Source organism: Burkholderia sp. AU31652, from assembly GCF_002223155.1.
Taxonomy (GTDB): Bacteria; Pseudomonadota; Gammaproteobacteria; order Burkholderiales; family Burkholderiaceae; genus Burkholderia.
This window is the reverse complement of the sequence record NZ_NKFG01000008.1, coordinates 111,119-168,789: the sequence shown is the minus strand read 5'-3', so window position 1 is coordinate 168,789 and position 57,671 is coordinate 111,119. Positions and strand designations below refer to the sequence as shown.

The 57,671-nt window shown below is 67.7% G+C and carries 47 protein-coding genes and 3 pseudogenes (2 of these 50 running past the window's edge); 26 read left to right on the top strand and 24 right to left on the bottom strand.

Going from position 1 to position 57,671, the window contains the following annotated elements:
* The 3 genes and pseudogenes from CFB40_RS36500 to dctA form a co-directional block, all read left to right on the top strand.
* Window positions 1-647, top strand: a pseudogene (locus CFB40_RS36500) (fumarylacetoacetate hydrolase family protein) (it extends 534 nt beyond the left edge of the window).
* Window positions 648-819: 172 nt separating this feature from the next.
* Window positions 820-1,743 carry a LysR family transcriptional regulator gene (locus CFB40_RS36495; RefSeq protein WP_089430088.1) on the top strand — a complete coding sequence of 308 codons (924 nt, stop codon included), beginning with the start codon at window positions 820-822 and terminating at the stop codon, window positions 1,741-1,743.
* Window positions 1,744-1,777: 34 nt separating this feature from the next.
* On the top strand, window positions 1,778-3,118 hold the full coding sequence (gene dctA / locus CFB40_RS36490; RefSeq protein ID WP_089434281.1) for a C4-dicarboxylate transporter DctA: 1,341 nt from the start codon (window positions 1,778-1,780) through the stop codon (window positions 3,116-3,118).
* Window positions 3,119-3,142: 24 nt separating this feature from the next.
* Here the strand turns inward: dctA and CFB40_RS36485 are convergent, their stop codons facing one another.
* Entirely contained in the window at window positions 3,143-3,925 is a 783-nt protein-coding gene (locus CFB40_RS36485; RefSeq protein WP_089434145.1) for a substrate-binding domain-containing protein, read from the bottom strand.
* A 61-nt stretch (window positions 3,926-3,986) separates the two neighbouring features.
* Entirely contained in the window at window positions 3,987-5,282 is a 1,296-nt protein-coding gene (locus CFB40_RS36480; RefSeq protein ID WP_089429351.1) for an MFS transporter, read from the bottom strand.
* A gap of 359 nt (window positions 5,283-5,641) precedes the next feature.
* On the opposite strand from CFB40_RS36480, the gene CFB40_RS36475 reads away from it, so the two are divergent.
* The 5 genes from CFB40_RS36475 (at window position 5,642) to CFB40_RS36455 (ending at window position 13,766) form a co-directional block, all read left to right on the top strand.
* Window positions 5,642-7,162 carry a sensor domain-containing diguanylate cyclase gene (locus tag CFB40_RS36475; protein WP_089434144.1) on the top strand — a complete coding sequence of 507 codons (1,521 nt, stop codon included), beginning with the start codon at window positions 5,642-5,644 and terminating at the stop codon, window positions 7,160-7,162.
* 139 nt (window positions 7,163-7,301) lie between these two features.
* Window positions 7,302-8,888 carry a methyl-accepting chemotaxis protein gene (locus CFB40_RS36470; RefSeq protein ID WP_089429350.1) on the top strand — a complete coding sequence of 529 codons (1,587 nt, stop codon included), beginning with the start codon at window positions 7,302-7,304 and terminating at the stop codon, window positions 8,886-8,888.
* A 183-nt stretch (window positions 8,889-9,071) separates the two neighbouring features.
* Entirely contained in the window at window positions 9,072-11,033 is a 1,962-nt protein-coding gene (locus tag CFB40_RS36465; protein WP_089434143.1) for a phosphatase PAP2 family protein, read from the top strand.
* A gap of 25 nt (window positions 11,034-11,058) precedes the next feature.
* The gene (locus tag CFB40_RS38470; protein WP_143329955.1) at window positions 11,059-11,409 is read left to right on the top strand and encodes a hypothetical protein; all 351 of its coding nucleotides are present in this window, start codon (window positions 11,059-11,061) and stop codon (window positions 11,407-11,409) included.
* 251 nt (window positions 11,410-11,660) lie between these two features.
* Window positions 11,661-13,766 (top strand): TonB-dependent siderophore receptor, encoded by a 2,106-nt coding sequence (locus CFB40_RS36455; protein ID WP_089434142.1) that lies wholly within the window; start codon window positions 11,661-11,663, stop codon window positions 13,764-13,766.
* Between the two features lie 36 nt (window positions 13,767-13,802).
* On the opposite strand, the gene CFB40_RS36450 is transcribed toward CFB40_RS36455, so the two are convergent.
* From CFB40_RS36450 to xylA, 12 genes are all read right to left on the bottom strand, one after another.
* Window positions 13,803-15,056 carry an arsenic transporter gene (locus CFB40_RS36450; RefSeq protein WP_089434141.1) on the bottom strand — a complete coding sequence of 418 codons (1,254 nt, stop codon included), beginning with the start codon at window positions 15,054-15,056 and terminating at the stop codon, window positions 13,803-13,805.
* Between the two features lie 37 nt (window positions 15,057-15,093).
* Window positions 15,094-16,377: an MFS transporter gene (locus CFB40_RS36445; protein ID WP_089429346.1), complete on the bottom strand. Its 1,284-nt coding sequence runs from the start codon at window positions 16,375-16,377 to the stop codon at window positions 15,094-15,096.
* Between the two features lie 21 nt (window positions 16,378-16,398).
* A complete protein-coding gene (locus CFB40_RS36440) occupies window positions 16,399-16,947 on the bottom strand; it encodes a hypothetical protein (RefSeq protein WP_089434140.1) in 549 nt (182 codons plus the stop codon).
* A gap of 40 nt (window positions 16,948-16,987) precedes the next feature.
* Window positions 16,988-17,560: a hypothetical protein gene (locus CFB40_RS36435; protein WP_254600140.1), complete on the bottom strand. Its 573-nt coding sequence runs from the start codon at window positions 17,558-17,560 to the stop codon at window positions 16,988-16,990.
* Between the two features lie 435 nt (window positions 17,561-17,995).
* The gene (locus CFB40_RS36430) at window positions 17,996-19,372 is read right to left on the bottom strand and encodes a sigma-54-dependent transcriptional regulator (protein WP_089434139.1); all 1,377 of its coding nucleotides are present in this window, start codon (window positions 19,370-19,372) and stop codon (window positions 17,996-17,998) included.
* On the bottom strand, window positions 19,354-20,844 hold the full coding sequence (locus CFB40_RS36425) for a sensor histidine kinase (protein WP_089434138.1): 1,491 nt from the start codon (window positions 20,842-20,844) through the stop codon (window positions 19,354-19,356). Before CFB40_RS36425 ends, CFB40_RS36430 begins: the two co-directional genes overlap by 19 nt.
* Before the next feature lie 491 nt (window positions 20,845-21,335).
* Entirely contained in the window at window positions 21,336-21,653 is a 318-nt protein-coding gene (locus CFB40_RS36420) for a hypothetical protein (RefSeq protein WP_089434137.1), read from the bottom strand.
* 37 nt (window positions 21,654-21,690) lie between these two features.
* Window positions 21,691-22,902 (bottom strand): sugar ABC transporter permease, encoded by a 1,212-nt coding sequence (locus CFB40_RS36415; protein WP_089434136.1) that lies wholly within the window; start codon window positions 22,900-22,902, stop codon window positions 21,691-21,693.
* Window positions 22,899-24,458: a D-xylose ABC transporter ATP-binding protein gene (gene xylG, locus CFB40_RS36410; protein ID WP_089429339.1), complete on the bottom strand. Its 1,560-nt coding sequence runs from the start codon at window positions 24,456-24,458 to the stop codon at window positions 22,899-22,901. The genes CFB40_RS36415 and xylG overlap by 4 nt, the downstream gene beginning before the upstream one ends.
* A 65-nt stretch (window positions 24,459-24,523) precedes the next feature.
* Entirely contained in the window at window positions 24,524-25,552 is a 1,029-nt protein-coding gene (gene xylF / locus CFB40_RS36405) for a D-xylose ABC transporter substrate-binding protein (protein WP_089429338.1), read from the bottom strand.
* A 123-nt stretch (window positions 25,553-25,675) separates the two neighbouring features.
* Window positions 25,676-27,154, bottom strand: a complete 1,479-nt coding sequence (gene xylB, locus CFB40_RS36400) for a xylulokinase (RefSeq protein ID WP_089429337.1) — start codon at window positions 27,152-27,154, stop codon at window positions 25,676-25,678.
* 4 nt (window positions 27,155-27,158) lie between these two features.
* Window positions 27,159-28,481 (bottom strand): xylose isomerase, encoded by a 1,323-nt coding sequence (gene xylA, locus CFB40_RS36395; RefSeq protein ID WP_089429336.1) that lies wholly within the window; start codon window positions 28,479-28,481, stop codon window positions 27,159-27,161.
* A gap of 266 nt (window positions 28,482-28,747) precedes the next feature.
* Here xylA and CFB40_RS36385 point away from each other — a divergent pair, with 266 nt between their 5' ends.
* The 14 genes from CFB40_RS36385 (at window position 28,748) to CFB40_RS36320 (ending at window position 45,193) form a co-directional block, all read left to right on the top strand.
* Entirely contained in the window at window positions 28,748-29,947 is a 1,200-nt protein-coding gene (locus CFB40_RS36385) for a XylR family transcriptional regulator (RefSeq protein ID WP_089429335.1), read from the top strand.
* Window positions 29,948-29,974: 27 nt separating this feature from the next.
* Window positions 29,975-31,063, top strand: a complete 1,089-nt coding sequence (locus CFB40_RS36380; RefSeq protein ID WP_089434135.1) for an aldose epimerase family protein — start codon at window positions 29,975-29,977, stop codon at window positions 31,061-31,063.
* A 614-nt stretch (window positions 31,064-31,677) separates the two neighbouring features.
* The gene (locus CFB40_RS36375) at window positions 31,678-33,372 is read left to right on the top strand and encodes a 5-guanidino-2-oxopentanoate decarboxylase (RefSeq protein ID WP_218829605.1); all 1,695 of its coding nucleotides are present in this window, start codon (window positions 31,678-31,680) and stop codon (window positions 33,370-33,372) included.
* Entirely contained in the window at window positions 33,369-34,841 is a 1,473-nt protein-coding gene (locus tag CFB40_RS36370; RefSeq protein ID WP_089434134.1) for an aldehyde dehydrogenase family protein, read from the top strand. The genes CFB40_RS36375 and CFB40_RS36370 overlap by 4 nt, the downstream gene beginning before the upstream one ends.
* A gap of 148 nt (window positions 34,842-34,989) precedes the next feature.
* Window positions 34,990-36,087 carry an ABC transporter substrate-binding protein gene (locus CFB40_RS36365; protein ID WP_089434133.1) on the top strand — a complete coding sequence of 366 codons (1,098 nt, stop codon included), beginning with the start codon at window positions 34,990-34,992 and terminating at the stop codon, window positions 36,085-36,087.
* A 4-nt stretch (window positions 36,088-36,091) separates the two neighbouring features.
* On the top strand, window positions 36,092-37,015 hold the full coding sequence (locus tag CFB40_RS36360; RefSeq protein ID WP_089429331.1) for an ABC transporter permease: 924 nt from the start codon (window positions 36,092-36,094) through the stop codon (window positions 37,013-37,015).
* Window positions 37,012-37,854: an ABC transporter permease gene (locus CFB40_RS36355; protein WP_089434132.1), complete on the top strand. Its 843-nt coding sequence runs from the start codon at window positions 37,012-37,014 to the stop codon at window positions 37,852-37,854. Before CFB40_RS36360 ends, CFB40_RS36355 begins: the two co-directional genes overlap by 4 nt.
* Before the next feature lie 40 nt (window positions 37,855-37,894).
* Window positions 37,895-38,965, top strand: coding sequence for an ABC transporter ATP-binding protein (locus CFB40_RS36350; RefSeq protein ID WP_089434131.1), 1,071 nt, complete (start codon window positions 37,895-37,897; stop codon window positions 38,963-38,965).
* Between the two features lie 49 nt (window positions 38,966-39,014).
* Window positions 39,015-39,839, top strand: a complete 825-nt coding sequence (locus CFB40_RS36345) for a transporter substrate-binding domain-containing protein (RefSeq protein ID WP_089429328.1) — start codon at window positions 39,015-39,017, stop codon at window positions 39,837-39,839.
* Window positions 39,840-39,882: 43 nt separating this feature from the next.
* Entirely contained in the window at window positions 39,883-40,647 is a 765-nt protein-coding gene (locus CFB40_RS36340) for an amino acid ABC transporter permease (protein ID WP_089434130.1), read from the top strand.
* Window positions 40,644-41,300 (top strand): amino acid ABC transporter permease, encoded by a 657-nt coding sequence (locus CFB40_RS36335; RefSeq protein ID WP_089434129.1) that lies wholly within the window; start codon window positions 40,644-40,646, stop codon window positions 41,298-41,300. The genes CFB40_RS36340 and CFB40_RS36335 overlap by 4 nt, the downstream gene beginning before the upstream one ends.
* A 40-nt stretch (window positions 41,301-41,340) precedes the next feature.
* Complete coding sequence (locus CFB40_RS36330) at window positions 41,341-42,066, top strand: amino acid ABC transporter ATP-binding protein (RefSeq protein WP_089434128.1); 726 nt, start codon at window positions 41,341-41,343, stop codon at window positions 42,064-42,066.
* A 49-nt stretch (window positions 42,067-42,115) separates the two neighbouring features.
* Window positions 42,116-43,045, top strand: coding sequence for a LysR substrate-binding domain-containing protein (locus CFB40_RS36325; RefSeq protein ID WP_089434127.1), 930 nt, complete (start codon window positions 42,116-42,118; stop codon window positions 43,043-43,045).
* A 132-nt stretch (window positions 43,046-43,177) separates the two neighbouring features.
* Entirely contained in the window at window positions 43,178-45,193 is a 2,016-nt protein-coding gene (locus CFB40_RS36320) for a glycoside hydrolase family 3 protein (RefSeq protein WP_089429323.1), read from the top strand.
* A gap of 140 nt (window positions 45,194-45,333) precedes the next feature.
* Here CFB40_RS36320 and CFB40_RS36315 read toward each other — a convergent pair whose 3' ends face one another.
* From CFB40_RS36315 to CFB40_RS36305, 3 genes are all read right to left on the bottom strand, one after another.
* Window positions 45,334-45,936 carry a TetR/AcrR family transcriptional regulator gene (locus CFB40_RS36315; protein WP_089434126.1) on the bottom strand — a complete coding sequence of 201 codons (603 nt, stop codon included), beginning with the start codon at window positions 45,934-45,936 and terminating at the stop codon, window positions 45,334-45,336.
* Between the two features lie 223 nt (window positions 45,937-46,159).
* Entirely contained in the window at window positions 46,160-47,020 is an 861-nt protein-coding gene (locus CFB40_RS36310; protein ID WP_089434279.1) for a hypothetical protein, read from the bottom strand.
* Between the two features lie 86 nt (window positions 47,021-47,106).
* Complete coding sequence (locus CFB40_RS36305; RefSeq protein ID WP_143329954.1) at window positions 47,107-47,478, bottom strand: hypothetical protein; 372 nt, start codon at window positions 47,476-47,478, stop codon at window positions 47,107-47,109.
* Window positions 47,479-47,590: 112 nt separating this feature from the next.
* On the opposite strand from CFB40_RS36305, the gene CFB40_RS36300 reads away from it, so the two are divergent.
* Window positions 47,591-48,514 carry a hypothetical protein gene (locus tag CFB40_RS36300; protein ID WP_143329953.1) on the top strand — a complete coding sequence of 308 codons (924 nt, stop codon included), beginning with the start codon at window positions 47,591-47,593 and terminating at the stop codon, window positions 48,512-48,514.
* Between the two features lie 117 nt (window positions 48,515-48,631).
* On the opposite strand, the gene CFB40_RS36295 is transcribed toward CFB40_RS36300, so the two are convergent.
* From CFB40_RS36295 to CFB40_RS39360, 6 genes and pseudogenes are all read right to left on the bottom strand, one after another.
* On the bottom strand, window positions 48,632-49,207 hold the full coding sequence (locus CFB40_RS36295; RefSeq protein WP_089434123.1) for a YbhB/YbcL family Raf kinase inhibitor-like protein: 576 nt from the start codon (window positions 49,205-49,207) through the stop codon (window positions 48,632-48,634).
* A gap of 345 nt (window positions 49,208-49,552) precedes the next feature.
* A complete protein-coding gene (locus tag CFB40_RS36290) occupies window positions 49,553-50,149 on the bottom strand; it encodes a helix-turn-helix domain-containing protein (RefSeq protein ID WP_089429318.1) in 597 nt (198 codons plus the stop codon).
* Between the two features lie 50 nt (window positions 50,150-50,199).
* Window positions 50,200-50,778: a hypothetical protein gene (locus CFB40_RS36285; RefSeq protein WP_089429317.1), complete on the bottom strand. Its 579-nt coding sequence runs from the start codon at window positions 50,776-50,778 to the stop codon at window positions 50,200-50,202.
* Between the two features lie 15 nt (window positions 50,779-50,793).
* Window positions 50,794-54,879 (bottom strand): annotated as a pseudogene (locus CFB40_RS36280) (CheR family methyltransferase).
* 223 nt (window positions 54,880-55,102) lie between these two features.
* On the bottom strand, window positions 55,103-55,795 hold the full coding sequence (locus tag CFB40_RS36275; protein ID WP_089434122.1) for a chemotaxis protein CheB: 693 nt from the start codon (window positions 55,793-55,795) through the stop codon (window positions 55,103-55,105).
* Between the two features lie 24 nt (window positions 55,796-55,819).
* Window positions 55,820-55,954: a hypothetical protein gene (locus CFB40_RS39360; RefSeq protein ID WP_256976985.1), complete on the bottom strand. Its 135-nt coding sequence runs from the start codon at window positions 55,952-55,954 to the stop codon at window positions 55,820-55,822.
* Window positions 55,955-56,096: 142 nt separating this feature from the next.
* Between CFB40_RS39360 and CFB40_RS36270 the strand changes: the two genes are divergently transcribed.
* From CFB40_RS36270 to CFB40_RS36260, 3 genes are all read left to right on the top strand, one after another.
* Window positions 56,097-56,486 carry a hypothetical protein gene (locus CFB40_RS36270; RefSeq protein ID WP_089429314.1) on the top strand — a complete coding sequence of 130 codons (390 nt, stop codon included), beginning with the start codon at window positions 56,097-56,099 and terminating at the stop codon, window positions 56,484-56,486.
* Between the two features lie 100 nt (window positions 56,487-56,586).
* Window positions 56,587-56,784: a hypothetical protein gene (locus tag CFB40_RS36265; RefSeq protein ID WP_089429313.1), complete on the top strand. Its 198-nt coding sequence runs from the start codon at window positions 56,587-56,589 to the stop codon at window positions 56,782-56,784.
* 82 nt (window positions 56,785-56,866) lie between these two features.
* Window positions 56,867-57,421: a phasin family protein gene (locus tag CFB40_RS36260; protein ID WP_089434121.1), complete on the top strand. Its 555-nt coding sequence runs from the start codon at window positions 56,867-56,869 to the stop codon at window positions 57,419-57,421.
* Window positions 57,422-57,475: 54 nt separating this feature from the next.
* Here CFB40_RS36260 and CFB40_RS36255 read toward each other — a convergent pair.
* Window positions 57,476-57,671, bottom strand: a pseudogene (locus tag CFB40_RS36255) (TolC family protein) (its annotated part continues 17 nt past the right edge of the window); the annotation flags it as partial.

The following is a 57,671-nucleotide window of genomic DNA, read 5'->3' as shown; positions in this document are numbered from 1 at the left end:
ATGCCGAGGTGTTCTCGAAGGCGCAGCCGATGTCGGCGGTGGGCTTCGGCGCGGACGTGGGGCTGCTGCCGGTATCGGTATGGAACAACCCCGAGCCGGAGATCGTGCTCGCGGTTTCCAGCGACGGCAGGCCGGTGGGCGCGACGCTCGGCAACGACGTGAACCTGCGCGACATCGAAGGCCGCTCGGCGCTGCTGCTCGGCAAATGCAAGGATAACAACGGCTCGTGCGCGATCGGCCCGTTCGTGCGGCTGTTCGACGACGGCTTCACGCTGGACGACGTACGGCAGGCCAGCGTGTCGCTGCGCGTCGAAGGCGCGGACGACGGCTTCGTCCTCGACGGCATCAGCCACATGCGCGAGATCAGCCGCGACCCGGCCGACCTCGTCGCGCAAACCTGCGGCGCGCATCACCAGTATCCGGACGGCTTCATGCTGTTCCTCGGCACGATGTTCTCGCCGATCCAGGACCGCGACGCGCCCGGCGGCGGATTCACGCATCACCTGGGCGACCGCGTCACCGTCTCCACGCCCGCACTCGGCGCACTCGTCAACACCGTGCGGCTGTGCACCGAGATCGCGCCGTGGACCTTCGGCGTGCGCGCGCTGTATGCCAATCTGGCCGCGCGCGACCTGCTTGCGCCGTAAGGCCCGGGGCCGCGACGCCCCACTCGACATCGACGCACGGTGGATCGACGGCTAGGCCGCCCCTCACGCACGCGGTTGCGATCAAGGGTTGCGCGGATGCGTGCCGCGCCGATACGGTCGGCCCGGCGAAATCATGCAAAATACGCCCCATCTGAGATGCGGAGACGCGCCCGTGGGGATCAACTTCGACTTGAACGACTTGCAGGCGTTTCGCGCGGTCGTGGAAACGGGCAGCTTCCGAAAGGCCGCGGAATCGGTCAGCATTTCCCAGCCCGCGTTGAGTCGCCGGATCGACAAGCTCGAGGAAGCGCTCGGCGTGCGCCTCTTCGAGCGCACCACGCGTCGCGTCGCGCTCACCACGGTCGGCCGCGTGTTCGCGCAGAGCGCCGAACAGCTGCTCGACGATCTCGACGCGGCCCTGCTCGGCATTCGCGACGTGTCGTCGAGCCGCCTGGGCCACGTGACCATTGCGTGCGTGCCCTCGGTGGCCTACTACTTTCTGCCGGCCATCATCGCGCGCTATCATCAGCGCTTTCCGCGCATCCGGGTCAAGCTGCTGGACGCGAGCGCGAACGAGGTGCTGGGCGCCGTCATCAGCGGCGAAGCCGATTTCGGCGTGAGCTTCATGGGCAGCCAGGAAGCCGAGATCGAGTTCAAGATGCTGCTCCAGGAGCGCTTCGTCGCCGCCTGCCGCCGCGACCATCCGCTCGCGCGCAAGAAGCGCGTGACCTGGAACGAACTGTACGAGCACGATTACGTGTCGGTGGACAAGACTTCCGGGAACCGCCTGTTGCTCGACCAGGCGCTCGCCGCCGTGGCGCCGCGTGGGCCGAGCGTGTGCGAAGCGCGCCACGTGACGACCCTGCTCGGCTTGATCGAGGCGGGGCTCGGCGTCGCCGCGGTGCCCTCGATGGCGATGCCCGGGCACGACCACCCCATTCTCACGAGCGTGCCGCTCGTCGAGCCGGTCGTCAAACGGCGCGTAGGCATCGTCAAGCGGCGCGGACGGCCGCTCACGCCGGCCGCCGAAGCATTTCACCGGATGATCGTCGACGCGAAGCGTGACGGCATCGCAAGCAGCGATGCATCGGTGTGACAACGACACAAGAGACACGAAGGAAGACCGTTCCGTGAGGTTGGCCAGGCTGCTCAAATCGCTCTACGTGCAGGTCCTGCTCGCGATGCTGCTCGGCGTGACCGTCGGTCACGCATGGCCGGCCGCAGGCGCGATGCTCAAACCCCTCAGCGACGCGTTCGTCGGCCTCGTGCGGATGACCATCGCGCCGATCGTCTTTTGCACGATCGTCTCGGGCATCACGTCACTGGCGAACGGGAAGGCCATCGGCCGCACGATCGTCCGGGCGCTGGCGCTCTTCTATCTGCTGACCGCCGTCGCGCTCGCGATCGGGCTCGTCATCGCGTTCGTGCTGCGCCCCGGCGCCGGCCTGCACATCGACGTGCATCATCTCGATGCGAGCATCCTCGCACAGTACGCGAAGGAGGCGCAGCCGCGCGGGCTCGTGGCATTCGGGCTGAGCGTGATCCCCGATACGATGCTCGGCGCGTTCGAGCAAGGCGAGGTGTTGCCGGTGCTGCTGCTGTCGCTGCTGTTCGGCTTCTCGCTGAATGCGCACCGGCGGGCCGGCCAGCCCGTTCTTGCGCTGATCGACGGGGTCGCCCAGGTGATCTTTCGCGTGCTCGCGATGATCATGCGGCTCGCCCCACTCGGCGCATTCGGCGCGATGGCCTTCACGGTGGGCCGCTTCGGGATCGGCTCGGTCGGCTCGCTCGCGAAGCTGGTGGTGTCCTTCTATGCGGCCTGCGCGCTATTCGTCGCGCTGGTGCTCGCGCCGCTCGCGCGCCTGCACGGCTTCGCGCTGTGGCGGCTGTTGCGCTACCTGCGCGAAGAGTTGCTCATCGTCCTCGCGACGTCGTCGTCGGAGCCCGTGCTGCCGCGCCTGATCGTCAAGCTGGAATCGCTCGGGTGCGACAAGGGCGTCGTGGGGCTCGTGCTGCCGGCGGGCTATTCGTTCAACCTGGACGGCACCGCGATCTATCTGACGCTCGCGGCCTTGTTCATCGCGCAGGCATGCGACGTGCCCCTTTCCGCGTCGCAGATCGCCTTGATGCTCGCCGTGATGCTGGTCACGTCCAAGGGCGCGGCCGGTGTTTCCGGTAGCGGGCTGGTCGCGCTGGTCGCCACGCTCGCCGTCATGCCCGACCTGCCCGTCGCCGGGGTGGCACTGCTGGTCGGCATCGATCGCTTCATGTCCGAGGCGCGTGCGCTGACGAGCGTGATCAGCAATGCGTGCGCGGTGATCTTCGTGTCGATGTGGGAAGGTGCGTGCGATCGTGCGCGTCTTGCTCAGCGGCTCGCTGCCGGCGGGCCGGTCGCCCCGAACGGGGTCGATGCGGACCGTGCCGCCGCGGATGCCGGCGGCAACGGTGACGGTGACGGGAAGGCGGTCTGACGCCAACCTTCCCGTCGATCAGGCTCAATGAGCGGGGACGGAATCCAGCCCGGTCGATTTCACCTCGGCCTGCACGTCGGGCGACGCGAGATAGTCGAGCAGCGCCTTCGCTTCCGCCGGATGCTGCGCGCCGACGGGGATGCCGGCCGCGAAGCGCGTGACCGACTGCAGCGATTCGGGGATCTTGCCGACGAAGGTCGCCCCCTTGACCGGCAGCAGCTCGCTCACCTGCTGGAAGCCGATCTCGTAGTCGCCGTTCGCGACGACCGATGCCACCGGAATCCGCGGAATCATCTTCGCCTTCGACTTCACCTGGTCCTCGATGCCGAGCTTCCTGAACAGCTCGCGTTCGATATACACGCCGCTCGCGCTGTCCGAGTAGGCGATCGACTTCGCGTGCAGCAGCGCCTGCTTGAGGCCTTCGGGGGAACCGACGTCGGGTTTTGCCGAGCCGTCGCGCACGACCACGCCGATACGCGAGTCGGCCAGCTCGACGCGCGATCCGGGGATGACCTTGCCCTGCTTGATCAGGTCGTCCAGCGCATAGCCGACCATGATGACGGCGTCGGCGGGCTCGCCGCGCGCGAGCCGGTTCGGAATCGCCTCGGGCGACTTGCCCATCGACGGGCCGAGCGCGGTATCGAGCGTGTTACCCGTGGTGGCAGCGAACCGGGGGCCGAGCAGCTTGTAGGCGGCGGTGAAGCCGCCCGAGCTCATCACGTGCAGTTCGGCGGCCTGCACGTTGGCAGCCACTGCCGTGGCCAGGACGAGCGCGGCCGCGCAAAATTTCGGGAGCAGGTTTCTCATGATCGTGGTCGTGGTCGTGCGGATTCGTAGGTGTTGGCAAGCATTCCGGATGGATCGGGCATCAATGCGCCGGCGTCAGCGTCGCCGTGTGGCGACGATAGAGCGCGAACGTCGCAAGCAGCGCGCACACCGCGGCGAAGCTCATCCAGTAGCCCGGTGCGGCCTTGTCGCCGGTCGCGTGAATGAGCGCGGTCGAAATGGCCGGCGTGAAGCCGCCGAACACGGCCGTCGCGAGGCTGTACGCGAGCGAGAAGCCTGCGACGCGCACCTGCACCGGCATCACCTCCGTGAGCGCGACGACCATCGCCCCGTTATAGATCCCGTACATGAACGAGAGCCACAGGAGGACGAGCAGCATGTTGACGAACGACGGCGCGTGCGCGAGCAACGACAGCGCCGGGTAGGCGGTCACGACGGTGAGCACCGTCATGCCGACCAGCAGCGGCCGGCGGCCGATCCGGTCGGACAGCGCACCGCCGATCGGCAGCCACACGAAGTTCGACACGCCGACGCAGAGCGTCACGAGCAGGCTGTCGGCGGTGCTCAGGTGCAGCACCGTCTTGCCGAAGGTCGGCGCGTAGACCGTGATCAGATAGAAGCTCGTGGTGGTCATCGCGACCAGCATCATGCCGGCCACCACGACGCCCCAGTTCTGCACCAGCGTACCGAACACTTCCTTCATGCCCGGGCGATGCTTGCGCGCCTTGAACTCCTGGGTTTCCTCCAGGTTACGGCGCAGCATGAAGATGAACGGCACGATCATGCAGCCGACGAAGAACGGCGCGCGCCATCCCCATGCGGCGATGGCCGACGCGCTCAGCCATTGATTGAGCGCAAAGCCGAGGCCCGCCGCGACGACGATCGCGACCTGCTGGCTGGCGGATTGCCAGCTCGTGAAGAAGCCCTTGCGGCCCGGCGTCGCCAGTTCGGCGAGATAGACCGAGACGCCGCCCAGTTCCGCGCCGGCGGAGAAGCCCTGCAGCAGCCGCCCGAGCAGCACGAGCGCGGGCGCCAGCAGGCCGATCGTCGCGTAGCCCGGCACGAACGCGATCAGGACGGTGCCGCTCGCCATGATGGACAGCGTGACGATCAGGCCCTTGCGGCGGCCGACGTCGTCGATGTACGCGCCCAGCACGATGGCGCCCAGCGGCCGCATCAGGAAGCCGGCGCCGAACACGGCGAAGGTCATCATCAGCGACGCGAACTCGCTTTGTGCGGGAAAGAAAACGTTGGCGATCTGCGTGGCGTAGAAGCCGAACAGGAAGAAGTCGAACTGCTCGAGAAAATTCCCGGCGGTGACGCGGAAAACCGCAGCGGCCTTCGAACGTGCGTTCGGAAGGCTGGACGAGGGGTGCATCGGGTGTCTCCTGAAAATCCGGAAATACGCGGGAGGGGTGGATCGATTGTCGTTTTCCGGCATGTTCGCTCGTCGCCGCGCAAACGATAAGTGCAATTTTTGGAAGGATTGATGTCGATGGGTTATCAATCGACGTGCCGGCGGCGCGTGTCGCCGCGCATCGTTCCGGGCGCGGTGAACGCCCGATGCAACGCTTTGCCGGACGGGCCACGCGGGCTCGCACACGTTTGCGCTCCCGCGCGCGATTGCCCGCGCCCACTGGCGGCCCCGCCGGCCTCGATTTTCTGTTAACCGTGCCGTTAACCCGGATTTGACCCGCGCCGGAGCCGTTGCAACCGGCTGCCCATACGAGCACGAGCATGCCCGCAACCACCTCGATCGAGAAAATCGCCGACTGGGCCGGACGCAACCATCTTGTCGTCGGAGCATTGGGCACGTTGATGTCGCTGGCGGCGCTCGGAATCAGCGCGGCGACACTGTGGATCGGGCGCAGCGAAGTGATCGAGCATGCTCACGAGACGTCGCGCAACGTCGCCGCCGTGCTGGTGAGCCAGATCGCGCGCACCGTCGAAACGTCGAACAACGCACTGGTCGCGCTCGCGTCCGATCTCGGCAAGCCCGCGGTGCGGCGCATGGATGCCGGGCTGCGGCATGACCTGCTGTTCGAGCGCACCGCCGCGCAATACGTGACCGGCATGGGCGTGACCGACCGCCACGGCCAGTTGATCGACGGCTGCTGCGGCACGACCCATCGTTGGGATTTCAGCGATCGGGACTACTTCAAGGTCCATCGCGATGCCGACAACGTCGGCCTCTACGTGTCCGAGGCCTATCGCGCGCGCTCGCGCGGCGACAAGGAATCGATCGCGCTGTCGCGGCGCATCGAACGGCCGGACCATACGTTCAACGGCATCGCGGTGGTCGCCATCGACATCGCCTATTTCGAGCAGCTCCTGTCCGGCCTCGATGTCGGGCCGAACGGGGTCAGCGCGATCCTGCGCGCGGACGGTGCGATCCTCGCGAGAAATCCGTCGTTGAACGACAACCAGATGAACCACCTGCGTCGTTCGAAAGCGTTCGAGCGGATGGTGCACAGTGAGTCGGGCTTCTACCCCGCGCGTTCGATCATCGACGGCACCAAGCGGCTGTATACGTACCAGCGGGTGCCGGGCACGCCGCTGATCGCCGTCGTCGCGCCGGCCGAGCGCGACGTGCTGGCGAGCATCACGCGCCTGTCGTGGACGGTAGGCGTGTCCGCCACCGTGATCAGCGCATTCTTCTGCGCGGTGGTCTGGCTGCTGGCGTTTGCGCTGCGCGACAACCTGCGCAAGCAGACGCTGCTCACGGACCTCACGCGGACCGATCCGCTGACGGGCTTATGCAACCGCCGCGCGCTCGATATCGCGCTCGCCGACGAATGGGAACGGCTGCAGCGCGGCAGCAACGGCAGCCTGTCGATCCTGTTCATCGATGCCGACCACTTCAAGCAGTACAACGACCGGCACGGGCATGCGGAAGGCGACACGGCGCTGCGCTTTCTCGCCGAATGCATCCGCACCCACACGCGGCGGCGCGGCGATCTCGCCGCGCGCTACGGCGGCGAGGAGTTCGTCGCGGTGCTGCCGGACACCGACGAAAGCGGGGCCGCGCAGGTCGCGGAGGCGATTCGCCGCGAAGTCGAACGCAACCGGCTCGACGGGTTCGCGGAAACCGTGCCGGCCTTCACCGTCAGCATCGGCTGCGCGACCGGTCATCGCGCGCGTCCCCCGTCCGTGCATGCGCTGTCGCATCAGGCGGACATGGCGCTTTATCGTGCGAAGCGCGAAGGCCGGAACCGCGTGTGTTGCGCAGAAACCGAGCAACACGCTCGCGTGGCCTGACCGGCCACGGATCGGGTCTGCATTTTTTCGGCAGCGGAGCACACGCAAACGATTGCCTCGGAAAACGGTCCCGAATTGTTCATGCACCAATCAGATAATAAGGAAAACTACTCGATGTCAACGAAACTGGAACTCTCACATGAATGATCAACGATTAACGGTTCGCACGAAGCTGACCCTGGCTTTCAGCCTCCTGACGTGCATGGTTCTGCTCGTCTCCATTCTCGGCATCGTATCGCTCGGCAATGCGAACGCGGCATTCGAAAATTACGTCAACGGCACCAACGCCCGTGCAATCCTGGCGGACAAGGTTCGCGTCGCGGTCGACCGGCGTGCGATCGCCGCCCGCAACCAGGTGCTCGCGACCGCACCGCGCGACGCGGACATCGAGAAGGACGCGGCGCTGCAAGCCGACCGCGAGGTCGGCGCGCTGCTCGGCGAACTGACGAATGCGGTCCGCGAGGGGAGCGGCGCGACCGACAAGGCCCGCGAACTGGTCCGGCAGATCGGCGCGGTCGAAGCGCAGTACGGCCCCGTGGCGCGCGCCATCGTCGACGCGGCGGCAAACAACCGGCGCGACCAGGCCATCACGATGATCAACGAACAGTGTCGGCCGCTGCTGGCCAGGCTTGTCACCGCCACCGACGCCTATGCGACGTTCGCCCGCACGCAAGGCGCGCAACTGGTAACGGAATCGGCCGACCGCTATGCATCACAGCGGCTGATGCTGATCGTCATGTGTATCGCGGCGGCAGCCGCCGCCGCGATCCTGGGCGTCTTCATCACCCGCGGCCTGCTGCGCGCGCTCGGCACGGAGCCTGCCGCGCTCAGCGACATCGCGCGCCGTATCGCGGCCGGCGATCTCGGTACCGGATCGTCGACCGGTGCCGCGCCGGCCGGCAGCGTCCTGGCTTCGATGCGCGACATGCAGGCGAACCTGACCCGCCTGATCGCGGAAGTCCGCACTGCATCCGGCAATGTCGCGACAGGCGCCGGCGAAATCGCGTCCGGCAACCAGGACCTCTCCTCCCGCACGGAACAGCAAGCCGCCTCGCTGCAGGAGACCGCCTCGAGCATGGAGCAGCTGACCTCCACCGTGCGCCTGAACGCCGACAATGCGCAGCAGGCGAGCGGGCTGGCCAACAACGCGTCGGAAGTCGCCCAGCGCGGCAGCACGGCAGTCGGCCTGATGGTCGACACAATGACGGACATCCGCGCCAGCTCCACCAAAATCGCCGAGATCACCGCGATCATCGAAGGGATCGCCTTCCAGACCAACATCCTCGCGCTCAACGCGGCCGTGGAGGCCGCCCGCGCGGGCGAACAGGGCCGCGGCTTTGCCGTGGTGGCCAGCGAAGTCCGAAGTCTCGCGCAGCGTTCGTCGGGCGCCGCGAAGGAAATTCGCGAGCTGATCTCGGAATCGGTCCGGAAAATCCAGGACGGCTCGCAGATCGCGAACAACGCCGGCGAGACGATGACCCAGGTCACGCATGCGATCGCGCGCGTGACCGACATCATGGGCGAGATCGCGGCCGCGTCGAACGAGCAGAGCCGCGGCATCGAGCAGGTCAATCTGGCCATTACGCAAATGGATGAAGTCACCCAGCAGAACGCGGCGCTCGTCGAACAGGCCGCCGCCGCCTCGAAGTCGCTCGAGGAACAGGGAGGCCGGCTTGCCGAGGCGGTATCGCTGTTCCGGCTCGACACGCGGGCGGCCGGCGCCTAGCCTCCCGCCGCGCGCGCCCTCGATCGACGCATCGAATCCGTCGCCCGACATGCTCAGCACCCGAAATTAACCAGATAGTGGGAATTCGCGCGCCTTGCATCCGACGCGAAACAAATCCGTAACGGCCGCGTAACGATCCATCACCACAATTCGCCATCTTCGACCATCAGGATGGAGTCTTGCATGTTTGCGTCACGAAGCCGTTTCCCGCTGCACGTCGCAGCCTTGTCGAGTGCGATCGTGCTGGCGGCCTGCGGCGGCGGCGATGATGTCGCGTCGACCAGCACCCTGGCGGCGGCCGTTCCCGCGCCGCCCGCCGACCCCGGCTTCGTCGACAGCGCACCACTTCCGAGCGTGCCCGCGTTCGTCGACAACGTCGCGACCAACCAGCGCGGCGATGCGCGCTATGCGACGCTGTCGACCAACGCCGCGGTGCGCGTGGTGAGCCGCTTCCTCGATCTCTGGCAGCCGGCGACGATGCTGGTCGACGCGGGCGTGAGCGCGCCGGCGTTCGGCACATTCCCGGCCATCTCGCCGTCGACCTGCTCCGGGCTGCCGAACAGCGGCGTGTCGTGCGGCACGATCCTGAACGATGCGGTGCTGTCGGCCAACGTGCAGTACGTGATCAACGCGACGACCGCTCGCACGCCGCAGCAGGCCGATGCCGCGTACTACGACGACCGGCGCGGCAAGGGATACAGCGTGACCGACGGCATGGGCCCGCTCACCGCCGCGTGGCGCACCGCGGCCCAGCAGACGACCAGCATCACCAGCGTGCCCGCCGATGCGACGACGGTGCTGTACAACGACTCGGGCAACAACGTCGGCGTCGGCAGCAGCAGCGGCAACGCCAGCTTCGGGAAGGTTGTCGACCTGCTCAACGAAATGGGCAACAACGCATCGACCGAACCGTCGAAGCGCTTCTTCAAATATGCGCGCCCGTACCGCTGGAGCACCAGCGTGGTGGTCGCGCCGACGCTCGTGCCGGCGGAAAGCACGACGCCCGCGACCGACGGCGGCTTCATCAGCGGCCACACGGCCGAGGCGGTGCGCGATGCGACGACGATGGCGTGGCTCGTGCCGGAACGCTTCCAGGAAATGGTCAGCCGCGGCCTCGAACTGGGCGAGAACCGGATTCTCGCCGGCATGCACTCGCCGCTCGACGTGATCGGCGGGCGCATGCTCGCGCTGGCCGTCAGCGCGGCGAACCTGACCGCGTATGCCGATGACGCGCAGACCGCCTATACGCAAGCCCACCAGGCGCTGCAGCAACTGACGGGGACGAGCGCGACGACGTTCTCCGCCTTCGCCCACTCCGGTACGACGGCCACTGACCGGTTCGCCGACTACGCGACGAACAAGGCCGCGTTCCTGCGCCGCATGACGTTCGGCTTCGCCGCGATCGAATCGACGGACGCGCCGCCGGTCGTGCCGAAGGGCGCGGAGATCCTGCTGCAGACGCGCTTCCCGTACCTGAGCGCCGACCAGCGGCGCGTCGTGCTGAAGACGACCGAACTGCCGTCCGGTTATCCGGTCATGGACGATGCGGAAGGCTGGGGCCGCCTGAACCTGTTCGCGGCCGCCGACGGCTACGGCGCGTTCAACGGCAACGTGATCGTGTCGATGGATGCGTCGCAGGGCGGGCTCAATGCAGCCGACCTGTGGCGCAACGACGTCGCGGGCGCCGGCAAGCTGACGCTGCAAGGCAGCGGCACGCTGACGCTGGCGGGCAACAACCGCTACACGGGCGGCACGCAGGTGAGCGGCGGCACGCTCGCGGCCGCGTCGACGACGGCGTTCGGCAACGGCGACGTGTACGTCGGCTCGGGCGGCGGCGTGAAGATCGCGGCCAACGCACCGGTGACGATCGCGACCCGCTATACGCAACTCGACAACACGACGCTCGAACTCGACATCGACGGCAACGGCGGCGGACGCCTGCGCGTGGGCGGCCCGCTCACCGTCACGGGCGGCACGCTGCACGTGAAGTTCGTGAACGGCTATACGCCGAAGGCCGGCGACACCATCGCGCTGATCGACGGCGCGGCGGCCGCCGCGAAGTTCTCGACGGTGACGGTCGACGGGTTTAAGGCCACGCCGGTTTATACCGCGACGGGCGTGTCGGTCACGCTGTCGGCGGCGTAGCCGGCAGCGGGCATCGATCCAGGCAGTGAGGTCGCTCGAGGGCGGCTTCGGCTTGGGCTTCGGCTTCGGCTTCGGCTTCGGCTTCGGCTTCGGCTTCGGCTTCGGCTTCGGCTTCGGCTTCGGCTTCGGCTTGGGCTTGGGCTTGGGCTTGGGCTTGGGCTTGGGCTTGGGATTGGGCCTGTGCCTGGGCCTGGGCTCACGCGAAGCGGGCGGGCATCGCTGCAGCTCGATGATCGTCGGCAGGTTGAAGTCGTGGACATCCGGCGTGGCGCCGCCCTGCCGCCGGTTCACCTCGGCACAGAGTTCCAGCGCCCGCGTCTCGGCGAGCAACCGCAGCGCCTCGCCGAGCAAGCCCTTCTCCCGTTCCGGCAGTTGATCGCCGCGGCTCGTCCATCGAGCGCCATTCGAAGCCTCAGATCGTCTGCCCGTACGACTCGCCATCTCAAATGGCGACCGCGCCGAACCGGACGACCGCCGTGCCGTCGGGCCCATCTCAAAATTACGATTGCAAATGCCTCTCATTTGCATTAAATTGCCGCGCAAATGTACTGTTTGGAACACAGATGCCGGCGCGAGGCCGCCCGCCGTGCCCGAACGCGAACGACACAAAAAAGGAAAAGGACGGGTATGAGCAGGAGGAACTGGGCGGCCGCACCGATGGCCATCGTCGTCGGCACGGCCGGCATGGGCGCAGCCGACGCGCAGGAAACGGCGCTGCCCGCCATCGAGGTGTCCGCGCAACGCGCGACGGCGCCGTTCCGCACGCGCGAATCGACGAGCGCGACGCGCAGCGAGGCGGACGTGATGGAGATTCCGTTCGCGGTCAGCAGCGTCGATACGAAGCTGATCCAGACGGTGGCCGCCACGCGCGGCGACGATCTCTACGACTGGGTCGCGGGCGTCTCGCGCCAGAACAACTTCGGCGGCCTGTGGGACAACTACGCGGTGCGCGGCTTCGCCGGCGACGGCAACACGTCCGGCACCGACTACCTGGTCAACGGCTTTTCGTGGAATCGCGGGATGAGCGTGCCGCGCGACACCGTCAACCTGGAGCGCATGGAAGTGCTCAAGGGGCCGGCGTCCGCGCTGTATGGCCGCGGCGATCCGGGCGGGATCATCAGCTATACGACGAAGCAGCCGCAGTTCGCCCGCGCGAACACCGTCGGCGTGTCGGCCGGCAGCTACGGCGCGTTGCGTCAGACGCTCGATTCGACCGGCCCCGTCACGAAAACGCTCGCGTACCGCTTCGTCGCGATGAACGAGAACAACGGCAGCTTTCGCGACACGGTGTCGAGCAAGCGCTACCTGTTCTCGCCGTCGTTCACGTGGGACATCGGCGCGAACACGACGCTCCACTACGAATTCGAGAGCGCGCGGCAGCGTGCGCCGCTCGATCGCGGCGTGCTGGCGGTCAACGGCCAGCTAGGCGTGATCCCCGCGTCGCGCTTTCTCGGCGAGCCGCGCGACGGCGACTACGACGTGCGCAACACGGGCCATCAGTTCACGCTCGAGCACCGCATCGATTCCAGCTGGTCGATCAATGCCGGCGTCGCGCAACGCAACACCGACCTGTCGGGGCGCTCGTCCGAGGCATTCGCGTTGCAGCCGGACGGCCGCACGCTGTGGCGCCGCTACCGGCAGGTCGCGTTTCACTCGAACGACCTCCAAGGCCGCGTCGAAACCACCGGCACGTTCCGCACGGGCGGCATCGGCCATACGCTCGTGATGGGCGTCGACGCGTATCGCTTCAACTACGACCAGTTCGTCACGCGCTCCACGCCGAGCGCCGCGGCGCCGTATGCGATCGACATCTTCGATCCGGTCTACGGCCAGCCCGCGCCCGCGCCGCGCACCGCGACCAACCTGCTCGAACGCGATAACGGACAAGGCGTCTACGCGCAGGACACGCTCGCGTTCGGGCCGCACTGGAAGATCCTGGCCGGGCTGCGCTGGGATCGCTTCCACCAGTCGATCGACAACCGCCTGAAGGGCATGACGACGAGCCAGCTGCAGACCGCGGTGAGCCCGCGTCTCGGCGTCGTGTATGAAATGAGCCCGGCGTGGTCGTTCTATGCGAACACCGCGTATTCGTTCCGGCCGAACAACGGCGCGGACGTCGGCGGCAACGCGTTCGATCCCGAGAAAGGCCACGGCTACGAAGCCGGCGCGAAATGGGCGGGCACGCGCTCGCTCACGACCGTTTCGGCGTTCTACGTCACCAAGCGCAACGTGCTGACCGCCGATCCGGCGAATGCCGGCTTCTCGCGCGCGGCCGGCGAAGTACGTAGCCGCGGTGTCGAATTCGAATGGAGCGGCGACCTCGGGCACGGCCTGCGCGGCCTCGTCAACCTCGCGTACGTCGATGCCGAAATCACGCGCGATACGGTGCTGACGCCCGGCGCGCGGCTCGTCGACATACCGCGCCTGAGCGGCAGCGCGCTGCTGATGTACGAGACGACCCTGCCGTTCGCGGACAAGGCCGGCGCCGGCGCGGGCGTGATCTATGTCGGGCGCCGCGCCGGCAACACGGCCAACACGCAGGACGGCTTCGAGCTGCCGGCCTACGCGACCGTCCAGCTCAACGGCTACGTGCAGGTCAACAAGCACCTGCGCGCGTCGGTCGTCCTGAACAACCTGTTCAATCGCACCACCTACGTCAGCTCGTACAACAGCCTGTGGGTCACGCCGGGCGCGCCGCGCAGCCTGTTCGCGTCGCTCGCGTACTCGTTCTAGCGCGGCCGGGACGGCTGACGCGACGCGCATCGCGCGTCAGCCGCCGACCACGAACCGCGCGCCCAGCGCGAGCAGCAACGCAGGCGGCATCACGCACGCGCCGACCGCGAGGAATGCGCGGAAACCGACCTGCAGCCCTTCGCGCCGGATCGCCGCCAGCCACAGAATCGTCGCGAGCGAACCGGTGATCGACAGGTTCGGGCCAAGATCCACGCCGATCAGAATCGCGTCGACCACCGTCTGCGGGCTGTGCGCGGCGTGGATCGTCGAACTCGCGATCAGCCCGGCGGGCAGGTTGTTGACCGCGTTCGACACCAGCGCGACCGCGACGCCGGCCACGGCCGCCGCGACGTGCTCGCCGCTTTGCATCAGCAGGTGCAGCAGGCCCGCCAGCGCGCGCACCGCGCCGGTCCGGTCGAGCGTCTCGACGACGACGAACAGCCCCGCGACGAGCGGCAACACGCTCCATGAAATCGCGCGCACGATCGGCACGCACGCCGCGCGATCCCGCATCGCCACGCACGCGACCGTGACGACGGCCGCCAGCGCGGTGGGCAACCCGAGCGGGCGATCGGCGACCGACACCGCCATCAGCGCGACGGCCGTTGCGGCGATGCCCGCCAGCGCGATGCGACCGCCGCTGGTCAGCGGCTGCACCGGCAGCCCGGACTCGCAACGGCCGGACAGCGCACGCCGCTGCACGATCCGCAGCATCACGAACGTGCAGACGATCGACGCGACGGACGGCGCCGCGAAGTGCGCGAGCCAGACGCCGAGCGCCGGCATGTGTGCACCGTACAGCACCAGGTTCGCCGGATTCGAAATCGGCAGCACGAAACTCGCGGCATTGGCGACGAGCGCGCAGCTGTACAGCTGCGGCATCGGGTCGGCCTTCGCGCGGCGCGCGGCGGCAAGCACCGCGGGCGTCAGCACGACGGCGGTCGCATCGTTCGACAGGAACACCGTGGTGACGACGCCGACCCCGTAGATCAACGCGAACAACCGCCACGGCGAGCCCTGCGCGAGATTGACGACGTGCGTCGCGACCCAGTCGAACAGCCCCTCGCGACGAGCCGCCTCGGACAGCAGCATCATGCCCGTCAGGAAGAGGTACACGTCGCCGCCTTTCGCGACGGCGTCCAGTGCCTGCGCCGCGGGCAACAGGTTCAACACGACCAGCAGCAGCGCGCCGCTCACGGCCCAGATGGCCTCGGGCCAGCCGAACGGACGCGTGATGACGCCCGCGGTGGCGAGCGCGGAAATCAGCCAGGCAAGCGAAACAGGATTCATAGGCAAGTGGATCGAGGCATGGAAATCGACATCGCCTTCACGACGATGTCGCCGATAGATCGGCGGGCTTGCCGCACACGCGGCCCAGCGAGCGCGCATGACCGAGCCACAGCGCGAGCGAGCCCGTCGACACGGCGCCCAGTACGACGAACGCGGCCGGATAGCCGAAGTGCTGCGCGAGCACGCCGCCCAGCACGGGACTGAGCGCCGCGCCGATGCCCTGCGCGGTCGCGACGGCGCCCTGCCCGGCATTCACGCGGCCGGAGCCATGCAGCAGGTGAACGACGAGCGCGGGCACGACCACGCTTTGCAGGCCGGCGCCGATGCCGTCGAGCACCTGCACCGGCCACACGCCCGCTTCGCTCAGCCACGCCGCGGCGACCAGCCCGCGCACCGGCAGCACGAGGTACGAGAACAGCAGCACCCGCCAGTAACCGTGCGCGCGAATCAGCCGGGGCGCGAGCCACGCCGCCGCGATCATCACGCACTGCGCGATGACGATCGTCTGGGCGGTGAACGCGCTCGCGTTGCTGCGATGCGTGACGACGACGCCCATCCCGTAGAGCGGCAGCATCGCCGCGTTGCCGAGATGAAACAGCGCGAGCGACGCGCCGAGCAGCACCAGCGGCCGGTTGTCGGCGAGCGTGCGCAGGCCGCCGACGCGCGATGGCGATGTCGATGCCGATGCCGACGCCGCATCCGACGCATGCGGATGCGCAGCATCCATTCCCGGTGCGGCACCGGCGGGATCGAGACCGCGTGCGGACGCGTGATCAATCGAGTGCCCGGGAATCGCCAGCGCGCTCACAATGGCGAGGACCGTGAACACGCCGACCAGCGCGAACACCGCGTCGAATCCGACATGCCAGCCGAGCCACCCGGCGAGCGCCGCACCGGCGACGTTGCCGGCGTGGTTCGCCATCTGGTTGCGCCCGAACTGCCGGTCGAAACCTTGCCGGCGCACGATGCCGAGCGTCACGCCCGCGGCGGCCGGCGCCAGCACCGCGCCGCTGACCGCCGCCACGACCTGCGACGCCGCCACCGCCGGATAGCCGTGGACGAACCTCATCGCCAGCGACGCCAGCGCCGTCACCGCGGTCGCCACGACGATCAGCGCCCGCTTCGCGCGCACCGTATCGACGAGCGCGCCGGCCAACGGCGTTGCGGCCATCGCGGCGAGTCCGGCCAGCGTCATGACCGAGCCGATCGCATCGGCGCCCCAGCCGCGCGACAGCAGGATGACGCCGATGAACGGGCCGATGCCGGCCTGCACGTCGGCGAGGAAGAAGTTGAGCGCTTCGAGCGCGCGCGCCGCTCTCATGGCCGTCTCAGCGTCGCACGATCATTCGGCATCCGCATCGACGAGCTCGGCGATCTCGCTCACGTCGAGCGTCGTGCCGTGCGGCGTGACGACGCCGTGCCCCCACGCCTGCACATGGACACCGGGACGCAGATACTCGTGCAGCGCTTCAGCCGCATGCGGCGGCACCCGCAACGCGACGCCGCTCGTCAGCAACGCGCCGTTCAACTCGCCTTTCGGGCCGTGCAGCGCAAACGCGACTTCGCCGCTCGATTCCAGCGGGGTGCGAGTGGGGTGCGTCGGCTTCACCGGCGCAGCGTGCGCGGGCCCGTCGTCGACGATGTCGACGCCGTCGCGGCCGGTCAGTTGCACGGCCGCGATCATCGCCGCGCGACGCGGCTTGACGCCCCGCACGCGGATGCGGTCGCCGACCGCGACACGCCGCACCAGTTCGCGGCCCAGATGCGGCGGCACGTGAACCTGCAGGTCGCCGTTCAGGATCAGGCCGTCGATGTCTCCGTGCGGATTGAGCAGGAACTGCGTGACGAGGCCGCGCGTTTCGGGCAGGCAGGCGGGATCGATCCAATGCATGGCAGGACTCCTTTCGATGGGTTTCGGAATGGCGTCGCGCTCAGCGCGCGACATCGTCATAGAGATTGACGACATGGCCCGGCGCGCCGAACGCCGTCGCCTGCAGCGCTTCGCCGTAGGCGTTGCGCGTGCCGTAGCCGACCGCGGCCACGCGCTCGCCGGGGACGAGCAGCGCGCCGAATTGCTGGGCGGCCGGAACGGTCAGCTTGACGATCGCGCCGCTGTCGAGCATCACGCCGTCCGGCTCGCCGCGCGGCGCGCGCGTCACGCGGCGCACGACGCCGGACACGCTCAGGCGGGCGAGGTTGACGCCGCGCAGCATGGGCGGCACGGGTGCGACGGGCGCGGGCGGCTGATCGGACAGCGACGCGCCGGTGCCGTCGTTGCGGACGACACGGGCACGGATCTCATCGTCGACGCGTCGATCGCCGGCGACCGTCACACGGTCGCCCGTCTTCACGAGCGCAGTCAGTTGCGAACCGAGATGCGGCGGCAGGCGGACGAGCGTGCCGTCGGAGAGCACGAAGCCGTCGACGGCGCCTTCCGGGTTGATCGTCAGGCGCGACAGCGTGCCGGACACCAGCGCATGCCGTGCGGTGTCGTTTCCGGGCACGGCAGGCACCAGTGCGCGAGGCCGAGGAGGAGCAGGCGGCGGCATGGCGCCGGCCGGATCTTCCGCGCGCGGTGCGGGCGGCACCTGCGCCACGCTGACCGTTGCGACGGCAACGAGCGCGGCCGCGCAGAGCATGCGAGACGAGCGGCGCACGGCGGCACGGCGCCGCGGCCGCGATCGAACGACAGGCAGGTACGACTTCATGACGGGCTCCGGCGACGGGTTGCGATGCATCGATATCCGCAATACCCGTGCCAACCCGCGACGCCCCGCGTGGCCGTGCGCCGAACGACGACGCGCGCGAAAACTGTCGGATTTCCCGACACGTCGCGTCGCCGGATGTCGGCATTCCCGACAGTCGAAACGGCGCGCCTCACTCCTTGCACTACGACCGGCAACGCGCGTTCGCAAGCCCGTTATTAGCGTGAACAGGCCCTAGTCGTCGCGCTCGATCCCGAGATTCGCCATGCGCGCATAGAGCGACTGGCGGCCGATCCCGAGCAGCCTCGCGGCTTCCGCGCGGTTGCCGTTCGCGCGTTCGAGCGCGCGCAGAATCGCCGCGCGCTCGACCGTCGCCAGTGCATCGGGCAGCGGCATGTCGAGCAGGTGCGCCGGCACCGCATCGGCGTGCGGCTCGCGCGCCGGCACGGCGGCCAGGCCGAGATCGGCCGCGCCAATGGCCGGCCCGGGGGCGAGCGCGGCCGCCCGCTCCATCACGTTACGCAGTTCGCGCACGTTGCCCGGCCAGCGGTGATCGAGCAGCGCGCGCTGGGCGTCGTTCGTCAGATGCAGCGCGCGCATGCCTGCCGCGTTGCACAGGAAATGCGCGGCGAGCGGAAGGATGTCGGCCACACGCTCCGCGAGCGGCGGCAGGTGCAGCGGAATGACGTTCAGCCGATAGAAGAGGTCTTCGCGGAACGTGCCGTCCGCGACGGCCGCGACGAGGTCGCGGTGCGTCGCGGCCACGACGCGAATGTCGATCGCCGTGGCGCGATCCGCGCCGAGCGGCATCACCTGGCGCTCCTGCAGCGCGCGCAGCAGCTTCGCCTGCATCGCGGCGGGCATGTCGCCGATCTCGTCGAGAAAGAGCGTGCCGCCGTCGGCCTCGACGAGCCGCCCCGCGCGATCGGCATGCGCGCCCGTGAACGCACCGCGACGATGCCCGAACAACTCGCTTTCGAGCAGGTCGGCCGGGATAGCCGCGCAGTTGACGGCGACGAACGGCCCCGCATGCCGGGCCGATGCCGCATGCAGCACGCGGGCGGCCACCTCCTTGCCCGTGCCCGTCTCGCCGGTCAGGAGCACGGTCGCGTCGCTCATCGCGGCGCGGCCGACCTGCTTCTGCACGTCGCGCATCGCGGCGCTCACGCCCAGCAGCCGCGGTCGGTCCGCCGACGGCTCGCCCGCGAAATCGCTGTCGCCCGGCGCGCGCACGGGCGGCTGATTCGCCGACACGATGCGTTCGAGCAGTTGCGCGATGTCGCGACGCCCGATCGGCTTCGTCAGGTGATCGAATGCGCCGAGCCGCATCGCTTCGATCGTGTTGTCGCTGGTCGCATGGGCCGTCACCATGACGACCGGAATCGCGGCCAGCGCAGGATCGTCGCGCAGTCGCGCGAGCACGGCCAGCCCGTCCAGATCCGGCAGGCGGAAGTCCAGAAAGATGCATTCGACGCCCCCGCCGTCGCGCAGCGCGCTGAGCGCGGCGCGGCCGGAGGCAGCCTCGACGGCGCGATGACCGAGATCGGCGAGCGTTTCGGCGAGGCTGTCGCGAAAGGCCGCGTCGTCGTCGACTATGAGGATGTTTGCCATGGAATTTCAATCACGAATGCAGCGCCCCCGTCGAGGCGCGCGTGCCCGCCGTGCGCCGCCGCCACTTCGCGCACGACGGCCAGACCAAGGCCCGTGCCCTCCGCGCGGCCGGTCACGAACGGCTCGAAAATCCGCTCGCGCTGCGCGGCCGGCACGCCGGGGCCGCTGTCCGACACGGTGAGGCACAGCCAGTCGCGCCCGGCGAACGTGCGCCGCTTGGCGGCGAGCGTGACCGCGCCGCCGTCGCCCGCGTGGTGCAGCGCGTTGAGCAGCAGATTGTCGAGCGCCCGCCGAATCTGGTCGGGATCGAAAGCAGGACGATCCGACGGCCATGCCAGCCGTTCGCCCTGCCCCGCGAGCGACAGCGTCAGGTCGATCGCTTGCCGCTGCGCCAGCTCGCGGTGCGCGTCGACGACCTGCGCGAGCCACGCGTCGACGTCGACCCGGGTCGCTTGCGGGCGCACCGGCTGCGTCAGCGCGAGCAGGCTCGACAATTGCGTATCGATGCGCTCGATCTGCGCGAGGATCACGCGCAGCGCGTCCTGCTGCCGCCGGCCATCGCCGGCCAGCGCGTTTTCCGCCTTCAGCCGCATTGCGCCCATCGGATTGCGAATCTCGTGCGCGACCTGCGCGGCAAGCTTGCCCAGCATGCCGAAGCGTTCGGCCTGCGCGAGGCGCGTGCGCAATTCGTCGGCCTGCTGTTGCAGCCGGTCCGCGCGCCGCGCCCGCTCGTTGAACGCGTCGATGACGCGGTCGAGATCGGGCTCGCCGACGTACGGCAGATGATGCTCGCGACCGTCGGGGCCCAGCCCGCTCTCGATCCGCGCGAGATTGCGCTTCCATCGGCGCAGCGCCACGGCCAGCGCGGCCGCGATCGCCAGAATCACGGCGAGGACGGCCGCGAGGCCCGTGGCCAGCAACTCGCCGTGCCGGCCCAGCGGCGGGCGCGCACGCGTCAGCATCCACACGTACAGCCCCGATCCGCCGCGTACCGGGCAGGCCGCCGCGACCACGGCATCCTGCGCGCCTTCGACGACGTTCGCGGTTGCGGCACGCGTCGCGGCCGCGGCGCGCAGCGTGCGAAGGATCAACGGCGTTTCCGCTTCCGGTACGTCGTGTTTGACGCCGCTGCCCTGGTAGGTGGGAAAGGAATACGCGAGAAAGCCGTTCGCCGCAGGCGCGGCGCCGGGCATCCAGAACCCGCCTTCCATGTCGGGGGCGCGGGAAAGCACGATGTCGAGGATCGCATGCATCAGCTCCGGGGCGGGCCCGGCGCCCGGCGACGCGGAAGACGCGCTGTAACGCGACGCGACCGCTTCGCAGGCCGACGCGCCGGCGGCCTTCGCGCTCGCGACCTGCTGACTCTCGGCGGAACTCGCGGTGATCCAGACGACCGCGACCAGCGTCGCGCACAGCGACGCGACGAGTGCCCAGAGCATGACGAGTTGGGTGGAAAACGACGGACGCTTCATCGGATCGGGCTGGCGGCTGAGGACGACAGCATAGCGTATCGCCTGTCATGCGAAGCCGCCACGCTCGCCATGCAGCGCACGGGCGTCCTGCCGGGCCGGCGGCACCGGCTCGCCCCGGAAAGCCGGGCGAAAGCCTCGGGCGCTAGACGGCCTTTGGTCTAGCGTCCAGCCCGACGCTTCCCGTCGAACCCCCATGCGCATCGTTTCCGTTAGCACCTTGCTGCACCCGCTCCGGCCGCCGCAAGTCATGCCATCCCGAACGCAGACGATGACAGTGGCGGGAAGCGGCGGCGACCGCGCAGGGTGCGCGTCGGGAGCGGGCGGGTCAATGACGCGTTATCAGGCAACGGCCGCGTCAGCCCGCGACTCGCGGAATCCTCGCCCCCCGACCGGCGTGCGATTCGATGCGCCGCGTCGAACGTCGACCGCGCGGCATGCGCGGCGCATCCGGTTTTCGGCTGGCGCGTTGGCCGCGTCGGCCGCCTCTCCCGTCAGCGCGCGTCCACGGGCACGGCAGCGCGCTTCGCCACGCCGTCCCGCTCGATCCGCTCGACGATACGAGCGAGCCGAATGATGTCGGTCAGCGCGAAATCGGCCGCATCGGGCCGCGGCCTGCCGCACTGGTCAGCCATGCGCATCGCGAACGCGAGCGCTTCGGCACGCTCGCGCAGCAGCGCGCGCAATGCATCCGCGATCACCTGCCGGTCGCGCGGATCATCCAGGCCCAGCACGGAACCGTCATCCGGCATCACGAACGGCCCAGCCGCCAGCACGGCAACATCCGGCACGCGCATCGTGTTTCGTTCCATGGTCTTCCTCTTTGTCGACTCGCGACCGACCGGCGTCTCACCGCCGGTTCGACCGCGACACCACGTCGATCCACACCGCCAGCACCAGCACGGCGCCCTTGACGATCATCTGCCAGTACGCGTCGACGTCCAGCATCGACATGCCGTTGTCGAGGCTCGCCATCACGAGCGCGCCGATCAGCGCGCCGTAGACGGTGCCCGACCCGCCGCGCATCGACGTGCCGCCGATGAAGCACGCGGCGATCGCATCGAGTTCGCCCATCGTGCCGGCGGACGGCGACCCCGCCGCCAGCCGCGCCGTGTTCACCAGGCCGGCAAACGCACACATCAGCCCCATCAGCGCGAAGATCGCGAGCTTCACGCGGTCGGTATCGACGCCCGACAGCCGCGTCGCCTCCAGGTTCGAGCCGACGGCGTAGATGCGCCGGCCGAACACGGTCTGCGTCGCGATCCACGAGAACACGCCAAGCAGCACGAGCAGCAGCAGCACCGGCACCGGAATACCGCCGTAGCGGTCGAGCGTCGCGACGAACGCGAACAGCACGGCGCCGGCGCCGACGATCTTCGCGACGTCCTGCCAGTGCGGTGCGACCGCGAGCCGGTAGCGCCGCCGCGTCGCGCGCTGCCGCACCACCAGCAGCAACACGAGCCCGAACAGCAGGATCGCGAGGCCGTCCCCCACCAGGCGCGGCAGATAGCCCTGCCCGATGAACACGAAGCCGTCCGACACCGGCGCGATCGTCGAGCCGCCCGTCACGCCGAGCAGGATCCCGCGAAACGCGAGCATCCCGCCCAGCCCGACGATGAACGACGGCACGCGCCGATAGGTCGACCACCAGCCGTTGAAGAGCCCGATCACCACACCGAGCGCGAGCACGGCCGGGATCGTCGCCGCGACCGGCCAGTGGCGGTTGACGTCGAGGATCGCGGCAACACCGCCGAGCAGCCCGAGCAGCGAGCCGACCGACAGGTCGATCTCGCCCGCGATGATGACGAACACCATCCCGCACGCGAGCATGCCGGTGATCGACATCTGCCGCAGCAGGTTCGATACGTTGCGCGGTGTGACGAACGCGCCGTCCGTCAGCACCGAGAAGAACGTCCAGATCACGACGACCGCCAGCAGCAGCGCGAGCAGCTTGTAGCGCGCGAAGATCTGGCGAAGCGGCAGCCGCGCCGTGCGGCCGGCGGAACGCTGCGCGTCGGCATCCGGCGTCGCCGGGGTCGAGGAAGAAAGTTCGGAATTCATGTCGCGCTCATTGCGGTGGGTTCGGTGGACAGCCGCGCGGGCTTCAGCGCGGCGCCGAGTATCTGTTCCTGCGTGAGGCCGTCGTTGACGAAATCGCCGCGCAGCTCGCCTTCGCCGATCACCAGCACGCGATCGGCCAGCCCGAGCACCTCGGGCAGCTCCGACGACACGACGACCAGCGCGACGCCGCGCTGCGCCAGCGCGAAGATCAGCCGGTAGATCTCCACCTTCGCGCCCACGTCGACGCCGCGCGTCGGCTCGTCGAGGATCAGCACCTGCGGCTCGGCCAGCAGCATCTTGGCGAGCACCGCCTTCTGCTGGTTGCCGCCGGACAGGCTCGCGATCGGCAGGAACGGATGCGCGGCGCGCACCGACAGCCGCTGCATCTCGGTGCGGATCGCATCGAGTTCCGCGGCCGCGTCGATCCGCCCGCGCGCCGCGAAACGCCGCAGCACCGCCAGCGTGATGTTGTGGCCCACGCCGAGCTGCGGCACGATGCCGTGGCGCTTGCGGTCCTCGGGCACCATCGCGATCCCGGCGCGGATCGCGTCGGCCGGCGAGCGGATCGACAGCACCCGGCCGTTCATCAGCACGGTCGCCGTGCACGCGCCCGGATACGCGCCGAAGATCGCCTGCATCAGCTCGGTGCGGCCCGCGCCCACGAGCCCGGCCACGCCGAGGATCTCGCCGCGCCGCACGCTGAACGACACGTCGTCGACCCGCTTGCGGCGCGCGTTCGTCACGTCGCGACAGGTCACGTTGCGCGCTTCCAGCACGACCTCGCCGATCTCGTGCGGCTCGCGCGGATACAGGTCGCGAATCTCGCGGCCGACCATCATCGCGATGATCCGGTCGGTGGTCAGCGCGCGCATCGGCTCGGTCGCGACATGACGGCCGTCGCGGATCACGGTGACCGTATCGCAGACGGCCGCGACTTCGTCGAGCTTGTGCGAGATGTACACGCACGCGACGCCGCGCCGCTTCAGGTCGCGCACGATGTCGAGCAGGATGCGCGTTTCGGCGGCGCTCAGCGACGACGACGGTTCGTCGAGGATCAGCAGCTTCGCGTCCTTGTTCAACGCCTTCGCGATCTCGATCAACTGCTGGTGGCCGCCGCCGTAGTTCATGACCGGCTGCGCGACGTTGATCGAGTCGATCCGCAATTCGCGCAGCAGTTCCTCGGCGCGCCGGACCATCGCGGCGAAGTGCATGCGCCCGCCCGGCAGCGTGATCTCGTTGCCGAGGAAGATGTTCTCGGCCACCGACAGCTCGGGCACGAGCATCAGCTCCTGGTGGATGATCACGATGCCCGCCCGCTCCGTGTCGCGCACGCCGGATGCCGCGAGCGGCGCGCCTTCCCAGCGGATGTCACCGTCCCACGTGCCGTGCGGATAGACACCCGACAGCACTTTCATCAGCGTCGACTTGCCCGCGCCGTTCTCGCCGCACAGCCCGACGCATTCGCCGGGCCGCACGGTGAGGTCGATGCCGTCGAGCGCTTTCACGCCGTCGAATGTCTTGACGATGCCGCGCATCGTCAGCAAGGGTTCCGTCATTCGTTCTTGCCTCGCAGTCAACGCGGCCGCCGTCGCGGCGGCCGCGCATCGCGTCCGTCGTACGCTTACTGGCTCGCCAGCTGCGCCTGGGTATAGAAGCCGTCCTTCACGACGACGTCGACGTTGCGCTTGGTCAGCAGCGTCGGCTGCAGCAGCACCGTGTCGACCTTCTTCCTGCCGTTGTCGTATTGCGCGTTGAACGCGGGCTTCGCGCCCTTCGCGAGATCCACGGCAAGCTTGGCGGCTTCGCTCGCGATCAGCTTGAGCGGCTTGTAGACGGTCATCGTCTGCGTGCCGGCGATCACGCGCTTGACCGCCGCGAGGTCCGCGTCCTGCCCGGACACCGGCACCTTGCCGGCCAGATGCTGCGCGGCGAGCGCCTGGATCGCGCCGCCGGCCGTGCCGTCGTTCGACGCGACGATCGCATCGATCCGGTTGTTGTTCGCGGTCAGCGCATCCTCGGTGATCCGCAGCGCGGTCGACGCGCTCCATTCGGGCACCCACTGCTGGCCGACGACCTTGATGTCGCCGCGATCGATCGCCGGCTTCAGCACCTTCAGTTGTCCTTCGCGCAGCATCTTCGCGTTGTTGTCCGTCGGTGCGCCGCCGAGCAGGAAGTAGTTGCCCTTCGGCTTCGCATCGTAGACGCCCTGCGCCTGCAGCTCGCCGACCTTCTCGTTGTCGAACGAGATATACGCGTCGACATCGGCGTCGAGGATCAGCCGGTCGTACGACACGACCTTGATGCCGGCCTTCCTCGCTTCGGCGACGACGTTGCCGAGCGTCTTCGAGTTGAACGGCACGATCACGATCACGTCGACGCCGCGCGAGATCAGGTTCTCGATCTGAGAAATCTGCCGCGCCTCGCTCGCGTCGGCCGACTGCACCGACACCTTCGCGCCGAGCTTCGTCGCGGCCGCGACGAAATAGTCGCGATCGCGCGACCAGCGCTCGACGCGCAGGTCGTCGATGCAGAAGCCGATTTCAGGTTTGTCCTTGCTCGCATGCGCGAGCGGTGCGCCCAGCGCGAGGATCGCCAGCGCAGCGGCGCCGGCAAGCGAACTCAATACGGTACGACGCGTCACGGATTGCATGTCTCCACTCCTTGTTTTTGGACAACTTCACGAACGCCGGGCGAACGCCGAAATGCGCCGCCCGCATCGAGTCACTGCAAAGCACGGCATCGTGCGACGCGCAACGCGTCAGCGATCCGCACGTCAAACGCCCGTGGCAAACACCGGTGCGAGCGCACGGTAAAGCGCGCGAAACGTCGGCCGCCGCGCGTCGCGATACCACGCGTGGCGCGCCATGTCCGGCTCGCGTACCGCGATGATCGGCGGCTGCGGGCACACGTCGTCGAGCGGCGCATCCGGTTCGAGCGCGAGATGCGCGAGGCGCGCGGCGCCCAATGCCGGCCCCACCTCGCCGCCCGCGCGCAAGGTCAGCGCACGGCCGCTCAAATCGGCGAGCATCTGCGTCCAGTACGCGCTGCGCGAGCCGCCGCCGATCACCGTGATGCTGTCGGGCGCGAGCCTGGCGGCATGCAGCGCGTCGATGCCGTCGAGCAGCGCGAAGCCGACGCCTTCGAGCGTCGCGTTCGCGAGATCCGCACGCTGCGTGTCGGGCGTGAGCCCGTAGAAGACGCCCTTCGCATTCACGTCGTTGTGCGGCGTACGCTCGCCGCTCAGGTAAGGCAAAAACCACGGGCGGCTCGCGCGCGCATGCGTCTCGGCGTCGTCGAGCAGCGCCGCGACGCCGTCGTAACCGGCCAGTTGCGCGGTGAAGTCGAGACAGCCGGCCGCGTTCAGCATCACGGACATCAGGTGCCACGTGTCCGGCAGCGCGTGACAGAAGCTGTGCACGGCCGATTCGGGATTCGCGCGGAACCCGTCCGACACCGCGAAATAGACGCCCGACGTGCCGAGCGACAGCAGCGCATCGCCGGGCCGCACGATGCCGACGCCCACCGCGCCGGCCGCGTTGTCGCCGCCGCCCGCCACCACCGGGATCTCGCGCAGCCCGAGCGCGCGCGCGACGGCCGGCAACAGGGTGCCGGTGATGCGGTTGCCTTCTAACACGGCCGGCATCTGCGCGCGCGACAGCCCGCAGGCGGCCAGCAGCGTGTCGTCGTAGTCGCGCTTCGCGACGTCGAGCCACAGCGTGCCGGCGGCATCCGACGGATCGGTCGCGAATGCGCCGGTCAGCCGGTAGCGCAGGTAGTCCTTCGGCAGCAGCACGTGGGCGATGCGCGCGAATACGTCGGGTTCGTGACGACGTACCCACAGCAGCTTCGGCGCGGTGAAACCCGGCATCGCGATGTTGCCGGCCACGGCGCGCAGCGTGGGCGCGAGTCGTTCCAGTTCCGCGCACTCCGCATCCGCCCGACCGTCGTTCCACAGGATCGCGGGGCGCAACACGTCACCGTGCGCATCGAGCAGCGTCGCGCCATGCATCTGGCCGGTCAGTCCGAGTGCGTCGATGTCGCGCGGATCGATACCCGCCGTGCGCGCATCCGAGACGAGTGCGGCCAGCACGCCACAGGCGGCATCCCACCAGTCGCGCGGGGCCTGCTCGGACCAGCGCGGCTGCGGCCGGCTCACCGTGAGCGGGCGGCTCGCGCTCGCGCGCACCGCACCGTCGCGGTCGAGCAGCACCGCCTTTAAGCCCGACGTGCCGAGATCGAGTCCGATGTACATGGCGTCAGCGCAGCCCGTAGATCGCCTGGTTCACGATGTTCTCGCACCGCTCCTGCGCGCCACTCGCGTGCTGCGGGTTCACCCCGCGCGCGAGCGCCTCGGCCGCGAGCGACGCCAGCGTATAGTCGCCCGACAGGATCTTGCGGCCGAATGCGTCGTCCCACTGCGCATAGCGTTGCCGACGCAGCGCGTCGAGCCGGTCGTTCTCGACCAGCACCGCCGCGCGTTCGAGCGCGAGCGCGAGCACGTCGATCGCGCCGACGTGGCCGTAGAACAGATCTTCCGGATCGATGCTCTGGCGGCGCACCTTCGCGTCGAAGTTCATCCCGCCGGTCGTGAAGCCCCCGTGGCGCAGGATTTCGTAGAACGCGAGCGTCAGCTCTTCGACGCTGTTCGGGAACTGGTCGGTGTCCCAGCCGTTCTGCGGATCGCCGCGGTTCGCGTCGACGCTGCCGAACACGCCGAGCGCGAACGCATTCGCGATCTCGTGATGGAACGAGTGGCCGGCGAGCGTCGCGTGGTTCGCCTCGATGTTCACGCGGATCTCGTTCTGCAATCCGTACTGCACGAGAAAGCCGTGCACCGTCGCGACGTCGTAGTCGTACTGGTGCTTGGTCGGCTCCTGCGGTTTCGGCTCGATCAGCAGCGCGCCCTTGAAGCCGATCCGGTGCTTGTGCTCGACGACCATCGACAGGAAGCGGGCAAACTGGTCGCGTTCACGCTTCAGGTCCGTATTGAGCAGCGTCTCGTACCCTTCCCGCCCGCCCCACAGCACATAGTTCTCGCCGCCGAGCCGGTGCGTCGCATCGAGTGCATGGCACACCTGGGTCGCGGCCCACGCGAACACGTCGGGGTTCGGGTTCGTCGCGGCGCCGGCCGCGAAGCGCGGGTGCGAGAACAGGTTCGCGGTGCCCCACAGGAGCCGCACGCCGCTCGCCTGCTGACGCTCGCCGAGATAGTCGACCATCCGCGCGAAATTCGCCGCATATTCCCGCAGGCTGTCGCCTTCCGGGGCGACGTCGGTGTCATGGAACGTATAGAAAGGCGTGCCGAGCTTCGTGAAGAATTCGAATGCGGCATCGGCCTTCATCCGCGCCCGTTCGAGCGCGTCGCCCGGCTGCTGCCACGGCCGCTGGAATGCGGCCTGCCCGAAGATGTCGTGCCCCGGCCACACGAACGTGTGCCAGTAGCACACCGCGATCCGCAGATGCTCGGCGAGCGTCTTGCCCAGCACGCGCCGCTCGGGGTCGTAATGGTGGTACGCGAGCGGATTGTCCGACTGCGGGCCTTCATAGCGAATCGCGGGAATGTGTTCGAAATACGACATGGCGTCTCCGTGCTGGGTCTTGTTGCAGCGCAACGTGCGTCGGGGTGGCGCACGCGGCCGAATTCGGTAGGCTGGATCGTGCCCGCGCCCCTGCCGGGCGGCAATTGCGAAATTGCGCAGCACGCTTAATGTTTCTTGCCAGCCGCTGCGCGCGGCACACGTTCCGCCCTACAATCGCCAAACACCAGACACCGCGCGCCGCCGACCCGGGCGCGCCCCGGAGACAACGGCACCGCGCCCCTCGACGCGCGTGCCCCGAGAGCGAGATGACACGCGTCCCTTCCGCCCAGACACCGCATCGCATCGCGCTGCTGTTCAACGCGAACAAGGTCTACGACCGCGAGATCATCAGCGGCATCGGCCAGTACCTGCACACGACGCGCGTCGTGTGGGACCTGTTCCTCGAAGACGACTTCCGCTGCCGGCTCACCGGCATCGAGCGCTTCGACGGCGACGGCATCATCGCGGACTTCGACGATCCCGCCGTCGCCAGCGCGCTCGCCGGCTCGCCGCTGCCGGTCGTCGCGGTCGGCTCGTCGTATGAGGATCCGGCCCAGTATCCGGACGATGTCCCCTATATCGCGACGGACAACCCGAAGCTCGTGTCGCTCGCGTACACGCACCTGATCGGTGCGGGACTCGCGCATTTCGCGATGTACAGCCTGCCGATCGCGCAGGAAAACCGCTGGGCGCAGCAGCGCGAACTCGCATTCGACCGGCTCGCACGCGCGGACGGGCTCGATGCGCCGATCTACCGCGGGCTGTCGACGAGCGCGTCGGGGTGGAACCACGCGATCGAGCAGCTGATCGGCTGGCTGCATGCGCTGCCGAAGCCCGTCGGCGTGATCGCCGTGACCGATGCGCGTGCACGGCACCTGCTGCAGGCCTGCCTGATCGCCGGCATCGCGGTGCCGGAACAGGTGGCGATCATCGGCATCGACAACGATCCACTCACGCGCACGCTGACGCGCATTCCGCTGTCGTCAGTGATCCAGGGCACCGAGGAAATGGGCCGTACCGCCGCGCACCTGCTGCACCGGATGTTGCGCGGCGCGCGCTTTCCCGGGCAGCGCATTCTCGTGCCGCCGGTCGGCATCAACGTGCTCGAATCGACGCGCCACCAGCCGCTCGCGAGCCCGCACGTGATGCGCGCGCGGCATTTCATTCGCCAGTACGCGTGCCAGGGGATCAAGACCGAACAGGTCGCCGACTACGTCGGCGTATCGCGTTCGCTGCTCGAGGAGCACTTCCGGCGCGAACTGCAGCGCACCGTGCACCAGGAAATCCTGCGCCACAAGCTCGAAGCCGCGCAGGCGCTGCTCGCCGGCCGGCAGGCGTCGAGCGCCGAGGTCGCGATCCGCTGCGGGTTCACGTCGCTCCAGTACATGTACGCAGTGTTCAGGCGCGAGCTGGGCTGCACGCCGCGCGAATACCAGGAACGCGCGGCCGCCTCAGCCTCCTGCTGACGGCCGCCGACCATCTGACCTCTTCCCATGCACATCGATACCGATTCCTCCTCCCTGACGCACGGCGCGGCGCGCGTGCCTTCCGAACCGTGGGGCACGCTGCCCGACGGCGAGCCCGTTCGGCGCTACACGCTGCGCAATGCGCACGGCATGCGCGTCGTCGTCAGCGACCTCGGCGCGACCGTCGTGTCGTGGCTCGCCCCCGACCGCACGGGGCGCTTCGCCGATATCGTGCTCGCGCACGACACGCCGGCCGAGTACCTCGAATCCGGGGCCTACCTCGGCGCGACGATCGGCCGCTGGGCGAACCGGATCGCCGGTGCGCGCTTCGAACTCGACGGCATCGGCTACCCGCTCGACCGCAACGAGAACGGCAACCTGCTGCACGGCGGCGCGAACGGCTTTCATCGCGCGCGCTGGGACGTGATCGACGACTGCGGCGGGCTGACGCTTCGACTCGATTCGCCGGAAGGCGACGCGGGTTTTCCGGGCAACGTGACCGTGCAGGTTCGCTACACGCTCGACGACGACGGCACGCTGACGATCGACTATACGGGGCGGACCGATGCGCCGACGCCGTTGAACCTGACGAATCACAGCTACTTCAACCTGAACGGGCGCCCGGGCAGCGACGTGCGCGGCCATCTGCTGCAGATCGATGCCGACGCGTTCCTCGAAGTGGACGAGGCGCTGATCCCGACCGGCACGGCCGACGTGACGGGTACCGCGTTCGATTTCCGGCACAGCGCGCCGATCGGCGCGCGCCTCGACTGGCCGAACGCGCAACTGGCCCGCGCGCGCGGCTTCGATCATTGCTTCGTCCTGGGCGACGGCGCGCGCGAGGCCCGGCCCGTCGCACGCGTCTACGATCCGGAAAGCGGGCGTGAGCTGATCGTGTCGACCGATCAGCGGGGCCTGCAACTCTATACAGGCAACTATCTCGATGGCCTGCGCGTGAGCGGCGGCACACGTTGCACGCCACACGCGGCGCTGTGCCTGGAGGCGGGCGGCTTTCCGGATCAGGTCAACATGGCCGGCCTCAGCGGCGCCGTGATTCTCTATCCGGACGCCGTCTATCGACAGACCACGCGGTATCGGGTAGGCGTTCATGCGTAGCGTGCGTGGGACAGCACGGCCCGGCATTCGCGGCAGAACCTCGCACCGGGAGAATCCTCGGAACCGCATAGGGCGCAGCGCATAAAACCCGCTTCCAGCCAAGGGGCGACATCAAAATATTACGCGCCACGCCCCGTGGATATTCAGGTTGACTACACGATTCGCGTGCCGACTGGCGTCGCGTGTGCGGCGCGCCCGGGGCTGCCCTCGTCGGAAGAATCGCTGCGCAAGACGCCGGTTGCGCCGGTTGCGCCATTTGCCCGCTCGTCCGCCTGCATGCAATCCACGCGCCGGCCGCTCGTGACGCATCGGGCGGGCGACACCCCGCGCCGGGCGGCGGACACCGGTTCACTTCGCGCCCCTTTCGCGCAAGACTAGCCGACGCCGTCATGCAGCGCCGGGATGTCCGTACGACGCGCGTTGCAACCCGCGCTGCCGGGAAAACCCGCCCTCCACTACGCACACCGCGATTCGACGCCGCCATGCACGGTCCTCATGCCGCGCATGAAAACTAATCGATTGTTGGCACCCCGGATCGACGCCGACAATCCGCACCATGCCCCCTTCGTTTGCGGTACGGGCCACTCACCCTCCCAATCGGCACACCACGATCCATGAACCATCCCGCCACCGTTTCCTCGATCGCCGGGGCCCGCAAGGCCACGCCAGCGCCCTGCCATGCGCGCGCCCGCACCTGCGGCGAAGCGCTCGTCGACCTCCTCGAACGCCACGGCGTCGAATGCGTGTTCGGCATTCCCGGCGTGCATACCGTCGAGCTCTATCGCGGCCTCGCCGCGTCGTCGATTCGCCACGTGACGCCGCGCCACGAACAGGGGGCCGGCTTCATGGCCGACGGCTATGCACGCGTCACGGGCCGGCCGGGCGTCTGCTTCATCATCACCGGGCCGGGGATGACCAATATCGCGACCGCGATGGCACAGGCCTATGCGGATTCGATCCCGATGCTGGTGATCTCGAGCGTCAACGCACGACGCGAACTCGGCCGCGGCGACGGCCGCCTGCACGAGCTGCCGTCCCAGCGCGACGTGTTCGCGGGACTCACCGCGTTCTCGCACACGCTACTCGACGCGGCCGACCTGCCGCAGGTGCTCGCGCGCGCCTTCGCGGTCTTCGCCAGCGCGCGGCCGCGGCCCGTGCATATCGAGATTCCGCTCGACGTGATCGTGATGCCGGCGCCCGCGCTGTCCGACGCCCCGCCCGCGCTGCCGGCGCGGCCCGCGCCGGATGCGAACGCGCTCGCGGCGGCCGCCGACCTGCTCGCGCACGCGCGCCGGCCGCTGATCCTCGCCGGCGGCGGCGCGATCCACGCGGCAGCGGAATTGCGCGAACTCGCCGAACGCCTGCACGCGCCGGTCGCGCTGACGATCAACGCGAAGGGGCTGCTGCCGGCCGGCCACCCGCTGCTGATCGGCTCGACCCAGTCGCTGCCGGCCACCCGTGCGGCGATCCGCGATGCCGACGTGGTGCTCGCCGTCGGCACCGAGCTGGGCGAAACCGATTACGACGTCACGTTCGACGGCGGCTTCGCGATCGACGGCCGGCTGATCCGCATCGACATCGACGCGCAACAGCTGATGCGCAACGCCCGCGCCGAGATCGCCATCGCCGGCGATGCACAGCTGGCGCTCGGCGCGCTGTCGACCCGCCTGCACGAAACGCCGGCCCCGACACCCGACGCCGACTGGGGCGCGCCGCGGGTGGCCGCCGTGCGCGCCGCGATCGCGTCGATGCACGACGGCGCCGCGCAGTCGCAGGCGCGGCTGATCGACACGATCGTCGCCACGCTGCCCGGCGCGATCATCGCCGGCGATTCGACGAGCCCCGTCTACGTCGGCAATTTCACCCACGATGCACCGGCGCCGCGCAGCTGGTTCAATTCGTCGACCGGCTACGGTACGCTCGGCTACGGGCTGCCCGCCGCGATCGGCGCCAAGCTCGCCGCGCCCGCGCGCCCGGTCGTGTGCCTGATCGGCGACGGCGGCCTGCAGTTCACGCTGCCGGAGCTCGCGAGCGCGGTCGAGGCGCGGCTGCCGGTGATCGTGATCGTCTGGAACAACCGCGGCTACGGCGAGATCCGCAAATACATGGTGGCGCGCGACATCACGCCGATCGGCGTCGATCCGTATACGCCCGATTTCCAGACGCTCGCACGCGGCTTCGGCTGCGCGGCGCACACGGCCGCGACACCCGGCGCGCTGGCCGCCGCGCTGCGCGACGCCGCGGCGCGCGCGATCCCGACCGTGATCGAAATCGACGAGGCAACCTGGTTCGCGCAGGTGCAACGATGAGCACGACACCCGCTCTCGCGTTCGATCCGCCGCTGCACACGCGCCACTTCATCGACGGGTCCTGGCGGGCGAGCGTCGACGGCGCGACGTTGCCCGTCGTCGATCCGTCGACGGAAGCCGTGCTCGCCGACGTCAGCGCAGGCGGCGAGGCGGACGTCGAGCAGGCCGTGCAGGCCGCATCGCGCGCGTTTCCCAGCTGGCAACGCACGACGGGCGCCACGCGTGCGGCGTTGCTGCGCGCGATCGCGCGCGGCGTCGACGCACGCCGCACGCGGCTCGCCACCCTGCAGTCGCTCAACAATGGCAAGCCGTTCGCCGAAGCCGAAATCGACGTCGCGGACGTGATCGCCACCTTCGACTACTACGCGAGCCTCGCGGAGCGCCTCGACACCGACGGCGAAACCGAGATCGCGCTGCCCGATGCCGACCATCGCGCGTGGATCCGGCGCGAGCCGGCCGGCGTCGCCGCGCTGATCGTGCCGTGGAATTTCCCGATGGTGACGACCGCGTGGAAGCTCGCGCCCGCGCTCGCGGCCGGCTGCACCGTCGTGCTGAAGCCGTCCGAGATCACGCCGCTGCCCGAGCTCGAGCTCGCCGCGATCGCCGCCGACGCGGGGCTGCCGCCCGGCGTGCTGAACGTCGTGACGGGCACGGGCCACGACGTCGGCGCCCGACTGTGCGCGCATCCGCGCGTCGCGAAGGTGTCGTTCACCGGCAGCACCGCCGTCGGTGCGCAGGTCATGAAAACGGCCGCCGACACGATCAAGGGCGTCGGCCTCGAACTCGGCGGCAAGTCGTCGATCGTCGTGTTCGACGACGCCGATCTCGATCACGCGGTCGAGCTCGTCACGGGCGGCGGCCTGTTCAACGCCGGGCAGATGTGTTCGGCGACCTCGCGCGTGCTCGTCGCCGCGCCGCTCGCCGATGAACTGATCGCCCGCCTCGCACGGCGCATCGACGCGACCGTCGTCGGGCCGCCGTTCGCCCCCGGCGTGCAGATGGGCCCGCTGACGAATCGCGCGCAATACGAGCGCGTGAAACGCCACATCGCGCAGGGCCTGGCCGACGGCGCGCGGCTCGTGACGGGCGGCCACGCGCCCGACGGCCCCGGCTATTTCATCCGACCGGCACTGTTCGCCGACGTGCCGGCCGACAGCCCGCTATGGTGTGAAGAAATCTTCGGGCCGGTGCTGTGTGTCCGCCCATTCGACACCGAGGACGATGCGGTCGCGGCCGCCAACGACACCGAATACGGGCTCGTCGCCACCGTCGTCACCCGTGACACGGCACGCGCCAGGCGGGTAGCCGACGCGCTCGAGGCGGGCGTCGTGTGGATCAACACGCCCCAGCTGATCTATCCGCAAACCTCATGGGGCGGCTACAAGCGCAGCAGCATCGGACGCGAACTCGGCCCGTTCGGGCTCGCCGCCTTTCAGGAGATCAAGCAGGTCATGATGCCGGCCGGCTGAGGTCGTCGGGCCATGCGTTTATGTCATGCCGCGCATGCGGATATTTCGTTTGTTGCGGAAATTTGACCTCCCTACAGTTCCTCCACACCCCGCGCCGCAGTCGGCGCCCGGCATCGAACCACCCGGCATCGTTCATCAGGAGACGGCCATGCAACACTTCAAGGCGGGCAGAAGGCAGGTGATCAAAACCCTCGGCACGGCGCTCGCTGCATCCGCCCTTCCGATGCCATTCATCAGTACTGCGAAGGCACAGACGAGCAGTTTCGCAGGCAAGACGCTGCGCCTGCTCACGTGGTCCGACGATACCGGCGCGGCCGCGCTGCGCAACATCGCGGAAAGCTTCAGCAAGCAGACCGGCGCACGCGTGATCGCCGATCGCGCGGACGGCACGTCGGGGATGGTCGCGAAGGTCAAGGCCGCGGGCGAGCGGCCGACCTACGACGTCATCACGCTGGCCGGCGTCGGCGCGGCCGGCCTCGCGGAAGCGGGCCTGCTCGCGAAGCCCGACCTGAACCGGCTGCCGAACCTGAAGGACGTCGCGCCGCAGTACCGCACCGGCGCGAACGGCTTCGGCATCGGCTACCTGCTGTGGTCGGACGGGCTGATCTACAACACGGCGACCGTGAAGAGCGCACCGTCGAGCTACGAGGCGCTGTGGGATCCGAAATATGCGGGCCGCCTGTTCCTGCCGCCGCCCGAGTGGGCGGAAGCGGTCGACCTCGCGATCATCGCGGCGAAGCTGGCCGGCGGTTCGCAGCAGAACATCGATCCGGGATTCCGGAAGCTCGCGCAACTGAAGGACCGCGTGATGACCCTCGGCGAAAACCCGAACCAGGTCGCGGACCTGTTCCGCACGGGTTCGCTCGACCTCGGCGGCATCTATTCGCCCGCGTTCTTCCCGGACCAGATCCGCAAGCCCGACTACAAGATGGGCGTGACGTACGGGATGAAGGAAGGCTTCGCGACGCAGCTGATGTTCACCGTGATCCCGAAGGCGCACCCGGGCGACCTCGACCTGATCCACGCATTCATCAATCATTCGCTCGACGCCGGCGTGCAGGGCCGGATGGCGGCCGACGTGCTGAACGGCCCCGTGAACGGCAAGGCCGTGATTCCCGCGGAAAGCCGCGCGTTCGTGCCGTCGCCGCAGCAGATCGCGGAGAAAGCCGTGCTTCATGACGACAAGGCGCTCGCGGCCGTGCAGCCGGCGTGGATCAAGCGCTACACAGGCCTCTTCTCGGCGTAACGACATGGCCTCCCTGTCCTCTCCCCGAGACGCCGCGCCGGCCGCCGCCGGCACGGCCGGCGCGGGCGCCGATGCGCCCGCGCTGCCCGGCGTGCCGCCCTGGCTGCTGCTCGCGCCGATCCTCGCGTTCCTCGCGGTGCTCGCCGCCGCGACGGTCACGGTATTGCGCATGAGCGTCGGCGTGTCCGGTGACGAATGGCGGACCTTCACGCTGCAGAACTATCTCGACCTCGCCGACCCGTACTTCACGACGTCGTTGTGGCTCACGCTGCGCCTCGCGTTCCAGAGCATGGTGTGCGCGGTGCTGCTGGCGATCCCGGTGGCGCTCGCGATGGCGCGGACCGAATCGCGGCTCGCGCGCCGGTTGCTGCTCGCGGGCGTGCTGTTGCCGCTGCTCGTGAACCTGCTGCTGCAAGGCTATGGCTGGCTCGTGATGCTCGGCCCGGCCGGGTTGCTCAACCGCGCGCTGCTGGCCGGCGGCGTGATCGGGCGGCCGCTGCAGCTGCTGTACCGCGAGCACGGCGTGCTGCTCGGCCTGATCCAGACCGCGTTCCCGCTCGCCGTGCTGCCGCTGTCGAGCGCGCTGCGCGCGGTGTCCCGCGCCTACGACGAAGCCGCCGCGACGCTCGGCGCGAGCCGCTGGCAGACGCTGCGGCACGTGACCTTGCCGCTCGCGATGCCCGGCCTCGTCTCCGGCGCGCTGCTCGTGTTCGCGTACAACGCCAGCGCGTTCGCGGTGCCGCTGCTGCTCGGCGGCCGGCGCGTGCCGATGCTCGCCGTGCTCGTGCACGACCAGGTCGCACCGCTGCTCAACTGGCCCGCCGCGTCGGCATCCGGCGTCGTGCTGATGGGTGCGACGCTCGTCGTGATGGCGGTTTCGCAGCGCCTCGTGCGCACCCTGCAACGTGCCGACGAGGTGAACCGATGAATGCCCTGCGCCTGCGCGCGCCCATGCCCGGCCGCCTCGGACGCGTGACCGGCGCGCTCGCGACGCTCGTGCTGCTGCTCGCGGCGCTGCCGATCCTGACGATGATCACGATGTCGTTCGGCGCATCGGGCACGCTCGAATTCCCGCCGCGCGAATTCAGCCTGCACTGGTATCGCGCCGCGTGGCAGACGTTCGTGTCGTCCGATGCGGGCAGCGCGCAATCGATGGGCGCCGCGCTGACGACGAGCCTCGTCGTCGCGGTCGCGACGATGCTGATCGCGACCGCCGTGTCGGTGCCCGCGGCTTACGCGCTGTCCCGCTACCGCTTTCGCGGCCGGGTGCTAGTCGAGCAGCTCGTCGCATTGCCGATCGTCTATCCGCTGGTGATGCTCGGCCTCGCGCTGCTGATCGTGTTCAACGCGCTGCCGGTCGAACTCGGCATCGTGCGGCTCGTCGTCGCGCACGTGATCCTGACGCTGCCGTTCACGGTGAAGAACTGCGCGGCGTCGGTCGCGTCGATCGGCCCCGATTTCGAGGAAGCCGCGTGCCTGATGGGCGCGAGCCCGCGCCGCGCGCTCGTCGACGTCGTGCTGCCGCTGATGCGGCCCGGCATCCTCGCCGGCATGCTGTTCGCGTTCATCGTGTCGTTCAACGAATTCACGGTGACGTTCTTCCTGTACAGCATCGACACGATGACGCTGCCGGTCTGGCTCTACAGCCGCACCGTCTCGTCGCTCGACCCGACCGTGTTCTGCTTCGCCGTGTTCACCGTCGCGATCGACTTCGCGCTGATCTGGATGCTCGAAAAACTCGTCGGCGACAAGGGTGTCGCGCTCTGACGCGCACGCCGCCTCACCCTCGCCCGTGCAAGGAACCCTCATGACCCAGCTCATCCTCCAGAACGTGACGAAGCGCTTCCATCACGCGTATGCGGTCGATCACGTCGACCTGTCGGTGCCGGACGGCAAGCTCGTCTGCTTTCTCGGCCCGTCCGGCTGCGGCAAGACCACGCTGATGCGGATCATCGCCGGCCTCGAAACGCCGACCGCCGGCACGCTGACGTTCGCCGGCCGCGACCTCACGCACGTACCCGCCAACCGGCGCGACTTCGGCATGGTGTTCCAGTCGCTCGCGCTGTTTCCGCACATGACGGTCGCGCAGAACATCGCGTATCCGCTGCGGCTGCGCAAGACGGACAAGGCCGCGCAGGCGCGGCGCGTGGCCGAGCTGCTCGAGCTGATCCAGCTGCCGCACATGGCCGACCGGCTCGTCACGCAGCTGTCGGGCGGGCAGCGCCAGCGCGTCGCGATTGCACGCGCGATCGCATCGTCGCCGCGCCTGCTGCTGCTCGACGAACCATTGTCGGCACTCGACGCGAAGCTGCGCGAAGCGATGCAGGTCGAGATCCGGCTGCTCCAGCAACGGCTCGGCATCACGACGATCATGGTCACGCACGACCAGCGCGAAGCGATGACGATGGCCGACGAGATCGTCGTGATGGAAAAAGGCCGGATCCAGCAGGTCGGCCGGCCGCTCGACATCTATCGCGATCCGGTCAACGAATTCGTCGCGGACTTCATCGGCCTCGGCAACATCCTGCCGGTCGCGTGCGACGGCGACGACGCCATCGTGCTGCCCGGCGGGCAGCGTCTCGCGATCCGGCGCGCACCGGACACGCCGCGCGCGACCGATGGCGTGCGCCTGCTGATTCGTCCCGAGGACGTCTGCGTGCGCCCCGGCCAGCCGGCTGCGGCACCGAATACGCTGGCGGGCACGATCACGTTCGTGCGCGACGTCGGCGCGTCGATCGAAGCGACGATCGACTGCCGCGGCTTCACGCTGACGGCCGCGACGACGCCGCGCGAGACGCCCGACCTCCACGTCGGCATGCCGGTGCTCGCGGAACTGCCCGCCCATGCCTGCAAGCTCATCGCCGCCCGCGGCGCCTGATTTCCTGTCTTTCTCCCGCGCACTCCAGCCCAGCCACGAGGATCTCACCATGAACGCAACGTCCCAAGCCACCCGTCACGTGCAGCGCCTGCTCGCCCGTACCGTCCTCCTCTGCGCCTGCGCCGGCACCGCGGCCCTTGCCGCGTTCGCGCCGCTCGCGCATGCCGACGCGCTCGACACGATCGCGAAATCGGGCGTCGTGCGTATCGGCGTGTTCGAGGACTACCCGCCGTTCGGCTCGATCGGCCCGGACATGAAGCCGCAAGGCTACGACATCGACATGGCGAACCTGATCGGCCGCGCACTCAATGCGAAAGTCGAACTCGTGCAGGTCACCGGCGACAACCGGATGGCGTATCTCGCCGATCGCAAGACCGACATGCTGCTGTCGGTCGGGCAGACGCCGGAACGCGCGAAGGTGATCGACTTCTCGAACGCGTATGCCCCGTACTACCTCGCGGTGTTCGGCCCGAAATCGCTGGCCGTGAAGGGCAACGCCGATCTCGCCGGCAAATCGGTCGCGGTCGCGCGCGGCACGCTCGAGGATCTCAGCGTGAGCAAGGTCGCGCCGCCGAGCGCGACGATCAAGCGCTTCGACGACCCGAACGGCGCGATCGCGGCGTTCCTGTCGGGGCAGGCGCAACTGCTCGTGGTCGGCAACGACGTCGGCGCGACGATCATCGCGCGCCATCCGTCGATCGATCCGGAGCAGAAGTTCTCGCTGTTCAGCTCGCCCGACCACGTCGGCCTGAACAAGAACGAGCCGCGCCTGATGCAGAAGGTCAACGACGCGATCGCCGGCGCCCGCAAGAGCGGCACGTTGAATGCGTTGTCGCAGAAGTGGCTGCACGCGGCACTGCCGGCCGACCTGTGATGCGCGCCGCCCCCGCCACGCATTCACGACGAAAGGCATCGCGATGACCTACGTGTTCGACTTCAGCGATTTCGGCCTGTACGCCGGCATGCTCGCGCGCGGCATCGGCGTGACGCTCGGCCTCACCGCGGCCGCCACCGTGCTGGGCGGCCTGATCGGCACCACCGGCGCGTGGGTCGCGCTCGCCGGCCCGCGCTGGGCGCGCACGCTCGTCGCGGCCTATGTCGAGCTGATCCGCAATACGCCGTTCCTGGTCCAGCTGTTCTTCATCTTCTTCGGGCTGCCCGGGATCGGCGTGCACATCGACGAAGCGCAGGCGGCCGTGCTGGCGATGACGGTCAACCTGGGCGCGTACGCGGTCGAGATCCTGCGCGCCGGCATCGAATCGGTGCCGCACGGGCAGGTGCAGGCGGCGCGCGCGCTCGGGCTGCACGGCCGGCAAGTGTTCGGTCACGTCGTGCTGCCGCAGGCGCTCGCGAACGTGTACCCCGCGCTGCTCGGGCAGGTGCTGATCGTGATGCTCGGCTCCGCGGTCGTCTCGCAGATCTCGGTGCCCGACCTGACCTATGCGGCGAACTTCATCCAGTCGCGCAATTTCCGTGCGTTCGAGATCTACATCGTCGTGACCGCGATCTACCTGTTGCTGTCGATCGCGCTGCGCATGCTGCTCAATCGTATCGGCCGGCGGCTGTTTTCGGGCCGCATGCAGCGCGGCGCGACGGCCGCGCCCCGGCGCGGCTGTTTTGCCCGCCTCGCATGGCGGGCCCGTTCCCCTGAAACCCGCCTGTCGACGGAGCGTGCACGATGATCGAATTCACCTTCCAGGACATCGCGTGGAACCTGCTGCTCGCCGCGCGCTGGACCCTGCTGCTGTCGCTGATCACGTTCGTCGGCGGCAGCGTCGCCGGGTTCGCGCTGCTGGCGATGCGCGTCTCGGCGTCGGCCGCACTGCGTCGTTTCGTGATCCTGTACGTCGAAGTGTTCCAGGGCACGCCGTTGCTGATGCAGCTGTTCCTCGGCTTCTTCGGGCTGCCGCTCGTCGGCATCGACGTGACGCCGTGGGTGGCCGCGTCGGTCGTGCTGACGCTGAACGCCAGCGCGTACCTGACCGACATCTGGCGCGGCTGCGTCGACGCGGTGCCGCGCGGCCAGTGGCACGCGGCGGCCAGCCTCGGCATGACGTGGACCCAGCAACTGCGCTACGTGGTGTGGCCGCAGGCGTGGAAGATCGCGCTGCCGCCGACCGTCGGCTTCCTCGTGCAGGCCGTCAAGAGCACCGCGCTGACGTCGATCATCGGGCTGACCGAACTGACCAAGACGGGCAACATCATCACCAACGCGGTATTCAAGCCGTTTCCGATCTACGCGATGGTCGCGCTGCTCTACTTCGCGATGTGCTTCCCGCTGACGTGGTATGCCCGCGTGCTCGAAGGTCGCTATCGCGTCGCGAAGGCACGCTGAACCGGCGCCGCGTGCGCTTCATTACGATCCAGGAACTTCCATGATTTCCATCAGCAACGTTTCGAAGTGGTACGGCCCGTTTCAGGTTCTCACCGACTGCACGACCGAGGTCAGGAAAGGCGAAGTGGTCGTCGTGTGCGGCCCGTCGGGCTCGGGCAAATCCACGCTGATCAAGACCGTGAACGGCCTCGAGCCGTTCCAGCAGGGCGAGATCCTCGTGAACGGCCAGTCGGTCGGCGACAGGAAGACGAACCTGTCGAAGCTGCGCTCGAAGGTCGGGATGGTGTTCCAGCATTTCGAGCTGTTCCCGCACCTGTCGATCACCGAGAACCTGACGCTCGCGCAGGTCAAGGTGCTCGGCCGCGGCAAGGACGAGGCGAACGAGAAGGGCATGAAGCTGCTCGAGCGCGTCGGCCTGAAGGCGCATGCGCACAAGTTCCCGGGCCAGCTGTCGGGCGGCCAGCAGCAGCGTGTCGCGATTGCACGCGCGCTGTCGATGGACCCGGTCGCGATGCTGTTCGACGAGCCGACGTCCGCGCTCGACCCCGAGATGATCAACGAAGTGCTCGACGTGATGGTCGAGCTCGCGCAGGAAGGGATGACGATGATGGTCGTCACGCACGAGATGGGCTTCGCGAAGAAGGTCGCCCATCGCGTGATTTTCATGGACAAGGGCGCGATCGTCGAGGATGACCGCAAGGACGATTTCTTCTCGAATCCGAAATCGGAGCGCGCGAAGGACTTCCTCGCGAAGATCCTGCACTGAGCGATACCGTGGCGCGCCGTCGCGCGCCCGTTCCACCCCGACTCTCCCGATGAAACGACTTCCCTCCCTCAACGCGCTGCAGGTCTTCGACATCGTTGCCCGTCACGGCAGCTTCACGCGCGCCGCCGAGCACCTGTGCCTGACCCAGGGGGCCGTGAGCCGGCAAATCCTCGCGCTCGAGAGCTTCTATCAGTTCGCGCTGTTCAAGCGCACGCCCAAGGGGCTGACGCTGACGGCCGAAGGCGAACTCCTGTTGCCGACCGTGCGCGAAAGCTTCGCGCGCATCGAGGAGGTGTCGATGCGCCTGTCGCGCAGGCGAACCGAACTTGCACTGAAGGTGCCGACCTGCATGATGCAGTGGATGCTGCCGCGCATCATGCGGTTCCAGGCCGAGCATCCCGAACTGCAGGTGCAGATCACGACCACCTGGGATCATCAGGTCGACTTCCGCATGGAGCCGTTCGACGCGGCGGTGATCTACGCGGCCGGCGCCGGCCCGGACATGCATGCGATCCCGCTGTTCGACGAACGGCTCACGCCGGTCTGCGCCCCGAACCTGCCGGCACGGCAGCCGCTCGCAAGCGTCGACGACCTGGCCGGTCACACGTTGCTGCATCCGACCCGCGATCATCGGGACTGGAAGCGGTGGCTCGACCATGCGGGCGCGCCGCACGTCGACTCGACGCGCGGCTTGAGCTTCGAAACGCTGGATCTCGCGACGCACGCGGCGATCGACGGCTACGGCGTCGCGATCGGCGACCGGACGCTCGCGGACGAAAGCGTGGCGGCGCACCGGCTGGTGATGCCGTTCGACATCTCGTTGCCGACGGGGATGGGCTACTACTTCGTGTATCCGGACGGTGCCGAACAGCAGCAGAAGATCCAGCTGTTCGGCGGCTGGATCGCGGACGAGCGCAAGGGCGCGTCGTCGGGTGGCGCGCCTGCCAGCCCTGAAACCTCGACGCCCCACATCGCCTGACACATCGCGCCCCAGCGGGGCAAAAACTGCACCCGGCGGCAAAACGTCCCCTGAAACAGCTCGGTAAAGTGGCCGGCGGCCATGCGTCATGCATCACGGCCGCGCCAAAAAAATCCGATTCAGGAGACAAGCATGCAACGCATCACGAGATCAGCCATTCACCGATCGGCATGGGCCGCGTCGGGCACCGCGCTCACCCTGGGGCTGTTTGCCTGCGGCGGCGTCGACTCCTCTTCCCCGCCGGTCACGCAGCAGGACTTCGGCTACACGACGCTGAACCTGATCACCAAGGACGGCCTCAAGTTCAAGGACATGGACAAGAGCGGCCAGCTCGAACCCTACGAAGACTGGCGGCTGAGCGCAGAAGTGCGGGCACGCGATCTGGTCGGCCGCCTCACGCTGGCCGAGAAAGCCGGCCTGATGATGCACGGCACCGCGCCGGTGCTGAACGACACGACCGGTGCGGGCACCGGCTCCGCTTACGACCTGGCCGCGCTCAAGACGCTCATCAATCAGCGGGGCGTCAACACCTACATCACGCGCATGAGTGCCGATGCGCACACCATGGCCGTCCAGGCCAACCAGATCCAGACGCTGGCCGAGCAGTCCCGGCTCGGCATCCCGGTGACGATCAGCTCCGACCCGCGCAATCATTTCCAGTACACGCTCGGCGCAAGCGCAGGCAGCAGCGGTTTCTCGCAGTGGCCGGAAACGCTCGGCTTCGCCGCGATCGGCGACGCGGCACTCACGCGAAACTTCGGTGATATCGCGCGCCAGGAGTATCGCGCCGTCGGCATCACCGAAGCGCTTTCGCCGCAGGCCGATCTCGCGACCGAGCCGCGCTGGGCCCGCATCAACGGCACGTTCGGCGAGGACGCCGATCTCGCCCGCGCGCAGGTCCAGGCCTATATCGAAGGCTTCCAGGGCGGCAGCGACGGCATCCAGGCCAAGAGCGTCATCGCCGTCGTCAAGCACTGGGCCGGATACGGCGCGCAGAAACTCGGCTTCGACAGCCACAACTACTACGGCCGCTATGCGACCTATCCGGGCAACAATTTCGCCTATCACCTGAAGCCGTTCGAAGGCGCGTTCGCCGCCAACGTCGGCTCGGTCATGCCGACCTATTCCGAACCGGACATGACGGTGACGGTCGACGGCATCACGCTGGAGCCCGTCGGCGGCGCTTACGACAAGGCGTTGCTGACCGACCTGCTGCGCGGGAAATACGGCTTCAAGGGCGTGATCCTGTCCGACTGGCTGATCGCCGACGACTGCGACGCGAACTGCATCAACGGCGTGTCGTCAGGGTCCCCGTCGTTCGTCGGGCTGGGCATGCCCTGGGGGATGGAGGGCGCGACCCGCGTGCAGCGTTTCACGCGTGCGGTCAACGCCGGCATCGACCAGTTCGGCGGCGACGACGATCCGAGCGACCTCATCGACGCCGTCAACCGCGGGCAGTTGTCGGAAGACCGCTTGTCGGAGTCGGCCTATCGCGTCCTGCTGCAGAAATTCCAGCAGGGCCTGTTCGACCATCCGTATGTCGATGCGGACGCGGCCGGCAAGATCGTCGGAAATGCCGACTTCCAGGCCCAGGCACTCGATGCGCAGCGCCGCTCGATGGTGCTGCTGCAGAACAACGGCAAGCTGCTGCCGATGGCGGCGTCCGGCAAGAAAGTCTGGCTGTACGGCATCGATCCCGCCGTCGCACGGCAATATGGCTATCAGGTCGTCGCTACGCCGCAAGCGGCGGACGTTGCGATTCTCCGCGTGAGCACGCCGTACCAGACGCTGCACCCGAACTACATGTTCGGCTCGATGCAGCATGAAGGCAGCCTCGCGTTCGTCGACGGCAGTGCGGACTACGAAGCCATCAAGCAGGCCGCGCTCGCACCGAAGTCGATCGTCTCGGTGTACATGGATCGCCCGGCGATCCTGACCAACGTGCAGGACAAGGCCACCGCGATCCTCGCCAATTTCGGCGTGACCGATGCCGCGCTGTTCGACGTGCTGACCGGCAAAGGTCAACCGCAAGGGAAGCTGCCGTTCGAGCTGCCGTCGTCGATGGCGGAGGTCGAGGCGCAGCGGGAAGACGTGCCGCACGATACCGCGCATCCGTTGTATCCGTTCGGATACGGCCTCTCGTATTGATGCGTTGTCGACGCCGGCTTGGTGATCAGGGCCGGCGTCGGCCAGGGCCGCCGATTCTCGCGTTGCCGCTCGCTGGCGGCGACGCGAGCGTGCGCGACGGCCGACGTTGCACCGAGGCGAAAGACCGGGTTCAGCAACGATCAAGCACGACGGCTACGGGCTTTACGCGTGCTTTCCGCTGCGACCCTGGACTCGTTCAGCAACATCTCCGCCGCCTGCCAGGCCCTTGCGGCAGCCTGCGAATCCCCGATCGCACGCGCATCCGCGGTCGCCCCGCTCAGTAACATCACGTACACGCCTGCCAGCTGACGTGCCCGGCGACGCGGAACGATCTCGGCGAGCAGTTGCTCCATGAGGGCCAGCAAGTCGTCCCGATAGCGCACCGCCACGTCGGTCACCTTGGGGCAGGTCGCGCCGAACTCGGCCAGCGCACGCTCGAACAGGCAGCCCGCGAACGCCGGGCTGCTGAACCAGGTGCCGTACCAGTCGAAAATCCCCTTCAGGCGCGCAGCAGCGTGCGGCATGGGGTCGAGCTTCGCGGCGATGCTCTCCATGATGAAGGTGTAGCGCTGTTCCAGCACGGCCTTGATCAGATCGTCCTTGCCAGCGAAGTGATGGTAGAGCGTCATGCGGGCAACGTCCGCTTCGGCGATGATCCGGTCGATGCCGACCGGATGAAAGCCATGCAGGGAAAACAGCTCACCTGCCTTGTCGACCACCTGCTGGCGTTTGCTCGCGCGCATTCATGCATCTCCTGACTACAGGGCGGCATCTTAGCACCGCCGCCCGCACCGCTCCTTTCAGCCTGTCGGGCATGTGTGCCCGCTGCCGGATACCGGTTGACCAGGACGCGCAACCGATACGCCGCCAGCGAACAGCGTCACGCAGGCCGACACAAGTACGGGTATTGAAGCAGACGGCCCCCGTCGGAAACGGATGCCGCAATGACCGTTGCGCGCAGCGGTTTCAGCAAGGCACCCGGCCGCCGCCCATCATGCACCAGCGCTGCGTCTCCTGTGGCGGGGGCGCATACGGCAGTCCGGTCCTCGGATCGATGTGGTCATACTGCCCCATGGGGTGTCGAGCCCGCCACGCAGCCTGCTCCGCATACTGTTGCTCGATCGCGGCGTGCTCTCGTGCCAGATCCGCCTTCTGCGCGTCGTCCACTTTCTTCGTCATCGTCACGAGCCGCGCGAACTTCGGATCGCGAACATCCTGCAGCGGTGGAAACGGCGGCAAAGGCGGCATGATCAGCACCGGGCCGTTGTATTTCGGTATCGGCAATTTCGACGGCCGGCCAAAGTTCGCCGCCATATCCATCTCCCACAACGTAGCGCTCATGCCGAGCACATGTTCGTAGTCGCGATTGACGACCGCCAGCGCGACCGGCCCCGACGGGGCCGGCAATGGCTGCAGCGAAGGTGGAAGCGTCTGTCGAGCGTCGGGATAGATGATGCGGGCATACACGATCGCAGCGGCGGAGTACTGCTGGAGGACTGCCTCGTACGCATCCAGTATCTGCGCTCGACCGTAGCCGCCCGGATTCTCGAACATCGGCTTGTATGCCAATACCTTCTGGCTATACAACGCATTCGCACTCCGCTGCTCTGCGACAGCCTGTTGTTGAGGATCGGACGGCGCGGACGCCGATAGCGGCGCACACCCCGACAACACGCTGGCGACGAGCCATAGCCCGGCCGTCGCGCCAACAGCCGACGCGCATCGACGCGACCGGTCGGCGGTCGCCCGGTTGACCCAGGCGAACAAAACAGTGGCCTTCTTGATGGTTCTTGTCTGCACGGCAGGGCGTCCGGAAGGCGTGGTCATCTTGAGCTGGGTCCTGATCGCGACTGCGAATGCGATGCGTCGCAGTCGAAAGGAAAGCGGCATGAAGCCGTTACTGGGGCGGAATCTCAACCTGGCGCACGTCGCACGACGATGCCCCGATCGACGAACGACGCCAGCAACCCCGTGTACGTAGGACATGCGCCGGTCGCATGGTGTGCGAGCACATCGTCGATTTGGGCCGAGTCGTTGCGCACGCATTCGTACTGCCGCGCAGTCGATGGATGCAGCGATGCGAACGCGCCGCACAAATGCACGTACGCAACGACTTCCTCGAACATTCGCGTATTGATCTCGAGGGCGACCATCATTTCCGAGCTATATCCGCATTCCGAATCCACCTTTGCTGCATAGGCCCGCATGTCACAGGCGGGCAGCCAGGGTGGCTCCAACCCGTTCAGGCTACGGGCGATCTCATCGATACTGGCTGTCCGTGTCATCGTGAAATTCCTGCCCAAGCCACACTCGGCGCCCCTGCATCGCTTCGCATCCGGTCCACAGCCTGACGACGCGAGAAGAACGATATGATGAATGTATACTAGTCGATCTACTTTGACTAGAATTGCGATCAGTAAAGCCGAGGCAATCGGCGCACGCACAACGATCGCCGTGTTTCTACTTCTCGATATATTTTCCGATCCTAATATTTGGGAAATGAACACGTTTCATAAAAGGGCTATTCGGCGGTTAATACACGACCGTAATGCCGGCGACAGGCAAACACGTGTGCGCCGTACCTTGAAGTGGTGTGCGCTATCCGCCGGCGTCCTGCTGATCGGCCTAAGCGCGTGCAAGCGCGCCATGCCGCCCGCCAACCCGACGGCGGACCCCGCATCCGCGGTGTCGTTGCCGGCCGTCCATGTGCCGGAAACGACCCCTGCATCGCCGCTGCAAACGCTGCTGGGCGTATTCGGCGCGGCGAAGCCGGCAACCTGGCCGGCGTTCGACAACCTGCCCGGTGTGCACTGGAGCGACGCGAAGCCGCTCGGCAATCCGGACAGCCATTCCTCCGAGACCACGCACTACCGTAGCGGCAGCACGCTGCTCACAGGCTTCGGCGACGTGGATGTGCCGGACGGCAAGGTCGGCGAGGAAGCCGGCGTCAAAACGGACAACGAAGGCCACGTCGGCGTCGTCCTCAACGGCAACGCGACCACCGTCCTGTCGATCGCGCTGCGCAAGTTCTACCCGAGCGACGACACGCAGGACATCCTGCTGCGCCAGCTCGGCCGCCGCGCCACGGTCAAGCGCATCGCCGGCCGATGCGCACTCGACTACGGCACCACCGCGCCGAACACACAAAGCAACGTGTTCTTCCGGGTCACCATCGCCAACGCCGCCGTGCCGGTGTTTGCGGAAACCTACGTCGATGAAGAGGGCGGCAATCAGGGCCCGGGGGCGACGAACTTCGTGTTCTACCGCACCCGGCCGGACCAACGTATCGCGAGCATGAAGTGCAAGGGCGCCGACGCGTGAGCAGGCGTGCGCGGGCGTCAGGGCATTCGCACGAGCCGTGCATGCCGGCGCCTGCCTGGCACTGCAAAGGCGGCTGAAGCAGCGAGTTTCGGGCCGCGTGCGAACCGCCGCTCACGGTCAATTCGATGCTCGGTGGTAAGTCGCGATATATCGCGCCTGTCCAAGGATGTTTCCATGCATCTGATAGGCAACGACCGCCGGACTCGACGTCGGTTTCACGTCGACACGCGGAATGGACAATGCGGACACCGTCACGATATATCGATGAGACTCGCCTTGCGGCGGGCATGGCCCACCGTACCTGGATTCGCCAAAATCCGTCAGCGTCTCGAGCGCGCCCACCGGCATGAGCCGCACATCGCCCGATGCCCCTTTCCGAATCGACGTTTCCGAAGGCGGGATGTTGACGACTACCCAATGCGTCCAGCCGAGCCCCCCGGTCGGGGCATCCGGATCGTACAGCGTGACGACGATGCTTCTGGTGCCAGGCGGAACGTGTGCCCACGCGATGCGAGGCGAGACATTGTCGCCACGGCATCCAAATCCGTTGTACACCTGAGCATTCGTGAACTGACCGTCATGATCGAGATCGTCAACCGTGACAGTCAGCGGATCAGCAAACGCAACTGCGGGCACGGCTGCGAAAAGTACCGTGGAGCAGATACTCGATCGCAGAAAAATACCCAGTCTCATGGCGGGATCCTGAGAGAAGTTCGATGTGATGTTTCGCACGACCGGATTGACACGCAATATGCCGTGCATGCAACGATCGTCGACGCGGATTCCAGGCTCCGCTTCAAACACGAGTCGCACCAAGGACGTGCTCACCCGATTGCCTGTGCGACAGCCTGCGCGACACATCCTAGGTTCATCGTGAATTCGGCAGTAGGTCGGCAGACAACATAAGCATGTTGCGTGAAACAGAACAATCCGCGACCGTATGCCGGACCTTCTCTCATCGCGCTCCCGGATGATGTCGAGCACACGGCCATTCAGGATTTCTGAATGCTCGCTTCACGCGACACTACGCGAAATCGATCAACCCTCTTCGGCGGCGAGTGCAAACGATGCCCGGATCCGCATGATGGTCTGACGGGACGTTCCGAACCTGCGCGCGACTTCACTGACCGACAGCCCCTTGTCGAGTGCGCGCATCACGCGTTCTCGATCGTGCCGCGCAAGCGAGGTGGGCCGGCCGACGTGCCGCCCGCGGTCTTGTGCGAATTGCACGCCCGCTTTGCCGCGCTGGCTCCGGGCCGCGGTCTCCAGCCGGATCACCGCCCGGAGCATCTTGATCGCCTGCGGTTCGGGGCGGCCCGCGAGATCGACGTTGCCGACTTCGACGCATTGGACGACGATCTTTTTGCTGCGGCATTGCATCAGGGTCGACAGCGCATCGCGCGCGCTGCAGCCAAGCGCGGCAATCTCCAGTACCACCAGCGAATCGCCCGGGACGGCGCGCCTCAGGATGCCCGCCAGCTCCGGCCGCTCGGCGGCGGCGACATACGGCGGGACACGGTCGATGGCGACGCGGTTGAGCACGACCGTGTGGCCGGCCTTGTCGAACGCAATCAGTTCCTGCTCGGGGAACGGGCTCTCGGTCGAGCTGTTGATGTAAAGAAAGGTACGGCTCAAGCGTCCCCCCGATGCATGCCAGGTTGCCGGCGGACGCACCGCCTCCGTTACTAGGCCCCGCTATCGCCCATGATGGCGTGCGCGATCACGTCGATCGACACCGGTTTCACGAGAACGGCATCGAACCCGCGCCACGCGTAACGCTCCAGCGTCGGCGGAACCATGGCGACGATCCGCGTGCGCGGATGCGAATTGACGGTGTTGACGGCCAACATGCAAGCGTCGTCGGGGTCACGCTCGACGTCGACGACGACCGCCGAGGCCGGGCCGTGCGCAATCGCTTCTTCGGCACGGTGCGCCGGCACCACGGTGGTGCTGAATCCGCGCAGCCGCAACAACAGCGCAACCGATTCCCCGACATGCGCGTTGCCGCGAAGAATCACGATGCGCCGGCCCACTTGCCGCGGCGGTTTGTCGATGACCGATGTACTGCGCAGGACGGCATCGGCGCTCAGCCAGAGCAGACGCGCCTCGCGATAGTCTTCCAGCGCGGATTGCCTGACGGCCTCGTTCGCGAGCGGGTTGGCGAACAGCGACCGGATGCGCGCCTCGGCCACCCCGAGCCGCCGGTCCGCTTCGTCGAACTGCGCCTTTGCATTTCCGTTGCGGTTATCGATCCCGTCCTCCATGTCTCGTTTCGCGTGTCAACTGCGCAGCCGCGTGAAGATCGACATCAGGTCGTCAAGCGACACGGGCTTTTTCAGGTGGGCATCGAAGCCGGCCTGCTCCGCCTGCTTCACGTCGGCGTCCTGTGCGTAGCCGCTGAGCGCGATACAGAGCACCGATTTCAGCGCCGGCACTTCACGCAGCTTTTCGACGAAGGCCAGCCCGCCCATGCCCGGCATGCCGATGTCGGACAGCACGACGTCCGGCACATGACCGTCGAGCGTCGACAACGCCGCCTCGCCGCTCGTTGCCGTCCGCACGACGGCGCCCTCGCCTTCCAGCAGGAGCTTGAACGTCTCGACCGTATCCGCATCGTCGTCGACCATCAGCACCTGCAGGCCCTGCAACGACTCGACCGGGCTTCTGCTGGCCGAACGCGCATCGGCGAGCACGCGGTGGGTCGGCAGCGTCACCGTGAACGCCGCACCGAGGCCGGCGCCCTTCGATTCCGCCTGCACGATGCCGCCGTGCAGGTTCACCAGTTCCTTGACCAGCGCAAGGCCGATGCCGAGACCGGGGCGGCGCACCGACGATTCCCGGCTTTGCCGGAACATGTCGAAGATGTGAGGCAGCAGCGCGGCCTCGATGCCGTTCCCGGTATCGGCCACGCGCAGCACGGCCTCGGCATGTTCGTCGACCTGCAGCGACACGTCCACCGACCCGCGGCTGGTGAACTTCAGCGCGTTGCTGATCAGGTTCCAGACGATCTGCTCGATGCGCGTGAGGTCGGCATGAATGATCACGGGCGCGGCGGGAATCGCGACGTTGAGGGTGAGGCCGCGCTGGCTCGCTTCGTCCTGAACGGCATGCGTGACGCGCTTCACGATCTCGCGCATGTCGACGGGCGTGCGCACGACCGACAGCTTGCCGGTTCGCACGCGCGAAATGTCGAGCAGATCGTCGATGATCTGCGCCTGGCCGATGACGGTGCGCCGGATCGTATCGGCGGCACGCGAGATGTTCAGGTTCTGCCGCGATTCCGGCGCGCGCGCGATCAGTTCCGCGCTCGCCGAAATGAGGTTGAGCGGATTCTTGAGTTCATGCGACACCACGGCCAGGAACTCGTCGCGGCGCCGCACCGCATCCTGTTCACCGGCTTCGCGCAGCGGCCCGACCTGCGCGGGGTGGCCGGCCTTGACCGCCGGCGCGAATTCCCCGAGATCGCGCGCGATCTTCGCATACCCGCTGATGCCGGGCTCGTCCAGGCGCGACAGCACGCCGCTCGCGAAGAAACGGGTGCCGTCCTTGCGCAGATGCCAGCGCTCCTCTTCGGTCCGCCCGTTCAGCCGGGCCTCGCCGAATTCGCGCTGGGCCACCTGGTTGGCGCGATCCTCGTCGGTCGACAGGAGGTCGGCGGACTGCCCGATCATTTCAGCCTCGGTATACCCGAAGATCCGCTCCGCGCCGGCATTCCAGCTGGTCACGATGCCGTCGTCGTCGAACGTGATGATCGCGTAGTCCTTGGTGCCTTCCGCCACGATGCGCATCAGTCGCTCGCCTTCGCGCAGCCGGTCTTCCGCCCGCCGGCGGTCGGTGACGTCGATGAAGGACAGCACCGCGCCGTCGATGCGGTCTTCGGTCGTGCGGTAAGGCACGAAGCGCGCGAGATACCAGCGTCCGTCGTTGCTCCGCAGTTCGCGCTCGATCAGGCGCAGCGAATCGAACGCCTCGGCCGCGTCGTCGGAGAGCTTGTCGTATTCGAGCCGGTGCGTGATGTCCAGCAACGACCGGCCGATATCCGACGGAATGATGCTGAAGACGTCCGTCGCCCGCGGGGTGTAGCGCTTGATGCAGATATTGCGGTCGACGAAGATCGTGCCGATGTCGTTCGCCGCGATCAGGTTCTGCAGGTCGTCGTTGATCTTGCCGGTTTCCTCGACCTTCGACTTGAGCTCCGCGTTGACGGTGGTCAGCTCCTCGTTGATCGACTGCAGTTCTTCCTTGCTGGTCTCGAGCTCTTCCGTCGCCGAACGCAGTTCCTCGTTGATGGCCTGCAACTCCTCGTTGGACGCCTTCAACTCTTCCGTCGACGTTTCCGATTGCTCGATGGTCGACTGAAGCTGCTCCTTCGTGCGCTGCAGCTCGCGCTCGAGCTGGCTGATGATCGGATCCTTCTGCACGTCGGCCGTCGCGGTTTCGGCACTGCTCATGCTGTCTTCGACTTCATCGAAAAGCACCAGCACGAAATCCGCGTTGGCCTCCGGGTCGTGCACGGGCCGCGCGGTCATGTTGACGAAATACGAACGCGCGTCGCGCTCGACCCTCACCCGCCGTGCCTCGACGCTGCGATTCGTGTGCAGCGCCTGATAGATCGCCGTGCGCAGCTCGAGACGCAGTTCGGGCCGCACCACGGCAATGATGTTGTGCGACGGTTCGCCGCCCGAATAGCGCAGGAAGCGCCCGGCCCGGTCGGACAGGTGCACGATTTCGGAATCGCGGCTGACGAGCACGCTCGGCGGCGCATGCTGCTCGACCAGCCGCTGGTGCAGGTCGCCGAACGAGAAGCGGCGGCGGCCCGGCGGCTGGATGGTCGTCACGACCGGCCGGGTGCTCATCATGCCGGAAATGGCGACCGGCACCGGGGTGTCGCCGCGCACCGCCATGTTCGCGCGGTAGATGCGGTTGCGCTTGTCGACGACCGAGAACATGGAACTCACGCTGTCGGCCGACTCGGAGCTGCCGAGAAACAGCACGCCGCCCGGTCGCAGCGCGAAATGGAACATCTTCAGTATTTCGATCTGCGCTTCCCGATCCAGATAGATCAGCAGATTGCGGCAACAGATCAGGTCGAGCCGCGAGAACGGCGGGTCGCTCAGCACGTTGTGATGCGCGAACAGCATGTGCTCGCGCAGTTCCTTCTTGACGCGGTAGTGCGCGGCGTCCTTCGCGAAGAACTGGCGCACGCGGCTCGGCGTCACGTCGGCGAGAATCGAATCGGGGTACAAGCCGGTGCGCGCAAAGGAGATGGCCCGTTCGTCGATGTCGGTCGCGAAGACCTGGAACGACACGCCTTCGGCCGATTTCAGCGACCGCTCCTACAGGAGCATGGCGAGCGAATAAGCCTCTTCGCCGGTGGCGCAGCCGACCGACCACACGCGAATGCGATCCTGCTCGCCGCGCCCTTCGAAGAAACGGGGCAGGACGTCGCGATCGAGTACGTCGAACGCCTCCTTGTCGCGGAAGAAATTCGTGACGCTGATCAGCATGTCCTGCAGGAGCGCCTGGGTTTCCTCCGGATGCAGATGGAGAAAGTCGCGGTAGGCCTGGAGATCGGTGATGCCGTTGACCTGCAGGCGGCGCTCGATCCGCCGCAGCACGGTCGCCCGCTTGTAATGCCGGAAATCGTGCGCGGTGCGCGTGCGCAGGATGATCATGATCTCGCGCAACGCGCGCTCGGCGGCCTCGTTGACCAGCTCTTCCTGGCGCTCCTCGTTCTCGGTGACGGGCAGGTGGATTTCCTTCGCGGTCACCCACAGGTCCATCAGCCGTTGCGGCATCTCCGCGGCGGTGGTCACGAAGTCGACCATGCCGGTCGCGATGGCGCTGCGCGGCATGCTGTCGTATTCCGCTTCCGCCGGCTCCTGGGCGAACGTGATACCGCCCATCTCCTTGACCCTCGACAGCCCGACGGAGCCGTCCGAGCCTGCGCCGGACAGCACGATGCCGATCGCGCGTTCGCGGTGGGCTTCGGCGAGGGTCCGGAAAAAGAGATCGATGGCCGCCCGGCGGCCACTCTCTTCCGGCCGATGGGGGGCGACGCGCAGATAGTCGTCGACCATCGTCAGTTCGAGGGAGGGCGCGATCAGGTAGACGTGGTCGGGCTCGATCGGCGTGGGGCTCGTGACTTCCATGACGTGCATGCCGGTGGCCTTCTGCAGCAAGCTGGCCAGATTGCTTTCATGATCCGGCGCCAGGTGCATGACCACGACGAACGCCATCGACGTGCGTGCCGGCAGGGCTTCGAAGAACTCCAGGAGGGCGCTCAACCCGCCTGCCGACGCGCCGATTCCGACTACAGGATGATTGGCCTGGCTCGGGAGAGCCTGCCCCCGTCTTTTCGACATCGCTGCGTGTCCAGTTGAAAGAATAATGATGTGCGCGACCAACGGCGGGCAGGCGCATGACCCGCTTGCGCCAAGATACGCGTGGATCGCTATTATCCCTCCACCAGCATTGACTGCAAGAACTTTGCCGCGTCGGCGAACCTGCGGTGCCGGGCCCGGCATCGACCGCGCGACGGGCGCGAATTCGTCAGACGCGAATGGGTATCGCCGCATTCCGTCCGGATCAGCGTGGCGGGCCCGTCATGCGGCTCAGCGGGCCGAACGCCGCGCACTCGGCAATCCACGTGCGCTGCTCGCCGGCGACCTGCTCGACGGCACGTTGCCTGCTGGCGATCTCGTTGTTCGTCGAGTCGCCCAGCGGGCTCGTCGTCAGTTCGATCAGCCGGCGTGCCAGCCCGGGGAGCGACACCACGAAATCCGCATAAGGCACGGCATGCAGCGGCATGTCGGACGCAAACGCTTCGTCGGGATCCTGGACGATCGTGGTGCCCCCGCACGACTGGATCGCATCGAGGCCGGCGGCGCCGTCATCCAGCAGGCCGGTCAGGATCACGCCGATGGCGCGCGGCCCCATTTCGATCGCGACGCTGCGAAACAGCGGATCGATCGCCGGTCTCGCGAAGTTCTGCTTGGCGCCGCGCATGAGGCGCAGCACCGCGCCTTCGACGATCAGATGGCGATCCGGCGGCGCCACGTAGATCATGCCTGGCACGTAGGTCTCACCATCCTTGGCGTGCACTGCATGAAGCGGGCCCGCCGAACTCAGCAGCGACGGCAGGAAACTGTCATGCGCGCCGACGTGCAGGACGATCGCGATCGTCGCCTGCAAGTCGCGCGGAAGGCGCGAAACGAGGGTGCGAAGCGTATCGACGCCGCCCGACGACGTACCGATTGCGATGAAGTCCCGATGAGTCAATGTGCCTCCGATATTCCCGCTGCTTCAAGTGTAGACCCGCATCGCACGCACATTCTTCACTTCTTTGAAAACGTATTCACCGAGCGCCCGGTCGGCCCGGAAGAATCGGGCGCGCAATTCTCGTACCGCACTGCCCGCGCCGGTGGTGTCAGACCACATTCCGCTCATCTCCACGGTTCATCGGTCTGTCCGTAATGATCGATATACGGACATCTTTCCCCGATGTACTTTCCGATCGTCCCTGACTTAAGCTTGGTTACCGTCGTTTCCCACCCAGGTTCATTACTTCACAGGTGAAGGAATGGTCGTCCAGAGACTTTCATTTCGCGCCGTCGCGGGCAAGCTGCAAGTCATCACGGTATGGCGATGCCTGTGGCGAAGCGGCGTACGTGTATGCCGCTGGAGCATGCATGTCGACCAGCGTTCGGGCGTCGAATCGATGACCGTCGATATCGTCGGACCGGATTCGCTGCTGGCCGACGACGTCATGGTGATGCTCGGCGACTCATCCTTGCAATTGACTGTCACGCTGTTTCACATGGACGTGGTGCCGAATTCGGCAGTCGTGCAGGGACGCAGCAAGGAACGGTTGCGCGAGGCAGCGAATTCGGTCGCCACCGTTCGCCCGCATCCGAAGCTGACGCTGGTCAGGGATATCACCCGCCACGTCGCACGCACTGAACGAGACTGATTGCTTTCGACGCGCAAGCCGCGTCCGCCAAGCAATACCGTCTCACCTCATTCATAACGAAACGGTAAAGATTGCCTGCCAGGCAATCCAGGAGACAAACATGCTGAGCCCTCACGAAATTGCGGCGCTCATGCTGGTCAAGGCATCGCCCGACCAGATCGACATGAGCAGCGAGGAATTCGATACGCTGCGCACGCAGCAGCTCGTGGAATTCGAGACCCTCGCTTCCGGCGCGCATCGCCTGCGCATGACGCACAACGGCGAAACGCTGCTTCGCATCGTTACGCAAACCTATTGACAGGCACCCTGACGGTGCAGCGACACATGCCGACGAGGCGATCGAACCGCGGCGGCCATTTCCATTCAGGAGAGCGTAGATCATGAATACCCGGGAGCTGGTTTCGAGCGCGCAACGCGCCCATTTCGACTTCGCATTCGGTCTGGCCGGTGCGTTACTCGATGAAGTCGGGAAACTGGCCGAACTCAATGCACGATTTACACGGTCGGCCCTGAAGGACGCGTGGGTGGCCGCGGAAAGCGCGATCGACAAGCCGCAGGACTGGACAGCCGTCCCGCGCGCGTTCACCGAGCCGCTGGCCGAGAAGCTCCAGTCCTACCATCGCGAGTGGCTCGATATCATGTCGTCCGGCCACGCCGACGTGATCAAGGTCGCCCAGGCCGGCAGCGACCAATACGTGCACCGGATCCAGGCGTTCGTCGATGATGCGGCGAAGTTCGCGCCGTCCGGCTCCGAGGCCACCGTCGCGGCCTGGAACTCCGCGGTCGTCGCCGCAAACACGCTGTACCAGACCCTCGGCAGCACCGGGCAGCAAGCCGTCGAAGTCGCACGCCGCAATTTCGACGTCGCCGCGCTGGCCGCGTCGAAGCAGGCCAAACGGGCGGTCGATCAGGAACAGCAGGCCGCCAAACGATAGCGGCCGATGCGGGCGGCGGGACCGGTTGCCGCAGGCGGATCGAATCGACGGCGCGCGCCATCCGCCGCCCAGCGCCTTGTACAACGCGACGAGATCGGTCGTCGTCTGCAGCGCGCCCTGTTTGGCCTGTTGCCGGCCCCGTGACCATCGCCGCTCGGCGTCGAGCACGTCGAGAAACGGCGACAACCCGTTGCGATAGCGGTCGCGCGCCAGGTCGAGCGCGCGCTGTTCGGCCTTCACCGCGTCGTCG

Bases quoted from the DNA above. Each gene is read 5' to 3' on its own strand.
- CFB40_RS36485 (WP_089434145.1), bottom strand. From the start codon at position 3,925: ATGAGAAACCTGCTCCCGAAATTTTGCGCGGCCGCGCTCGTCCTGGCC.
- CFB40_RS36480 (WP_089429351.1), bottom strand. From the start codon at position 5,282: ATGCACCCCTCGTCCAGCCTTCCGAACGCACGTTCGAAGGCCGCTGCG.
- CFB40_RS36475 (WP_089434144.1), top strand. From the start codon at position 5,642: ATGCCCGCAACCACCTCGATCGAGAAAATCGCCGACTGGGCCGGACGC.
- CFB40_RS36470 (WP_089429350.1), top strand. From the start codon at position 7,302: ATGAATGATCAACGATTAACGGTTCGCACGAAGCTGACCCTGGCTTTC.
- CFB40_RS36465 (WP_089434143.1), top strand. From the start codon at position 9,072: ATGTTTGCGTCACGAAGCCGTTTCCCGCTGCACGTCGCAGCCTTGTCG.
- CFB40_RS36455 (WP_089434142.1), top strand. From the start codon at position 11,661: ATGAGCAGGAGGAACTGGGCGGCCGCACCGATGGCCATCGTCGTCGGC.
- CFB40_RS36450 (WP_089434141.1), bottom strand. From the start codon at position 15,056: ATGAATCCTGTTTCGCTTGCCTGGCTGATTTCCGCGCTCGCCACCGCG.
- CFB40_RS36445 (WP_089429346.1), bottom strand. From the start codon at position 16,377: ATGAGAGCGGCGCGCGCGCTCGAAGCGCTCAACTTCTTCCTCGCCGAC.
- CFB40_RS36440 (WP_089434140.1), bottom strand. From the start codon at position 16,947: ATGCATTGGATCGATCCCGCCTGCCTGCCCGAAACGCGCGGCCTCGTC.
- CFB40_RS36430 (WP_089434139.1), bottom strand. From the start codon at position 19,372: ATGGCAAACATCCTCATAGTCGACGACGACGCGGCCTTTCGCGACAGC.
- CFB40_RS36425 (WP_089434138.1), bottom strand. From the start codon at position 20,844: ATGAAGCGTCCGTCGTTTTCCACCCAACTCGTCATGCTCTGGGCACTC.
- CFB40_RS36420 (WP_089434137.1), bottom strand. From the start codon at position 21,653: ATGGAACGAAACACGATGCGCGTGCCGGATGTTGCCGTGCTGGCGGCT.
- CFB40_RS36415 (WP_089434136.1), bottom strand. From the start codon at position 22,902: ATGAATTCCGAACTTTCTTCCTCGACCCCGGCGACGCCGGATGCCGAC.
- xylG (WP_089429339.1), bottom strand. From the start codon at position 24,458: ATGACGGAACCCTTGCTGACGATGCGCGGCATCGTCAAGACATTCGAC.
- xylF (WP_089429338.1), bottom strand. From the start codon at position 25,552: ATGCAATCCGTGACGCGTCGTACCGTATTGAGTTCGCTTGCCGGCGCC.
- xylB (WP_089429337.1), bottom strand. From the start codon at position 27,154: ATGTACATCGGACTCGATCTCGGCACGTCGGGCTTAAAGGCGGTGCTG.
- xylA (WP_089429336.1), bottom strand. From the start codon at position 28,481: ATGTCGTATTTCGAACACATTCCCGCGATTCGCTATGAAGGCCCGCAG.
- CFB40_RS36385 (WP_089429335.1), top strand. From the start codon at position 28,748: ATGACACGCGTCCCTTCCGCCCAGACACCGCATCGCATCGCGCTGCTG.
- CFB40_RS36380 (WP_089434135.1), top strand. From the start codon at position 29,975: ATGCACATCGATACCGATTCCTCCTCCCTGACGCACGGCGCGGCGCGC.
- CFB40_RS36375 (WP_218829605.1), top strand. From the start codon at position 31,678: ATGAACCATCCCGCCACCGTTTCCTCGATCGCCGGGGCCCGCAAGGCC.
- CFB40_RS36370 (WP_089434134.1), top strand. From the start codon at position 33,369: ATGAGCACGACACCCGCTCTCGCGTTCGATCCGCCGCTGCACACGCGC.
- CFB40_RS36365 (WP_089434133.1), top strand. From the start codon at position 34,990: ATGCAACACTTCAAGGCGGGCAGAAGGCAGGTGATCAAAACCCTCGGC.
- CFB40_RS36360 (WP_089429331.1), top strand. From the start codon at position 36,092: ATGGCCTCCCTGTCCTCTCCCCGAGACGCCGCGCCGGCCGCCGCCGGC.
- CFB40_RS36355 (WP_089434132.1), top strand. From the start codon at position 37,012: ATGAATGCCCTGCGCCTGCGCGCGCCCATGCCCGGCCGCCTCGGACGC.
- CFB40_RS36350 (WP_089434131.1), top strand. From the start codon at position 37,895: ATGACCCAGCTCATCCTCCAGAACGTGACGAAGCGCTTCCATCACGCG.
- CFB40_RS36345 (WP_089429328.1), top strand. From the start codon at position 39,015: ATGAACGCAACGTCCCAAGCCACCCGTCACGTGCAGCGCCTGCTCGCC.
- CFB40_RS36340 (WP_089434130.1), top strand. From the start codon at position 39,883: ATGACCTACGTGTTCGACTTCAGCGATTTCGGCCTGTACGCCGGCATG.
- CFB40_RS36335 (WP_089434129.1), top strand. From the start codon at position 40,644: ATGATCGAATTCACCTTCCAGGACATCGCGTGGAACCTGCTGCTCGCC.
- CFB40_RS36330 (WP_089434128.1), top strand. From the start codon at position 41,341: ATGATTTCCATCAGCAACGTTTCGAAGTGGTACGGCCCGTTTCAGGTT.
- CFB40_RS36325 (WP_089434127.1), top strand. From the start codon at position 42,116: ATGAAACGACTTCCCTCCCTCAACGCGCTGCAGGTCTTCGACATCGTT.
- CFB40_RS36320 (WP_089429323.1), top strand. From the start codon at position 43,178: ATGCAACGCATCACGAGATCAGCCATTCACCGATCGGCATGGGCCGCG.
- CFB40_RS36315 (WP_089434126.1), bottom strand. From the start codon at position 45,936: ATGCGCGCGAGCAAACGCCAGCAGGTGGTCGACAAGGCAGGTGAGCTG.
- CFB40_RS36310 (WP_089434279.1), bottom strand. From the start codon at position 47,020: ATGACCACGCCTTCCGGACGCCCTGCCGTGCAGACAAGAACCATCAAG.
- CFB40_RS36305 (WP_143329954.1), bottom strand. From the start codon at position 47,478: ATGACACGGACAGCCAGTATCGATGAGATCGCCCGTAGCCTGAACGGG.
- CFB40_RS36295 (WP_089434123.1), bottom strand. From the start codon at position 49,207: ATGAGACTGGGTATTTTTCTGCGATCGAGTATCTGCTCCACGGTACTT.
- CFB40_RS36285 (WP_089429317.1), bottom strand. From the start codon at position 50,778: ATGGAGGACGGGATCGATAACCGCAACGGAAATGCAAAGGCGCAGTTC.
- CFB40_RS39360 (WP_256976985.1), bottom strand. From the start codon at position 55,954: ATGTGGTCTGACACCACCGGCGCGGGCAGTGCGGTACGAGAATTGCGC.
- CFB40_RS36270 (WP_089429314.1), top strand. From the start codon at position 56,097: ATGGTCGTCCAGAGACTTTCATTTCGCGCCGTCGCGGGCAAGCTGCAA.
- CFB40_RS36265 (WP_089429313.1), top strand. From the start codon at position 56,587: ATGCTGAGCCCTCACGAAATTGCGGCGCTCATGCTGGTCAAGGCATCG.
- CFB40_RS36260 (WP_089434121.1), top strand. From the start codon at position 56,867: ATGAATACCCGGGAGCTGGTTTCGAGCGCGCAACGCGCCCATTTCGAC.